Genomic DNA, 57,671 nt, shown 5'->3' with positions numbered 1-57,671 from the left:
GGCCGGGACGGCGTACATGGTCACCTCGGAGAGCTGGCTCGCCGCCATCCGCCAGGCATCGGTGACCTGGAGCGGCTGGTGCGCCTGCCACCAGCCGGTGCTGCCACCGGCTGCGGCGGGCTGCAGGATCGCGTGCAGCTTGCCCATCGCGACCAGGACCGACCAGCCGGGGAGTTGCTCCGGGGTCTCGTCCAGGTCGGTGACGGGCTGGAAGCCGGCGTCCTGGAGGAGGTCGAGGAACTCGTCCTCGCCGGAAGTGCTGCCGGGGCGGCCGACCGGGCCGGTGGGCTCGACCACCAGCGAGGCGTGACCGACCTTGCCGTGCAGGACGAGCCCGCAGGTGATGCCGAGGATGGCGGCCTGGCCGGGGGCGGGCGCCTGGGGCACGGCTTCGGCGGGGAGGCCCGGGCCGGGCACCGGGGGGGTCGGTGCGAAGGGGGCGTTCGGCGTGGGGACGGCGAGTTCCGGGGCGTCGGGCCCGGCCTGGCTGATGCTGCGGACGGCGCCGGCCAGCTGCTCCTCGGAGACCGGTACGACCTGGGAGGGGATGCAGCGGGCGTGGGCGAAGGCGAGCACGGCGGTCTCGTTGCCGACGAACAGCACGGTGCTGGTGGGTTCCACGTGGGTGTCGCCGGGGGTTCGGCAGGAGGTGCACTCGTAGCTGTCGGGGGCGCGGTCGCCGCCCAGTAGGCGGTCGGCCTCGTCGTCGCCGATCTCGGACCGGACCTCGTCGCTGACGTCGAGCATGCGCGGCACAGGGTCTCCTCGGATGGATGCGGATGGGGCTTCGGGGGCGGACACGGGGAGGTCGACATGCCCAACGGGCCCTTGTGTCAGGCGTCACGGGTGCCCGTCGAGGCTGACGGGAATTGCCTCGGATCCGACCGCGCCGCGTGTTCTCGTGGTCGCAATCTGTCGATGTCGGTGACGGGACTGCCGGAATGAAACGGTGAGGTGGGTCACGCGGCGGCGATGTTTGGTCTGGGAATCAACGGCCAAACCTGACATTTCGGTCATAAATGTATGGGTCTTACCGCCGGTAACCCTTGGCTGAGCTGGGGAGACCGTTCAAGTTTTGAAATCCCCACCGATCGGCTCGTAGCTTCTTGGTCGGCGCAACGAGCGCCACCCGGGCTCACCCCCGACGCACGGCCCCCCGGTCCGCCGGGCGTGGCAGGTGCCCGCCGACGCGACCGCTCGAACAGGTCGTCGGCGAGCGGCTGGGTGGCCGGGGCGGCAGCGGCACGTCCGACACGTGCACGGCCGTCCGACGGACGCGGCAAGCGAACGCGACCCCTGGCGGGGTCTGGTTCCGCATGTCCGCCCGGGGCTGTCGAGAGGAACCTCATGACCTTCCGTAACGAGACCGCCGCTGCCACCACCTCCACCGCCACCAAGCGCAACCGCGTCCGGATGGCTGTCGTGGCGGGCGCCGCTGTCGCGGCCCTGCCGGTGGCCGGCCTCGTCACGGCCACCTCGGCCTCCGCCGCCTCCGTCTCCACCTGGGACGCCGTCGCCCAGTGCGAGAGCGGCGGCAACTGGGCCATCAACACCGGCAACGGTTTCTACGGCGGTCTGCAGTTCACCTCCAGCACCTGGGCGGCCTACGGCGGCACCGCGTACGCCTCGCAGGCCAACCAGGCCACCAAGGCGCAGCAGATCGCCGTCGCCGAGAAGGTCCTCGCCTCGCAGGGCCCCGGCGCCTGGCCCGTCTGCTCCGTCAAGGCCGGCCTGACCAAGGGCGGCGCCCCGGCTGCCGTCGACACCTCGGCCGCCGCCAAGCCGGCCGCCCCGGCTGCCAAGCCCGCCACTCCGGCCGCCAAGCCGGCGCAGGCCCCGAAGGCTGACGCCGCCCCCAAGGCCGCCGCCGCGCCGACGGCCGCCGCCAAGCCGGCGCAGGCCCCGAAGGCCGCCCCGAAGGCCGACAACAACGCCAAGGCGTGGACCGGCTCGAACGACGCCAAGCCGGCCAAGGGCAACTACACCGTCAAGTCCGGTGACACCCTGAGCTCCATCGCCGCCGCGCAGGGCGTGGACTGGCACGACCTGTACAAGAACAACGCCAAGGTCATCGGTGGCAACCCGGACCTGATCTTCCCGGGTCAGGCCCTGAGCATCTGAGGTGCTGAGCATCCGAGGTCCTGAGGCTTCGAAGCGCTGAGGCTTCACGGCGGAGGCTTCGAAGCTTCGCTCCCCGGGCCTCCCGAGCGGCTGACACCGGCCGCCCGGGCTCCCCACCGGCTTCGGCTTCCACGGCCGCTCCTCCCCCGCGCGGGTCATCCGCCGGGTGGAGGAGCGGCCGTCGGCGTGTCGTGGCGGGTGGTGCGTGGTGTGCCTAGGGTCGGCTGTCATGCCGCATTCGTGTGAGGGACGTACGGGCTGGGCCGTGGCCCGAGCCGGTGCCGCCGTGGTGCTGGTGCTGGCCGTCGCCGCGGGCGGCGGCCGGGCGGGTGCCACCGTCCGGGTCGCGGACCCGGTGTGGGACGGGCTCGCCGATTGCGAGAGCGGCGGCGACTGGCAGGCGGACACCGGCAACGGCTACTACGGTGGCCTGCAGATCCGGCCCTCCACCTGGGCGGAGGCCGGCGGCCTGCGCTTCGCGGACCGGCCCGACCACACCGGCCGACGGGAGCAGACGACCGTCGGCGAGGAGATCGTCCGGCGGCAGGGGTGGGGGGCCTGGCCGTCCTGCGCCCGGGACCTGGGACTGATCGGGGTCGGTACCGACCCGGGGCACGACGTCGGCACCGGCACCGGGACCGGTACGGGGGCCGGCACTGAGACCGGGACCGGGACCGGGGCTGGGACCGGGTAGGGCCGGTGCGGGAGGATGGTGGGGTGATCCAGGGCGAGCTGTTCGGTGACCTGCCCGGGGCGGCCGGTGCCCCGCGGGCGGCCGGGACCCCCGGGACCCCCGGTGATCCGGCGGGTTCCGGGCCCGGGGCGCGCGGGCGTTTCGAACCCGCCCCCGGGGCCGTCCTGCTCCCCGGCTGGCTGGACCTCGACGCGCAGCTGCGCCTGATCGCCGCCTGCCGGGAATGGGCCCGCCCGCCGGCCGGCCTGCACACGGTGCGGATGCCCACCGGGGGGATGATGTCCGTCCGCATGGTGAGCCTCGGGTGGCACTGGTACCCGTACGGGTACCGGCGGGTCGCCGAGGACGGCGCGCCCGTCAAGCCGTTCCCACCCGAGCTGGGCAGCCTCGCCCGCCGGGCCGTCACGGAGGCGTACGGCGACGCGCGGCCCGAGGTCGCGGGCGCCACGTCCTACGGGCCGGACACCGCGATCGTCAACCACTACCCGCACGGCGCCAGGATGGGCCTGCACCAGGACCGTGACGAGCGCACGGATGCCCCCGTCGTCTCCCTCTCGCTCGGCGACCGCTGCGTCTTCAGGCTCGGGAACACCGAGACCAAGACCCGGCCGTGGACCGACGTGGAGCTGCACAGCGGGGACCTGCTGGTGTTCGGCGGCCCGGCCCGGTTCGCGTACCACGGGGTGGTGCGCACGCTCCCGGGGACGGCGGCGCCGGAGCTGGGGCTGGTGGGCCGGCTCAACATCACCGTGCGGGAGTCGGGACTGGGGGCGTAGGCGGGGGTGCCGGGACGGGACGGCCCGGGCGCGTCGTTCTCGTCGTGCCGTCGGCCCGGTTGTTTCCGTCATCCGTTCGTCGACTCGTTTACTCGTTCGAGTGAACTGGTGGCTCGGGCACGGTGAGCGGGAATGACCCGGGTCGCCGGAGAATTCGAGTGAGCTGGAGAATTCGATCGGAGTCCGCGTCCGCAGGGCCGGAGTCCGGAGAGGAAGCGTGCTCATGGGTACCCCCGTCGACGACCTCGTCGATCTGCTCGACCTGGAGCAGATCGAACTGAACATCTTCCGCGGGCGCAGCCCCGAGGAAGCGCTGCAGCGGACGTTCGGCGGCCAGGTCGCCGGGCAGGCGCTGGTGGCGGCGGGCCGCACGGTGGACGACGCGCGCCCCGTCCACTCGCTGCACGCCTACTTCCTGCGCCCCGGGGTGCCCGGCGTGCCGATCGTCTACCAGGTCGACCGGATCCGGGACGGCCGCTCCTTCACCACCCGCCGGGTGCTCGGCATCCAGGGCGGCCGGTCGATCTTCGCGCTCACGGCCGACTTCCACAGACCCGAGGAGGGCGGCATCGAGCACCAGCACCCGATGCCGCAGGTCGCCGCCCCCGAGGACCTGCCCAGCGCCCTCGAAGAGGTCGGCTCCCGGCTCGGTGAACTGCCCCCCTTCATCAGCCGGCGCCAGCCCTTCGACGTCCGGTACGTCGACCGGCTGCGCTGGACCAAGGAGGAACTGGAAGGCGTCGAGGCGCGCAGCGGCGTGTGGCTGCGCACCGACGGCCCGCTGCCGGACGACCCGCTGATCCACGTCTGCGCCCTCACCTACGCCAGCGACATGACGCTGCTGGACGCCGTCCGCGCCCCCGTCGAGCCGCTGTGGGGGGAGCGGCATTTCGACATGGCCTCGCTGGACCACGCGATGTGGTTCCACCAGCCGTTCCGGACGGACGACTGGCTGCTCTACCAGCAGGAGTCCCCGATCGCGCACGGCGCGCGCGGCCTGGCGCGCGGGCAGATCTTCGACCGGAACGGGCAACTGGTGGTGTCCGTCGTGCAGGAGGGGCTGTTCCGGCCGTTGAGGCGACCCGCCGAGTAGGCGTCGTGGGATGCCCGTCGTGGGATCCGCGTCGTGCGACCCCCGTCGCGCGATCCTTGGTGCGGGTTCGGCGGCGCGGATTCCGCGGTACGTGTTCCGCAGTGTCTGCCCCCGTGTCGAGCGATGTGTCGGCCTCGTTGCCGCCGCGTTGCGGTTTCGGCGGCTTCGGGCCGGCGGGAATGATCCGTCCGTGCGGGCAGCGTTGTGAATGACCGAGAAGGGCGGCCCGAACCACGGGCCGTCCGCGGACCGACCGGGAGGGTGGACCGATGACGGCGACGGCCGCGGAGGACTGGAAGCACTGGAGCGACGGCCGGGCGGCGTCCGTGAGCGCGCCGCACGGCCAGCTCGCACTCACCGGCACGCACTGGCTGGAGCCCGGGCCCGCCGAGATCCCCGGCCTGCCCGGGCACTGGTGGGCCGACGGCGAGGGCGTCCGGGTCAGGGCGACGTCCGACGACGGCATCACCGTCGCGGGCGCGGACGGACCGGTGGACGGCGAGGTGCTGCTGCGCCCGGACAGCGACCCGGCCGCGGACACCGCGACCCGGGGCGACCTGCTGCTCGTCCCGATCGAGCGCGAAGGCGAACTCGCCCTGCGGGTCTTCGACCCGGCATCACAGCGTCGGGCCGCCTTCGCGGGCATCAGTGCCTACCCGTACGCGCCCGAGTGGGCCGTAACCGCGGTCTTCACCCCGTTCGACGACGAGACCGGGTCGGTCGTGGTCCCCAACGCCGACGGCAAGGAGCGCCCGCTCGCCGTCACCGGGCAGATCGCCTTCACCGTGGCCGGGGAGCACCGCACGCTGACCGTCAGCCGGTCGGGCAAGCGACTCACCGGAGTGATCGCGGACGCGGGCAGCGGCATCGACACCTACCGCTTCCGCTTCATCACGCTGCCGGCGCCGGACGCCGACGGCCGTACGGTCCTCGACCTCAACCGGGCCTACCTGCCGCCGTGCGCCTTCTCGGACCACTTCATCTGCCCGTTCCCGCCGCCGGGCAACCGGCTGGACTTCGCGGTGGAGGCAGGGGAGAAGCAGGTGCTCAACCGGTAACCGACGCTGCCCGGGCCGGCGGCGGCGCAGGGCCCGGGTCCGTGGTCGCGGTGGGCGTGGTGCCGGGCCGAGGGCGGTCCGAGGGCGGGCCCCGGTGCGGGACGGCCGGGCGCGGGGCGGAGTATGGGGAACCATGTCGAACGATCAACATTCCGCCCCCGCCGTGTCGGCGGACACGCCCCCGGCCGCCGAGCCGCCCGCCGCAGTGCCGCCCGTCGCAGTGCCGCCCGCTGCCGCGCCCGGGCCTGATCCGGTCGACGCACCCCCCACCGGCGGCGCTGCGGCCGCCGGTGCCGCGGTGTCCGACGCCGTGGCCGCCGGCCTCCTGCCGACGGACCCGGTGGCCACCGCCGCGCCGTGGTACCGGCGGGCGTTCGCCGACCTCAGCCCGCTCCGCGACAACGTCGACTACCGCCGGGTCTGGCTCGGCCAGGCAGTCTCCTCCATCGGCCAGCAGATGACGGCCGTCGCCGTCTCCATCCAGGTCTACGACCTGACCGGCTCCGCCTTCGCGACCGGTCTGGTCGGCATCTTCTCCCTCGTCCCACTGGTCGCCTTCGGCCTGTACGGCGGTGCGATCGCCGACACCGTCGACCGGCGCCGACTCGGCCTCATCGGCTCGGCCGGCTTGGCGGTCGTCTCCGCCGTCCTCGCCGCCCAGGCGTTCGCCGGTCTCGGCCTGGTCGCCGTCCTGTACGCCGCCGTCGCCGCCCAGGCGGGCTTCTTCGCCCTCAGCTCACCCGCCCGCTCCGCGATGATCCCCCGGCTGGTGCCCTCCCACCAGCTCCCGGCCGCGAACGCCCTGAACACCGTCAGCATGAACCTCGGCCTCACCGTCGGCCCGATGCTCGGCGGCGTCCTCATCGGCGCCTACGGGGCCCAAGCCGCCTACCTGCTCGACACCGTCGCCTTCACCGGCACCCTCTACGCGATGTGGCGCCTGCCCGCCATGCGCCCCCTCGGCGAGCGCAAGGGCCGCGCCTCCGTCCTCGACGGCCTCCGCTTCCTCCGCGACCAGCCCAACCTGCGCACCAGCTTCCTCGCCGACCTGGCCGCGATGGTCTTCGGCATGCCCCGCGCCCTCTTCCCCGCCATCGCGGTCACCTTCTACGGCGGCGACGCCGGCACAGTCGGCCTCCTGGTCTCCGCCCCGGCCGTGGGCGCCCTGATCGGCGCGCTCTTCTCCGGCTGGGTCGGCCGCGTGCACCGCCAAGGCGCGGCCGTCCTCGCCGCCGTCGTCGCCTGGGGCCTGGCCATCGCCGCCTTCGGCACCCTCCACAACCTCTGGCTCGGCCTCGTCCTGCTCGCGGTCGCCGGCTGCGCCGACACCGTCAGCATGATCTTCCGCAACACGATGATGCAGGTCGCCGCCCCGGACGAGATGCGCGGCCGCCTCCAAGGGATCTTCATCGTCGTCGTCGCCGGCGGCCCCCGCCTCGGCGACTTCGAGTCCGGCACCGTCGCCGCCCTCACCAACCCCGCCACCTCCGTGATCAGCGGCGGCCTCGCCTGCGTCGCAGCCGTCCTCCTCCTCGCCGCCCGCCGCCCCGCCTTCCTCGCCTACGACGCCCGCCACCCGACCCCCTGACCCCCGGGCCACCCCACCCCCGAACCTGGCAGCGAGCACCCCCCGACGTGCTGTATTGTTTTCCACGTCGCCGGGACAACCGGAGGCAAGGTCGAGAAGCCCACAGCAGAGCCCCCCAGGCCCTCGCTGCAGGCGCCGAGACCACGGGACGTGGCGCAGCTTGGTAGCGCACTTGACTGGGGGTCAAGGGGTCGCAGGTTCAAATCCTGTCGTCCCGACAAGGGTTCATCCCATTGTCGCAGGTCAGAGGCCGTTTTCTCGTTCGCGAGGAAGCGGCCTTCGCCGTACGCCGGGGACCGCCTCTCACATTCGTTTCACGCGTTCTCACCACAAGCGGGGACCGGTGGGAGCGTGCTGCGGCTGTTCTGGCCCTCGTCGCCTGGGCGCAGGACACCGGCGATCTGCTCACCGACCCGGACTCGGCGATCCGTGCCTGTGCCGCCCTCGCCCCGCTCCCCGCTGAGGACCCGCGCCCCACCGCCGTCCTTCTGGAGGCACTGTCGGACCCGCACACCGCCGACCACTGGTGCGACGCTGAACCCCTGCCCCAATTCGACGGCTGGTTCCGCTTCGCCCTCCTTCGGGCGTTGCTCGCCCGCACCACCACGCTGGAAGAAGTCCTCGACGCCGCACTGGCCTTGATGCCAATGGCCAACGACTTCACCGTCGAACGCGACTGTGGGCCGCTCCTGCTGCGTGCCTTCCCCGACGGCAACGCCGGCGAGGCGGCCCTCACCGACGCTCCGCGCCGACTCGTCAGCGCCATCGCGGCCAAGGACAACTGTCGGGGCAGCATCGGCAGCAAGATCACATGGTTGCGCAGCGCCGGACTGCCGACGGACCGAGCCTCCTTCCGCGTTCTTCTGGCAAACCCCGGCCGGGCCGCGGGCGTCTGACGAAGCGTGAAGAGCCCGGACCGTAGGGGCCCTGCCGGTCGCCGGAGGCGGGGGCCGAGTTCCCCAACCAGGCCGGCTGAGGGGTGGCAGGTGTGCGGCATGCGGCAGTGCCTCGGGCGCTCGTCCGATGCCCGGAGCGACTGGGTGCTCAGCCGGGAACGCCAGCCTGCGTTCGGCATCCTGCGCGATGTGGTCGGGAACATCGTCGAGTGCCCCGAACGCCTCCCACGGTCGCTGGTGGCCGGCTTCGGAGAGGCGCTCGATCAGTAGTTGTTCGAGATCAGTGACGTGCTTGCCTTCCAGACCTTGTCGGCCAGGCTGACCAGCAGGTCGTCGGTGCTGACGCCGGGGGTGTTCCACGATGCGTGGCTGCGGGCGAAACGGGCGAGCTCCTCGGTGACTCCCCGGGCGATCAGCAGGTCGTGGCCGGCCCCCTCGTGTGCGGAGCCGGGCCAGGAAAGCTCCGCGGGGTGCAGGACCTTCCCGATGTCGTGGGTGGCGGCGCCGAAGAGGGCGAACGTGCCGGTTGAAGTCCAGCTGAGGGTGGTGCTGTTCGGCCCAGTCAGCCAGTCGGTGGGCGAGTCGTGGACGGCCCGGAGATGGGCCGCGAGCCTGGGGGGCGTGCAACTCTCCGAGGAGGACGGTGGCCTGGCGCGGGAGGGGGTGCAGTACGGGGTCGCCGGGCAGGGTGAGGGCTCGCTGCAGTGCGTTGGGGGTCATTCGGGACACGGCAGGTCTCAATTGTCGGAGCCTGCTGCAAGGGTGGATGGTCATGGACATCGACGGGTTCTGGAATGTGGTCGGGGTAACGCGGGCCGAAAGCAGCGGCTCGCATGGTAAAGCGTTCGCCGAGGCATTGGTGGACCGGCTGGCGGGGCTCTCGCAGGAGGAGATCCTCGGCTATCAGGAGCGATTCGACGAGGTGCACGGGGCCGTGTACCGCTGGGACGTGTGGGCCGCTGCCTATCTCATCGGGGGAGGTTGCTCGGACGACAGTTTCATGGACTTCCGAGCCGGCCTGATCGCCCTCGGGCGGGACTGGTACGAGCTGGTAGCCGCTCGCCCGGATGATCTGGCGGACCACCCCGCAGTGATCGAGGCCGCGGCCCGGGGCTTCGACTACGTGATCTTTGACGAGGACGTGAACTACGCGGCCGGCCACGCGTTCGAGCGTCTGACGGGTGACGCTGATGCCTTTCACGAGGCGTGGAAGCGCCATCGGGCGGGGCAGGACCTGGGCATGGCGCTGGAGTTCGACATGGGTGAGGACTTCGACTTCGACGACGCTGACGAGATGCACCGTCGCCTTCCCCGTCTTGCTGCCCTCTACCTGGGCGCAGCCGCCGCCTGAGACGTGTCAACGCCTCGAAGAGCGCCGCTACCCGGGATAGGGCTGCTGTCTTGGTGGTTCTGCCGACGTCCCTTGTGCGGCGGCTTGGCGGCGACCGTGCGGGTTGTCACCGGGGTCCGCTTGGATGGTCGGCATGACCGTCAACGATGTCGCCCGTTCCCTGCCCGATCCCGACGTCCTGCGGGACCACTGCCGGGCTTTGGCGATGCTGGATGCGATCCTCAGTCCCGATTGGTCCTCGCGCTACTACTCCTTCGACGCCCGGTGGTCGCCGACGGAGGAGATGGCCTCGATGCGCAACGGTTCGGGTGATGAGTACTCGATCGTCTTCGCGCCGGCCGGTGTGTACATCCGGGGCTTTGACCACGAGTCGCCGATGAGCCCCTATGCCGGGGAGGGAGTGTGGCAGGGCGTGGTGGACTCTGTTCCGGAAGAGTTCCGGTCGTGCGTCGAGGAACCCGCGTTCAGCGACGACGGCGTTCCGACGGTGACGGCCTGCCTGTGGCGTAGGACGACTGACGAGAGTTGGCAGACGGGAGAGATCGACTTCCCGGAGGGCCATGTCGATCCCGACGGGGCCGACTGGTTGTTCCGGCTCCTCGCCGACCGATCTCCGGAGGCGTACGCGAGCTTTGCCATCGACTACTACGAGATACCAGTCGACCTGGATACCGTCCGGCACATCTGTGCTCTGCGGCCACTCACCGATGACGTGGTCCGTGCCCTCAACGCCGAGCTGACCCCAGCGGACCTTGCCGAGGACATCGCCGAGATCGGCTACCCCACAACGTAGGGAAATCGGCCGGACGAATATTCCGCCGCGCAGTGGCGCGCGCCTGGATCTCTGCCGTCCCGCGCGACCGGGAGCATCGTTGTGGGGTGCGCGTCGTGGCAGGCGACTTCGCCTCACGACGACCCGGCCCCGCCCCGGCAGGCCCGACCACCGGGGCGCACTGCCGGCTCGCGGGGGCGGGCCGCCGGCCGTGGCCGAACGATGCGTCCCGCGGCGTGCTCACTGGCACGGCACGGGTGCCTCCGCGGGCGGCGGGGCGGCCGTGCTCTGCCCACGGCGAGGCTCGGAGCCTCGTTCTAAGCGTGCTCGTCCCAGTTGATGCGTTCCACGGCATGCGGCGGGAACGACACCCGAGATCCGTCCTTCTGAGTAACGTGCACCCATCCGTGCTCGTCGATGCGAATGATGCCCCCGACCGACTCGCCGAGCGCAACGCCGGGGCTGACGTATCCCGCCCCACGGGCCAGGTGCACTGTTCCGGGGTTCGCCTCAAGGCCTGCCATGACCTGATTGTCCGGCTTTGCAACCGGGTCCACCATCGGAGCCCTGTCATGCCCGCCCAAGGGCCCTGATGTCCACCTCCGTGCCCTGGTCGGCTCGGGGTCAACCATCCGTTGCGCCCGCCCTTGCCGCGGGTCGGCTTTTCCAGGGCGGACGAGGAACCGTCCCGGTGGCCCGACGAAACGGACGGGCCGCTGCGCGCGGTCGGACACGTCGGGTTGCTCGGTGCCGCCGCGGTCCTACACGTGGAACGGGACGGTCGTGACGACGACCTTCGGCAGGGGGCGCAGCGCTCTCCTCAGCCTGGCCGCGAGCCGGTTGTGCAGGAGGCGGTGGCGCCAGTGCCGGACGACGATCTCCGGGAGGATGACGGTCAGGGTGAGGTCCGGGCGCTGGTGGTGCAGCGACTCGATGTAGTTCACCAGCGGTGCGACGATCGCGCGATAGGGGGAGAGGACGATCTTCAACGGCAGGTGGTCGCCCCACAGGTTCCAGTACTCGCGGAAGCGTTGGGCCTCGTCCGCGCTGGGGCTGATGTGGAGCGCGAGGACGGGCTGCTGGAGCGAGGCGGCGTAGGCCAGCGCTCGCATGCCGGCCAGGTTCAGTGAGGCGATCGGCACGATCGACAGGGGGTGGATCTCCTCGGGAGTCTCCTCGCTCTCCGCATCGGCCGTGGTCCCGGGCGGCGCCCCGGGGGCGGTGCCCGGTGTCCGTGCGGTGGCTCGTGTTGCGCCGTCCCCCGAACTCGGCGGTGTGATGGTGCGGCTGGGGACTTCGACGGCATGGGGATGCAGGGCGATCGCCGCGCCGACCGTGTCGTAGTGGTGCCGGATCCGTGTCGTCACCAGGATGAACAGTCCCACCATGAGCACGGCGAACCAGGCGCCCTCGGTGAACTTCGTGATGCCGGCGGTGACGAAGACGATCGCAGAGAGCACGGCGCCGGTGGCGTTGAAGGCCAGGCTCTTGCGCCAGTGGCGGTCGCGCAGGCGCCACCAGTGCACGACCATGCCGGCCTGCGACAGTGTGAAGGCGAGGAAGACACCGACGGCATAGAGCGGGATCAGGGGGCCGGTTTTGCCGCCGAACGCCGTGTAGATCGCCGCCGCCGCGACGGAGAGCAGGATGATCCCGTTGCTGAAGGCGAGGCGGTCGCCCAGCCTCAGGAAGATCCTCGGTGCCTGGTGGTCGCGCGCCAGCAGGTACAGGACGCGGGGGAAGTCGTTGTAGGCGGTGTTGGCGGCGAGGAGCAGGACCGCGGCGGTGGCGGCCTGGGTGAAGACGTAGAGGAAACCCGAGCCGAAGGTGCGATGGGCGAGCTGTGACAGCACCGTCTCGTTCGCACGGGGCACGACGCCGTCGAGGTGGACGAGTGCGATCGTGCCCGCGAACAGTGTGACGAGCAGGCCGATCATCCAGGTCAGTGTCGTGCGGGCGTTGCGCCACTCGGTCGGCTGGAAGGCGGGCACCGCGTTGGAGATCGCCTCGATGCCCGTCATCGCCGTCGAGCCGGAGGCGAAGGCACGCAGGACCAGGAGCAGGCTGATGCCCTCGGTCGCGGTCGGTTGTGGTGTCGCCGTCGGGTGGAAACCGTGGCCGGCCGCATCGGACAGACCCACGGCGACGAGTACGAGGACCGCGAGGACGAAGGCGTACGTCGGTGCGGCGAACAGCGCACCCGCCTGCCGCACACCGCGCAGGTTGCCGGCGAGCAGCACGGCGATCACGACGACGCCGATCGGCACGATGTCGGGTTCGAGCGAGGGGACCGCGGACGTGACCGCCGCCATCCCGGAGGCGATCGAGACCGCGACCGTGAGGATGTAGTCGGTCACCAGACCGGCAGCGGCCGTCAGCCCGGGAAGGCGGCCCAGGTTGGCGGTGGCGACGATGTACGAACCACCGCCGTGCGGATAGGCGCGGATCGTCTGACGGTACGACACCCCGACCGCGAGCATCAGGAACACGATCGTCACGGCGATCGGCACCGAGTACCGCAACCCGGCGGCACCAGCGAGGACGAGGACGGCCAGCATCGCCTCGGGCCCGTACGCGACCGAGGAGAGCGCGTCGGCGGAGAGCACCGGCAACGCCACCAGCTTGCGCATCCGCTCGTGCGCGATCGCGGTGCTCCTCAGCGGCGCCCCGAGCACCACGTGTCGGACCCTGGAACCGACCCGGCCGAGCCGAGAAGTCCGCGTGTCCTCGCTGGTCGCCTCGACCGCCGGCGGTCGTCCGCCAACCGCGGCGACCCGTACGAAACGGCCGAGGCGGACCGGCAGGATCTCCGAAGGAGCGGGATAACGACCGAGATCCGGATCCACCGGCAGCGCACGCCGCCATGCCCGCGGATCCCCGGCGACCCGACCCCACTCGAGCCCCACCCGGCGCAACACCCCGAGCTGCTCCGCGTCGAGCGCCGACAGCAGGGCGTCGGGGCTCGACGCGCCGCCCCCCTGCGCGCCGTCCTTGCCACCCCTACTCGTATCCGACACGGCACACAGTGTTACGCATGGCGTCCCCCGTCGGATCAAGGCGCACGCCGGGCTGCCTCGTGCTCGGAGCGGAGGGTCGTGCGTCCCTCGCCCTGTCCGGACACGGGTGCCGGCCGGCCTGGTGCCTTCGTGCAGGGCAGTTCGCCGGTACCCGGTCCAGGACAGGTCCAGGACGGTCCAGGCGAGGTCCGGGCCGGGTCCAGGACCGGCGGCCCCGACTCGGCGCGTCGCAGGCACCTGCTGCGAAGCGGTTCCCCGTACTGATCGGCAGACTTCCGGCGGGTCTCAGCGGTTGGAGGAGCGGCCGCCGCGCCGGAGCCGGACGGCGGAAATGACCATGGCGATGATCAGTACGGCGATGCCGATGAACAGCAGATAGATCAGGCCGTGGGTGGCCACGCCGACGATGCCGAGCACGATCGCCAGGATGATCAGGAACAGCACCAGTGCCATCTTCGGTCTCCTTCGGTTTGCGAGGGTCCTATCGGCGGGTCAGGCGGCGTTCACCGCCCGCGCCCGGCGCGTAGTCCGGCTCGTAGTGGGCGAAGATCGCCGCCTCGTCCTCGGCCGGCAGTACGCCGTCGGTGCCGATCGCCGGCGCCTTCTTGACCCGGCTCCTGGGCCGGGCGACCTGCAGACAGCTCGGGCCGACCCGGGCATCGACCTGCGGGACGCGTTCGTCCGTACGCTCTCCAGGCCCGCTCCTGGCCGCGGGCGATCAGGGTCCGGGTCCGGGAGGGACGGCACACGATCGGCGAGCCCCAGGCCGAGACCGAGTGGTCACGCGAGTAGCCGGACCGGCCGCGGGCGGCGGGGGCCGGCCAGGGTCGGGGCCGGCGATCGTCGGTGGTGTGTCCTTCGGTGAACGGCGTCGTCCGCCTGCCCGCGGGTCTGCGGTCGGCGTGCCCGCGGCCGTCAGGCGGTCGGTGCCGGTGCGCGTGTCGGCCGGGTCGTACGCCGCTGTCACCAGTCACTCGGCGGCGGAGGCCTCGCCTGCCTTGGGCTCGTTTGCGGACGGCCTCGAGCTGCCGCCAGGGCACGGCAGTAGGCCGCAGACCGTGGACGATGCACTCCTCCACCGTACTCCGGCCGCAGCCCCGGATTTCGGGGTGAGCAGGGGCGGTCGGCGGGTTGCCGTTGGTCGACCTTCGTCTCGAACTCCGCCACGGGCACCCCGGTTTGCCCGCAGCGGTCCTCTCCGTCGGCCGGCTTCCTCGCCTGGCCTCCACGTGGATCGGCGTGCGACTCACCGACACTTCCCTGTCCCCGCACGACGCCGGCCCTCACCCTCTTGCGGCACCTCGGCCAGGATGGATCCTGCGACTGTGAGGTGAGGCGCAGGAAATCTCTCGGGTGGATTTGCTGCTCAAACGTCACGCGAGGGAATTTTCACATATCAACTCATGTGCACGGCGGGCTCGAATTCCCGTATTGAGGAGTATCCTGGAAATTACCGGGAGAAGTTACCGGTAGGACGATCGCGAGGAGGCGAATATGCGGATCACTGAGGCAGGATTCCTGGCTCTGCGACTCGTGGTCGAAAAAATGTCCGCCTCTTCGGCGGGCGAGATCACAGGGTGAATCGGGGTCAGGGGGGGCGTGGATTCAGATCCTGTTGCCCCGGTCGGCGCTATGTTCATGCAGACCGGAAGGCCGTTCCCCGCAGCGATGCGGGGAACGGCCTTTTTGCGGGGCGGGGCCGTGCGCCATGGTTCGGCGGAGGGTGGGTTGTGCCGGCGTCCAGCAGTGGTGAAGTAAGCGGCGCAGGTGGTGGAGACTGCTCCGCAGGCTGTCGAGGACCGGTCGGGTCGGGCCGGCAATGGTCGGGTCGTCGGCATCCGCTCACAACCGAGCCGCGGCGGGACAACTCACAGCGGCTCGCGCACCTCTCACGGGGCTCTCACGGATTGAGTGCCACGAGGCGGCATCGGGCGTTGTACGGAGCGGACGAGATGGGCCCTGAATTGCGCCCCGGTTGCTCCGGCGATTCCGGAGCGTTTTGGGATGCGATCACCGAAGGTTGGTCCAGGGCGGGCGGCGTCGATCGGTTCGGCCCGGCCTCGCGCGGTCGCCTCGTCCGGCCTTCGGCGATGTCCGGTGCGCGAACGGGCCCACCCGCTGGTTCAGCGGGCTTCCGTGGCGTCGGGGTGTGGCTGCAAGCAGGCCTCGGCGATGGGGAAGTGACGGAGGGCCTCGAAGCCTTCGGGAAGGTCGAGGTGGCCTTCGGCCATGCCTCCGGGGCGGTCGGCGACGAGGCGGCGTGCGTGGGCGAGGTAGCCCGCCAGGGACTTCTCGCCGTGGCGGGCCGGTCTGTCGGCGCGGTTCCGGTCGGGGCCGTCCAGGGTGTGGAAGCGGAAGTCGGCCAGGCTCAGCGGGGCTTCCGCCGGGCCGCCCTCGTGGCGCCAGAGGCCGGCGTCCGGAGTGAAGCGGTAGTCGGCGAGCAGGCGATGACCGTCCGTGGCTATGAAGTCGACCGCGTCGACGATGAAGTCCCGGACGGTGTCGGACATGAAGTACGGAAAGCTGACTCGCGTCCAGCCGGGCTTGATGCCTTCGTGGCCTTGTGTGACGATCTCGTCGCGCAGCGCCGCCGAATGGTCGTCGTCGATCCCCAGCAGACGGTGCCCGTACGGGCCGGCGCAGGAGCAGCCGCCGCGGGCCTGGATGCCGAACAGATCGTTGAGGAGCGCGACCACGAAGTTGTGGTGGAGGTAGCGGTCGCCGTGTCGGATCAGGAACGAGACGATCGGCAGGCGCGGCACGTGGGTGGCACCGAGGATGACGATGTTCGGGTTGTTCTGCCAGCGGGCCAGGACCGCGTTCCAGGATCGCTCCTCCCTGGCGTGGATCAGCTCGGTGCCGACCATCTCCTTGACCCCGAAGGCGAGGCTGGCGCGGATCGACTCGACGATGGCCGGCGTGCCGCCTTCTTCCCGGGCGACCACGTCGTCGAGGTAGTACTGATGCCGGGGATCCACGAAGGCCACGGTGCCGCCGCCCGGCATGGTGGGTACCCGATTGCGGACCAGGCTCCGCCGAACGATGAGCACTCCCGGGGACTGCGGGCCTCCGACGAACTTGTGGGGTGACAGGAAGACGGCGTCCTTGTGATCGATGCGGCCCGGTGCCGACTCGGTGACACGGATCGGCAGGTATGGCCCCGCCGTCGCGAAGTCCCAGAAGGACAGGGCTCCGTGAGCGTGCAACAGGGAGGCGATGCGGTCGGTGTCGGTGAGGATGCCGGTCACGTTGGAGGCTGCCGAGAAGCTGCCGATGCGTAGTGGCCGGTCCGCGTAGCGGGCGAGTTGGGTACACAGATCGTCCTCGTCGATCCGGCCGTCCGAATCCATCGTGATGACCACGACATCGGCGATCGATTCCCGCCAGGGCAGTTCGTTCGAGTGATGTTCGTAGGGGCCGACGAAGACGACCGGCCGCTGCTCCGCTGCCATGGCGTGCGCCTGGCTGTGCTGTTCGGCCGGCCCGACCGGGCTCTGCAGTTCCAGAAGGCCGACGAGTTTGTTCACCGCGGCCGTGGTTCCCGAGCCGCAGAAGAGCACGACGTGGTCGTCGGTGCCGCCGACCGCGCGGTGGATGAGCTCGCGGGCCTCCTCGCGCAGGCTGGATGTCTGCAGACCGGTGGCGGAGCTCTCCGTGTGGGTGTTGGCGTACCGGGGGAGGACTGCCGCACGGAGCCAGTCCTCGATGAAGTCCAGCGAACGCCCGGAGGCCGTGTAGTCGGCGTAGGTGATGCGCCGCGGCCCGTAGGGGCCCGGCAGCACGTCGCCGTCACCGATGAGGCCGTGCCGGATCCGGGTCAGGCGCGCCATGGCAGCGCCCGACGGTGCCTCTGCGTCGGACCGGTCGGCAGCCGTGCGTCCGGTCGTCTTGCTCCCGCCCGAGGCGTCCTGATACATGCCCGGCTTGTTCCGGCGGGACCGGCCGATCAGCCCGAACGGTTTCCTGAGGGCCGTGATGACAGTGCTCTTTTCCACGCGAAGCCTTACGACGGTGTTCGGCCGTAGGTTCAACGTGATGCCGGTCACGGGCGCCGCGCACGGCGTGTTTCCCCGCGCTCGTCAGGCCTCCTGACCGACACGGCTCTGCCGGGCGGCCTCGGCGGCGATCTCGACCCGCGACCGGAAGGAGAGCTTGGCGAGGATGTGGGAGACGTGCGTCTGGACCGTCCGGGTCGAGAGCATCAACTCGGCGGCGATCTCCGGATTGGAGCCGCCGTCGGCGATCCCCCGGGCGACGCGCAGCTCCGTCGGTGTCAGGCTCTGCCAGCCGGAGGCGGCCCGCGGCCGGGGGCCGCGCGCGCCGAGGCGCAGCCCGGCCGCGCGCAGCCGGGCCTGTGCGTGCCGGAGCCCCCAGGTGGCGCCGAGTCCGGTGTAGACGGCCGCGGCCTCGTCCAGTCGGCGCCTGGCGTCCGCCGCACGCCCCTGCCGGGCCAGCAGCTCGGCCGCGTCCTCCAGGGCGTTCGCCCGTCGCAGCGGACGGGAGGACGCCGCGTAGTAGTCGGCGGCGGCCAGCAGCGGCGCCGGATCGGCATCGAGCAGTCCGGCGGCGTGTTCGGCGGTGTGCTCCCAGTAGGCGACGCGAGGCGCTCGGGACGAAACCGTGCCGGTGGCCGCGGCCGCGGCCGCGGCGGTCTCCGCGGTCGCTCGGTCACCGACCGCCAACGCCAGCCGGACGACGGCCGGCAGCCAGGCGAACCGGTCCTCCGGTTCCGTCGCGATCTGCCGGTCGAGGACGGGCAGCAGGGCCGTCAGTGCCTGGTCCGGCCGTCCGGCACGTTCCGCGGCGATCGAACGCGCCATCGCGAGCCACTGTGCTGCGCCTGGGTCGGCGGGAGTGTGCAACGGGTGGTTCCGCAGGAGCCGCAGCCGTGCTTCGGACGCGGACGTGTCGTCCCGGAGGCCGGCCACCAACGCGGCCAGGCCGTGTACGTGGACGGCGGCGGGCGGGAGTTCCTCCCCGGCGAGGTGCTCGGACGCGGCCAGATGCTCGATCTCGGCGAGTGCCTCGTCCCACTGTCCGGTGCGGAAGAGCTGGGCGGCGATCGCGACCGCCGAGTGCTGACCGTGCGACCGGGGGGTTTCGCCGAGGCGGCGAAGTTCGGTGATCTCCGTCTCGGCCTCGGGGATCCGGTCCCGGAGGCCGGCGATCACGAGTCGTTGGGTCCGGAGCAGCCGTTCGACCCGGGGATGCGCGCCGTCCACGGACAGGGCCAGGCCACGCTCGCTCAGGTCCACGGCGCCGTCGAGGTCGCCGTCCCGGGCCCGGGCGATCACCGTCCGCATCCAGGTGGCGTAGGCGACGGCGAAGGCCTCCCCCGAGCGGCCACCCGCGGCCGCCGCGCCGACCGCCGCCTCGGCGGCCTCGTCGAGCCGGTCCGACCGGAACAAGTAGAAGGAGCCCTCGGCCTGCAGCCGTGCCCTGGAGCGCTCGCTGATGCCGTCGATCCCGGTGGCGGAGGCCACCAGCTCCGCGGCCTCCCGGGCCCCGGCGCCGGTCGGCGACCGGGCGTACAGCGCCTCGCCGAGCAGCCAGGAGGCCTCGGCCGCGGCCTCGGGTCCGACGGAGGGTGCGGCCAGGAGCCGGCGCGCGATCACCTCGGCCTCGTGGGGTCGGCCCAGTGCGTTGAGTGCCTCGGCCGTGCACAGCCGCAGGCCGGTCCGGTCGGCTTCCCGACCGGCCCCGGCGTCGGCTCGGGTCAGGATCTCCAGGGCGGTGGCCGGCGAGCGGGTGACCAGCTCGCGGGCGTGGCGTGCCACCCATCCGTGCAGCCAGGGGTCCGTGGCCGCGGAGGTGGCCTGGGCCACGTGGCCGGCCACCTGGTCGAGTGGTGCACCGGTCAGGTCGAGCGCCTCCGCCACCTGGCGGTGCAGCGCCCCGCGCAGAGCCGTCGGGGTGCTCGTCACGAGCGCCTGCCGGACCAGCTGGTGACGGAACCTGAGCCGCTCTCCGACCGGGTCCAGCACCGCCCCGGCGAGGGCTTCCTCAAGCACCGGAACGAGGGAGACGAGCGGACGGCGCGACACCGCGGCGAGATCGGCCGGCCGGAACTCGGCGCCCAGTACGGCGGCGATCCGCAGGACCGCGCGCAGCTCGGCGGACAGCCGCTGGATCCGGTCGGTGATCGCCGTCCCGAGCGAGAGGTCGCCGTGGTCGGGTGCGACCTCGAACCCGTGCGGCCCCCTCGTCAAAGCGCCCTGGCGGTGCAGCAGGGCCAGCATCTCGGTGAGGTGGAGCGGATTGCCACCGGCCCCGCCGAGTGCTTCCAGCAGGGCCGGCCCCACCGGGCCGCCCAGTCGACGGACCGCGAGGGCCGCCACCTCGTCCGGGACCAGCGGCTCCAGATCCACGACGAGACCGCCGCAGTGTCGTAGCGCCCTCGCCGCGGCGGCCTCGGCTTCCCCTCCGGAGCCGGGCGTGACGGCTGCCGCCACCATGAGCGGAAACCGTTCGGCATGGTGGGCCAGGCGCGTCCAGAGCGCCACCGAGGTCTCGTCCGCCCACTGGAGATCGTCCACCACGACGAGGACCGGGCTCGTCGCGCACTGCCGTTCCACCACCTGGAACAGCCGCCCGGCCGCAGCCGACACCGGATCCGTCATGCCGGCGGCCGTGCGCCGTGCCGGGGCCGCCACCGCGGCCCGGTACTCCGCCCGCAGTTGCCCGGAGTACGGCCGGTCCCGTTCCAGGAGGTCCAGGAACGTCCCCAACGGGAAGTACCGCTCCGACTCGTTCGCTGCGCCCCGGAGCACGGCGAAGCCCGATTCCGTGGCGCGGTCGGCGCAGGCTCCCAGCAGGGTGGACTTTCCGCTCCCGGCTTCACCGCGGATCAGGACGGCGCGGCCCCGGCCGGCTGCGGCTCCGGACAGTACCTCGTCGAGCTGCGACGACTCGGTCCTCAGGCCGATCGGCACCGCTCCCGCCCGGCTGGTTCTCATTCGCGGGATTATCGCATCGGCGATCGTCGACGACGCACCGGCGAGATGTCGGCCGGTCCCGAGCCTCCGTTCCCGGAGTCCGGGTGTCCGCCGGCGGTCTGGGATACTTTGTCCGGCACCGGGATGGCCCGGCGAGCGCCGGCCCGAGGCGCTGAGCAGCTGTGACGGCCGGGCGACGGGGAAAGTGAAGCTGGATGGCAGTGACGGTTCAGGGCCGTGAAGCCGAGCGGACGCGCCTTGAGCTCATGGTTCGACAACTGGCGGCGGGCACGGGCCAGGCGATGGTGTTCCGTGGTGAGCCGGGCATCGGGAAGTCGGCCGTGCTCGACCTCGCCGAGGCCCTGTGCCGGTCCGCCGGGATCACGGTCCTGCGCGGTGAGGCCGGTGAGATCGACCGGTCGGTGCCGTTCGCCGTGCTGAGCGAGTGCCTCGACGTGGGTGCCGCGGAACACCCCGGGGTCGCCCGGATCCGCAGCTTGCTCCGGGGCGACGAGCGGGTCGGTGCACCGGCGGGGGCCGTCGGCCAGGAGTTCCTGATCGCCGAGGCCATCCTCTCGACGCTGGACGACTGGTGCTCGGCCGAGCCGCTGGCCCTGCTGCTGGACGACCTGCACTGGGCGGACCTGGCCAGCGTGGCCGTCGTCCGTCGCCTGGCACGCGCGTTGGACCAGCTGCCCCTCCTGGTACTGGTCACGTGCCGTCCCGCGCCGGACGGTGCCGCCATCACCGGACTGCTGCGCGACTTGGAGGAGTCCGGCGTCCCGACGACCGATCTCGCTCCCCTTGCCGACGCCGGGGTCGCCGCCCTGGTCGCCGACCTCGCCGGCGGCCTTCCGGGTGACCGGCTGCGGTCCCTGGTCGCGGGCGCGGCCGGCAATCCGCTCTACGTGACGGAGCTGGTCAGGGACCTGTCGGGCACGGGCCGCATCGAGCTCCGGGGGTCGACCGCCGAGATCAGCGCGCAGACACCCCTGGTACCGGATTCGCTGAGTGCCACGGTCCTCCACCGGCTGGAAACCCTGAGCGCGCCGACCCGCGAGATGCTCCGCGTGGTGGCACTGCTCGGCCGCGCCTTCAGTGCGGCCGAGATGACCGCCGTCCTCCGGCTCCCGGCCACCGACCTGGTGGAGCCGGTGGTGGAGGCGCTCGCGGCGGGAGTGCTGGAGGAGCGTGGGAGCGGGCTGGCGTTCCGGCACGACCTGATCCGACGGGCCGTGGTGCAGAGCCACTCCCAGGCGGTCCGGACGGCTCTGCACGAACAGATCGGGGTCTGCCTGGCCGAGGCGGGCGCGCCCGTCGAGCGGGTCGCGGAGCACGTGCTGGAGGCCGGGCCGATGGGCCGAAGGGACGTGGCGTGGCTGCGCGCGTCGCTGGATCCGCTCCTGGTCCGGGCACCGGCGCTCGCGGTCGAGCTGTTGCGCCGTGCCACCGCCACCGCGGGCGACGACGTCCGGGACCTGGACGTCGAACTCGCCCGGGCACTGCTCTGGGCCGGTCTGCCGGCCGAGGCCGAACACGCCGCCCGAGCCGCACTCGTACGGCCCCTCCCGATCGATCGTGCGGGTACCGTGCGCGGGTGGCTCGCGCAGGCCCTCATGGAGCAGGGGCGGCTGGACGACACGGTGGCGGAGGTCCGTTCGGCGCTCGCCCTGGAGGGCCTCCCGCAGAACCAGGTGGCCCGGTTCCACGCCGTTCAGGCGCAGGCGCTCCACTTCATGAGCCGCATGGAGGAGTCGGAGGCCGCCGCGCTCCTGGCGGTGCGGAACGGGCAGGAGAGCGGCGACGGCTTCGCGACGGCGTACGGTCTCACGACCCAGGCCGCGGTCCTGGTGGTCACCAGACGGGTCGAGGAGGCCCTCGTTCTCACCACTGAGGCCCTCGACAATCTCGGGGCGACGGGGATCTCCTCCGACTTCCAGCTCTCCCCGCACCTGGCCCGGGCCTACTGCCTGGCCGACCTGGACCGCCTGACGGAGGCCCACGAGCACCTGCGCACGGGCGCGCGCGAGAGCGAGCGGGCCGGAGTGGCGCTGCTGACCGGGTACCAGTCCGCCATCGCCAAGGTCGAGTTCCTGCGCGGAAACTGGGACGACGCCCTGGTCGCCGTCCAGAGCGGCCTGGACTCCATCGACCCCCTGGGCATCGGCCCCGATCTGCACGCCGTCGCGGCGCTGATCGAGGTGCGCCGAGACCAGCGGTCCGATCACACCGACGCCGTCGTCAACGCGGCCGAAGTCCGGCCCGTGCGCTCCCACACGGAGTTCCTGCACTGGTGGGCCCGGGCCCTGGTGCTGGACGCCGAAGGCGACTGCGCGCGAGCCTTCGACCTCCTCGAGTCCTACCTGTGGGCCTCAGGAGGACTGCGCACGGTGGTGAACCTCGACCACCTCTTCCCGGACGCCGCCCGGATGGCCTTCTGTCTGGGCCGCTCGGACCGCCTGGCCGCGATCGCCGCGTATGCCCAGGAGATGGCCGACTTCCAGCCGTCCCCGAACAGGCGCGGCACCGCCGCGCTCTGTCGGGGGCTGGCCGACGCGGACGGCTCGTTGCTCGCTGAATCCGCCACGGCGTACGAGGCGGCGGGGCGCCCGCTGTTCGCGGCGTTCGCCCGCGAGAACGAAGCGGTGCTGTCGGCCCGCGCCGGCCTGTCGGACCGGGCCGCCGCCGCCTCGGCCGAAGCCGTCGACGGCTACCTCGCACTCGGCGCCTCGTGGGACGCCCGCCGCACTCGGCAGCGCCTGCGGGAGGAAGGGATCACCGTCAGGAACCGGCGGACGGCTGCCAGGAGCGAGACGGGCTGGGAGGCCCTGAGCGCGACCGAGCGCACCGTGCTGACCATGATCGCGGAGGGCTGTTCCAACCCGCAGATCTCCGAGCGCCTGTACATGTCCCGCCGGACGGTGCAGGTGCACGTGTCACGCATCATGGCGAAGCTCGGCGAGTCCTCGCGGGTGGGGCTCGCGGTGGCGGCGACGTTGCGACAGCCTCGCTGAGCAGCGGGGCCGGGCGCCGGTCCGTCCCCGTCGGGGGACGGACCGGCGTTGCGCCGCGCGAGGCCCGGGGGATCGTCCTCCCGCCCCGCCGGGTCTCGGCTGCGGTCCTGATCCGCGTCGGTCCTGATCCGCGTCAGTCGTGCGAGAACCGGAGGCTCGGCAGGATCCTGCCGAGCCAGGCCGGGGTCCACCAGGCGGCCCGGCCGGTCAGCCGGAGCAGGACGGGCAGCAGGACCAGCCGGACGAGGGCGGCGTCGAGCAGGACGGCCAGGCCCAGGACGATGCCCATCTCCTTCGGGGGCAGCGGGCCGGAGAGGGCGAAGGTGAAGAACACGGCGACCATGACGGCGGCGGCCGCGAAGACGACCCGGCCCGAGTGGGTCAGCGACGCGACCATGGCCGTGCGGGGGTCGCCGCTGCGCTCGTAGTGTTCCTTGGCCGAGGCGAGGAGGAAGACGGTGTAGTCCATCGCGATCGCGAAGATCATGGCGAAGAAGAAGACCGGCGCCCACCCGTCGAGGAAGCCCTGCGGGGTGAAACCGAGCAGTCCCGCCCCGTGCCCGTCCTGGAAGACGAGACGGGCGGCGCCGAAGGCGGCCGTGGTGGCGAGCAGGTTGGTGACGGTGCCGATCAGCGCGACCAGCGGCGCTTGCAGGGCGAGCAGGAGCAGGACGAATCCGAGCGCCAGGATGACTCCGACGACCAGGGGGGTCCTGGCGTTCAGGACGTCCTGAAGGTCGAGGTTCTCGACGGCGGCACCGCCGACCAGCGTCTGCCGGGGCAGGTGCCCGCGCAGTTCGGCGACGGTCGCCCGCAGGGCGGGGTCCGCGGGGTCGGCGGCCGGGACGGCCTGGATGAGCGCGAGGTCGGTACCGTCGGCCGCGTTCGTCGCCGGCATCACGGCCGCGATCCCGGGGTTGCTCCGGAGGACCGCGGCGGCGGTCTCGGCCTGGGAGATCGGCGTCACGATCTGGAGGGCGCCGGGAGCGCCGGCACCGAACGCCTCCTGAACCGCCAGGTAACCCGTCCGCGCGGAGGAGTCCGCGGGGATGACGGTGACGGACGGCATGGCGGTCCGGAGCCCGATCACGGGCACGGCGAGTGCCAGTAGGGCGACGAGAGCCGGGACGCCGTACCGCAGGGGGTGCGCCCACAGTCGTTCGGCCCAGCCGGCGAAGCGGGGCGAACCGGCGGGGTCCGTGGGACGGGTGAACGGCAGGGGCGCCGCGTTGACCCGGAGGCCGAGGCTTCCGAGGACCGCCGGCAACAGCGTCAGGGTCGCGGCCAGGACGAACGCGACCGCGATCATGATGCCCAGCGCCATGGACCGGAACGCCGGTGACGGGACGAGCAGAACCGCGGAAAGGCTGACCAGGACGGTGGCGCCGGACAGCGCGACGGCCTTGCCGGCGGTGTCCATGGTCTCGCCGACGGCGAGCCGGGCGGCGCCGTGCCGGGCGAGCGCCCCGCGGAAGCGCACGACGATGAACAGGGCGTAGTCGATGCCCAGGGCGAGGGCGAACATCATCGCGAAGTTCATCGCCCAGATGGACGTCGGTGTCAGGTGGTTGAGCAGCACCAGGGCACCCGCGGAGGCCGCCAGTCCCGCCATCGTCAGCAGCAGTGGGAGCCCGGCGGCGACCAGCGAACCGAAGGCCAGCACCAGGATCGCGAGGGTCACCGGCCACGACAGCATCTCCGAGCGCATCATCGCGTCGTGGTTGGCGGCGTTGAAGTCGCTCCACAGGACGGAGGCGCCCGTGGCGCTCACCCGGACACCATCTCCGGACAGCGCCCCGAGCGGACCCTTGAGGTCGTCCGCCGCACGGACCATGGCGTTGGTGTCGGCCTTCGCGCCGGCCAGCACGACCGCGGTGCGCCCGTCGGGGCTGATCGTGGCGCCGGGTTGGGGCGGCACCACCTCGCTGATGCGCGGGTCGGCCCGCAGCAGCGCCATCGCCCGGTCGACGACCCGCTGAACAGCGGGGTCGGCCACCGGTCGGTCGGCGGCGATGACGACCTGGAGAGCCGAGGAGGCGTTGCCGTCGAAGTGCTGCTCGGCGAGCTCACGGACGCGCACCGACTCCGAGCCGTTGGCCTGCCAGCCCGCGCCGGCCAGCGCGGACGTCACCTGCGGGGCGAAGGCGCCGAGCCCGGCGACCACGACGAGCCAGAGCACGGCGACCAGCCGCAGGCGGCCGGCAGCCCGGAGACCGAGCCGGCCCAGGAGACCCGGCGGTCCGCTCGGTTCGGGATGAAGGCGCTCACGCCTGCCCTCCGCCGGGCGGGGAGGGTGGTGCACCGGGTCGTGGTGCGGCGCGTGCGGGTGGTCGGTCGTCGTCATGCGGGGCCTCCGTGGGGGCAGCCGAAAGCGGGTGTGGGCAGGTGTGGTTCTCGGCACGGCGGCGTGCGTTCCCGATGCCCACCGGTGGGCCGTACGCATCGCGCCGGGTCGGCTATGCGACCGACCGGTGCTCTCGCAGGGTCGTCCGAAGCGAGCGGAGCGCGTAGTGGCAGCGGGACTTGACGGTGCCCGGGGGCACGCCGAGGATCTCGGCGGCGGCCTTGATGGAGCGGTCCTCGAAGTAGACCTGCGTGACCACGGCGCGGTGCTGATCGCTCAGGGACGCCAGCGCCGAGCGAACCGACCAGGCCGTCAGGAGCAGGTCGATCTCGTTCGTGGCCGCGCTTTCGTCGACGAGCGTGTCGGGGGCGTCGAAGCCGACCTCGACGGGCCGGTACCGGCGCGAGCGCAGGTGATCGATGAGCAGGTTCCCGGCCACCCGGTAGAGCCACGGCAGCGCGCTCCGGTGGTCGGACGACAGCACCTCGGGATGGTGCAACGCGCGGAGGAAGGTCTCCTGCGTGAGGTCCTCGGCCAGCTGCGGATCCCCGAAGGTGCGCTTGGCGAGGTAGGAGAGGACCGCGGGGCGGTGCACGGCGCTCAACCGGTGGAACGCGACCTCGGACATCCGGGCCCGGACGGCCGGGGAGCCGTTCACCCGTGTGGGTCTGCTGTGGGTGAGCGTTCTCATGAAGGTCCTCGCGCGTCAGGGAGTTGTGCCGGTCGTGCCGACGATCGAGGTTTGCATGGCGGGAATGAGGGAAACATCCGCCAGCCAGGCACGTCTGGGCAGTCGGTCGGATGGCAGGCGGGGACACGGCCGGGGCGGTCGGCCTCGACATCGGCTACCCCCGCAGCACCCGGCGACTCCCCGGCACAAGCCGTCTGACCTGTGCTTTTGTGCCGACTGGCGGATATCTCTCCAGCCACGGGAACGGCGAGTACCGGCTCACTGCGGCCGGACGGAGCCGCAGTGAGCCGGGAGGGGCTCAGGGCTTCGCGATCGTCGTGGTGGTGCCGTGGATCGCGCCGGCGGTCTTGATGATCGAAGTGGCGTCGATCGGCACGATCTGCCGGTCGGGGCAAGCGGCCCGGCACGCGTCCGTGGCCTCCCGCTCGGCAGCCGTGCCGGCATCGTGTTCCGGCTATCTTCGGGGCCGAACGCCCGCCGAGGAGAGGGAACGACCCGCGATGACCAGCCAGGCAGCACCGTTCGACGACCTGGACCGCAAGATCGTCACCGCCCTGATCGACAACGCCCGGGCCAGCTTCGCCGAGATCGGCGCGGCGGTCGGCCTGTCGGCCAGCGCGGTCAAGCGCCGGGTCGACAGGATGCGGAAGGACGGCGTGATCACCGGCTTCAGCGCCACCGTCAGACCCGCTGCCCTCGGCTGGCGCACGGAGGCCTACGTGGAGGTGTACTGCGACAGCGCCGCGCCGCCCAGGCGCCTCGCGGAAGTCGTGCGCGACCACCCCGAGATCACGGCTGCCATGACCGTGACCGGCGCCGCCGACGCACTGCTGCACGTCCGGGCCACCGACGTCGAGCACTTCGAGGAGGTGCTGGAACGGATCAGGAGCGAGCCGTTCGTCCGCAAGACGATCAGCTGCCTGGTGCTGACCCACCTGCTGCCGGAGAGCCCGGAAGCCGGGATCGGCCAGCCGGCACCCCGGGGCGCAACGAACGTGCGCTGATCGCTGGCATCACGCAGCGTTCCGGCGCATTCGAGCAGCTGTTGCGCCTTGTCGTGCGGCGCGGTGGGTTCCTACCGTTGGGGCATCCCCTGATCGTCACTCATCGGAAGCGGAGGACCCCTCTGTGCCCACGAGCCTCTCTGTGCCCACGAGCCACTCTGCGTCCACGAACGGTGTGCGCCCCCGGCGCTACCTGACCTGCGAACCCACCCACTTCGACGTGCGGTACGCCATCAATCCGTGGATGCGTGAAGACACCCGGGTCGACCGCGCCCTCGCCCGCGCCCAGTGGGAAACGCTGATCCGCGCCTACCGCGAGCACGGCCACACCGTGGAGACGGTGGACCCGACGGAGGGACTGCCCGACATGGTGTTCGCGGCCAACGCGGCCCTGGTCCTGGGCGGCCGGGTCTTCGGCTCCCGGTTCCACGCTCCCCAGCGCCGGCCCGAGTCCGTCGCGTACGGGAACTGGTTCAAGGCGGCGGGCTTCGACGTCACCGAGGCGGAAGCGGTGTGCGAGGGCGAGGGCGACCTCGTACCGGCAGGCCCCTTCATCCTGGCGGGCACCGGTTTCCGGACGACCACGGCGGCCCATCACGAGGTGCAGGAGTTCTTCGGCCTGCCGACGATCAGCCTGCACCTGGTGGATCCCCGCTTCTACCACCTGGACACCGCGCTGTTCGTCCTGGACGACCGGAACATCGCCTACTTCCCCGACGCGTTCTCCCCCGAAAGCCGCGCGGCACTGGAGCGCCTCTACCCGGACGCGGTGATCGCCACCCTCGAAGACGCCCTGGCGTTCGGCCTCAACTCCGTCTCGGACGGACGCCACGTCTTCGTCGCCCCACAAGCCGAAGGCCTCATCGGCCGGCTCGCCGACCACGGCTACGTTCCCGTCCCCGTCGACCTCTCGGAATTCCACAAGGCCGGCGGAGGCATCAAGTGCTGCACCCAGGAGATCCACGCATGACCACCCCCACCGGAACCCACCGGACCACCCCCGCACCGCACTCGTCGGCCGAGCTGATCAGGGCGGAGGCGCCGGTCCTCGCGCACAACTACCACCCCCTGCCCGTGGTCGTCGCCCGGGCCGAGGGCGTCTGGGTCGAGGACGTCGAAGGCCGCCGCTACCTCGACCTGCTGGCCGGCTACTCGGCCCTCAACTTCGGCCACCGTCATCCGGCGCTGACCGCGGCCGCGCACGACCAACTCGACCGGCTCACCCTCACCTCGCGGGCCTTCCACCACGACCGCCTCGCCGGCTTCGCCGAGGGGCTGGCCCGACTGACCGGCCTCGACATGGTGCTGCCGATGAACACCGGCGCCGAGGCGGTGGAGAGCGCCATCAAGGTCGCTCGCAAGTGGGCGTACGAGGTCAAGGGCGTCGCCAGGGACCGGGCGACGATCGTCGTGGCCGCCGAGAACTTCCACGGCCGCACGACCACGATCGTGGGATTCTCCAGCGACGACACGGCCCGGGCCGGATTCGGCCCCTTCACCCCGGGCTTCCGCGTCGTTCCCTTCAACGACCTCGCCGCGCTCGAAGCAGCCGTCGACGAGACGACGGCGGCCGTGCTGATCGAACCCATCCAGGGCGAGGCGGGCGTGGTCATCCCGGACGACGGATACCTCACCGGCGTCCGCGACCTGACCCGGCGTGCGGGCTGCCTGTTCATCGCCGACGAGATCCAGTCCGGCCTCGGCCGCACCGGCCGCACCCTGGCCGTCGACCACGAATCCGTCGTGCCGGACGTCCTGCTCCTCGGCAAGGCCCTCGGCGGCGGCATCGTCCCGGTCTCCGCAGTCCTCGCCCGCCGCGACGTCCTCGGCGTGCTGCGCCCGGGCGAGCACGGCTCCACCTTCGGCGGCAACCCCCTGGCCGCGGCGGTCGGTTCGGCCGTCGTCGACCTGCTGGCCACCGGGGAGTTCCAGCGCCGTGCGGCCGAGCTGGGCACCGTACTGCACACCGGCCTGGCCGCCCTGGCCGGGCGGGGGATCACGGGCTTCCGGGCGCGCGGGCTCTGGGCGGGCGTGGACATCGATCCGGCCATCGCGACGGGCCGTGAGATCAGCGAACGGCTCATGCACGAGGGCGTCCTGGTCAAGGACACCCACGGTGCCACGATCCGCCTCGCCCCACCCCTGACGATCACGCGCGAGGAACTGGAGTCGGCCCTGGCGTCGCTGGAAAAGGTCCTCGGGCAGAGCAGTTAGCGCAGACCTGTGCCGCTCGACGAGGACGCGGCCGAGGCCTTCGCGGCGGATGCTGCCGATGACGCGCTCGCAGTGGGCGTTCATCCGAAGTCCGCGGTGCACTCCTGGGCACGTCCGGTTCGCGAGCAAGTCGCTGCTCGCGGGACGTGCCGCTGACCAGCTCCCGCAACTGAGCACGTCCTCCTCGTCGGTGGCCGACCGGTCGGGTATCCGGCCTCCGTCAGGTTGTCGTCGGGATCCGATCCGATCCGGTGCGCTCGCGTTCGACGGCGCGCTCCAGTGCCTCGTGGCCGGACCCGCAGGTGCGGAAGCCGCTGCGGCATCGCTGCCGACGGCGCCCGCCGGCCGAGGGCGCGTCGAGGGGGTGGGCCCAGGAGCCCTGGTGCGTAGGGCGGTTGGGGCTCGGGGCCGGTGGCGGCGCGGGCTCCTGGGGCCGCGCCGCTGTGCGTCGGGTCGGCTGGGTCGTGGGTGTCGGGCGGTCAGGCCAGGGCGAGGGCGATGACGAGGATGGCGATCAGGGCGGCCGAGATGCCGAGGACGAGGCGGACGTTGCGGGTCTGGGGGTCCGGTGGGGTCGTGGGGTGGGGGGACCTCGGTGGGGTGGCGTGGCGGGGGCCGGGGGGTGGAGTGATCGGCGGGGGGTCGGGTTCGGTGGGTGCGGGCGGGGGGCTGGTGGGTGGCTGTGGGGTGGGAGAGAGGGGAGGGGTTTCCGGTTCGGGGTGTGGCTGTGGCTGTGGCTTTGGTTGTGGCTGGGGTTGGGGCTGGGGCTGGGCGCGGGGTGGGGTGGCGGGGGGCGGGTAGACCAGTCGTTGCCAGACCCGGGTCGGGAGGTCGGGCGCCGGGTCGTTCGACTCGGGTGGGGGGACGAGTCGGCGGAGCAGGTCCTGTTCGACGGCGGAGCTGTCGCGCTGGAGCTGGTCGAACAGGGTGACGAGGGCCTGCTCGTGCCGGGGCTCCCGGGTGTACGGGGCCACGGCCCAGCCGAACAGCCAGGCGGCGCGTTCGACGAGCTGGTCGTCGGGGGCGTCGTGCTCGCCTTGGGGCGCCCGGTCGGACCGGTAGAGGTAGAGCTGCTGTCGCAGGACCTCGGCGCAGAGCAGGTGGCAGTCCTCCGGGGGCCGCGAGCCGGTGAGGATGCAGAGGACGAACAGTAGGCGCTTGGTGGCGGTGCCGGAGAGGTCCTCCTCGCGCAGCAGGTCCAGCAGGGGCCCGTCACCGATGCTGGTGGACAGGCCGACCAGGCGGGGGAGGATGTCTTTGGTGGGGGCGGGGTCGTCGAGCTCCCGGCGCAGCGTCCGGAGGGACGGCGGCGGGCGGTGGTCGGCGGGCGGGTCGGTGTAGACGCCTCGGTCGTCGGAGTCGTCGGAGTCGTCGGAGTCGTCGTGGCGGTCGGCATTGCCGTCGGGGGCCGGGGACGGCGGCTCGGGATCGTGGTCGAGCGGGCCGTGGTCGAGTGGGCCGTGGTCGAGCGGGTGGTGTTCGGCGGGCCGGTGGTCGGCGGTGGGCCGGCGGTCGTCGTCGCGGCGGCCGGGCCGGGTGTCCTCCGGCCGGGGTGGTTCCGTGCGGCCGGGCCGCGGGCGGCTGCCGCGGTCGACGCCGAGGACGTGGGAGAGCCGGCGCAGGCGTTCGGCGGTCGACAGGGTCGCGGCGTCCCGGAGGTCGTTCGCGTGGAGTTCGGACAGCCCCGGGGCCCGTACGGGGCGTTCCAGCACGAGCTCGACCATCCGGGCGGCCAGGGTGTGGGCGAAGTCGCTCTCGGACCGCCGCGGGTCGACCCGCGACCGTGCGCCCTGGTGGCCCGCGTCGGTCGTCCAGTCCGTGACCCAGGTGACCGCCAGGTCGTGGCGGTCCGTCACGTCGTAGGTCGCGAAGGTCCAGGGCTGGCCGAGCCAGTCGCGGCCGAAGATCTCGTACAGGCCCCTGATCACCGCGGCGGAGCGGTTGCGGTCGGGCCAGCCGGGCAGGGAGTCGGCGCGCAGCGACAGCCGGGCTCCCGGGCGGCGCAGCAGGGCCGCGACCGCGACCGTGAGCGCGTCGGTGACCTCACCGATCCGGCTCGGGGTGTCGGGCCAGGCCTCCTTGGCGGTGTCCGCCAGCAGGGCGTACTCGACCCGGCCGCACCGGCCGGTGGTCGTCTCGGCGAACTCCTGGGAGCCGAACGGCCAGCCGTACAGGGCCAGGGCGAGCCGGGGGCCGAGCAGGTCCTGGTCACCGAGCAGCAGGTGGCAGGCGGTGTTGGGCCGCCCGCCCGCGTCCGTGGTCGGCCAGCGCCGGATGACGGCGGCCTCGCCGCGTTTGGTGAGGGTGCGGACCAGGCTGGGCCGCGCCGCGCCGTCCACCCGGAGCAGCGGGGCGAGTTCGCGGGAGAGGTCGTCGGCGCGCTCCGGGGAGCATGACCAGGCAGTGGCGGCCATGCCGGAGCTGCGGCGCCCCTGGTTGCCCTTCCAGCGGAACACGACCTGGTCGACCGACTCCTCCGGGCCGCCGGCGCTCATCGGGCCACCTCCGGGCCGGTGGGGCCGTCGGCCAGCTCGATGATGCCGTGCATCGCGAGCAGCGAGATCAGCGGTTCCAGCACCCGCTGCGCCCGGACGCCGCGCGGGTAGCGGCTGTCCTCCTGCCGGCCGCCGGTGGCGGAGGCGATGTGCATGGTGCAGTGCAGGGCGGTGTCGAAGGGGCGCAGCCAGGCCTTTCCGGCGTGGCGGTGCAGCAGCGCGTACACGTCGCGGCTCTCCTCGTAGAGCCGTCGGCGGCTCAGGGGGACGGTGCCGGGCTCGGTCAGCCAGCGGTCCACCGGGGGCTCGGAGCGCAGCAGGTCGGCCTTGGCGACCACGACCGCCGACGGGACGGTCAGGTACGGGCCGGTCCGCGGGATGCGGTCCAGGGCGGTGGCGAACGCGGGGTCGCCGTCCCGGCTGACGTGCAGGTCGAGCGCGGTGCGGATCTCGTCGAGCTGGGGCAGGGGCATGGCCAGGGTGGGGTCGACGACGAAGACCAGGGCGTCGATGCCGAGCAGGAAGCGCAGCAGCGCGTCGGTGCGCAGCAGGTCCTCGCCGGCGAGGTCGAAGAAGGCCAGCGGGCGGACCCGGCCGCGGGCGTCGGTGATCAGCAGGGACTCGACGAAGCGGGCGGACTCGCTGTCGCCCAGTCCGGCGGTGTGGGCGATCACGTTGCCGTCGCGCAGCGGCACCACGCGGTCGTTGAGGAAGCTGGCGTGCTGCTCCGGGTTGACGGACTGCCAGCTGACGCCGTACGGCTTCAGCCGGTCGTCGGCGATCTCGGCGATCATCTGGGTCAGCAGGTGGCTCTTCCCGGTGTTCGACTGGCCGATCATGGCGACGGTCAGCGGACGCCCGTTCCTCAGGTAGGGCACCGGGATGTGGTGCGGCGGCGTCGTCTGGTTGCCCTGGCAGAGCTGGAAGGCGCCGCGCAGTTCGTCGGCGAGCAGCCGGTCGCTCTGGCGCTCGGAGAACGCGTACGGCTGGAGTTCCTGGACGGCGTCGGGGACGTGGAGCGCGTTCGGGTCGAAGCGGATGTACTCCAGGCAGTAGGGGCAGAGCACGTCGCCGGAGTCGTCGGCCCCCGCCGTGCCCGGCGTCCCGTACGGGCCCGCGGGCGCGGCGGCGCCGTCGTCCGGGACGCCGGGGCCGTGCGGTGTGCCGTCCGCGCCGGGGCCGCCGGGCGGGTCGCCGCCGGCGGCGCGCTTCAGGGAGACGGCGTGGTCGAACGCCGTGCGGTGCGCGGCGAGGCCGTCGCCGCCGACGGTGCGGCCGGTGGCGTGCCGGTCGGGGGAGAGCAGACCGAGGAGCGCGGCCGGGGTGGGGCGGTCGACGGCGCGGGCGGCGAACGAGCTCCGCATGGTGTGGGCGAGCGAGCGGTGGTCGCCCAGGTCGGCCGGTGTCCGGTCGGAATCGCCGGGCCGCCCGGTGACCAGGCGGTACATCACCTGGGCGGTGCTCCACAGGGCGTCGCGGGGGTCGCTGTGCCCGGTGCCTTCGCGCAGTTCGGGGGAGGCGTACGGCGCGGGGCCGCGCGGGGTGCGCGGCCGGCCGGTGTGGGCGACCGCGTCCAGGCCCCACAGCTGGACGGAGCGGCCGTCCCAGCGGACCGTCGAGGGGGTGAGGCCCTGGTGGACGAGGCCGAGTTCGGCGAGCAGGGCGGCGGCGTCGACGAGGTCCCGCTCGATGGTGCGCAGTTGGGTGCCGGCGAGGCTGTGCAGCCGGTCGGCCCGGTTGCCGCGCGGCGGCTCGTAGAGGACGAACGGCTCGGTCACGTCCAGGTCGTAGCCGATCACCACGGGGAAGAGCCGGGCGGCCTCGGTGCCGCCGAAGGTGCGGTGCAGGCGCAGGGCGGTCGCCGCCTCGCTGTCCAGCGCGTCCCGGACGGCCTCGGTGACGCCGGCCCCGTCGGAGACGGCGGCCCGGACCTGGACGCACCGGAGGGTGCCGTCGAGCATCGCGTTGCGCATCCGGGGGACGCCGCGGTCGGGGCCGGACGGGTCGGGGCCGAACCGGGCGGCCGCGACCCGCCGCCGCCCGGCGGGGGTCAGGTACGGCAGGTCGACGCCCTTGCGGCGACCGGGGTCGTCGGGGCTCGGCGGGTGCGTGCCGGACCCGGTGGTGCTCACCACTGCTCCTCCTCCTCGTCGTACGGCGAGACGTGCCGTTGCCGGACCGTCTCGACCACCCCGGCGCGCAGCGCGGTCAGCCGCAGCCGGCCGGCGTAGCGCCCGGCGGCGGTCCGCACCTCCCGGCCGTCCTCGGCCGGATGGCCGTCCGCCGCGCTCCCGGCGATGCCCTCGCGGGCGGCCTCGGGGGCGAAGCGGATCAGGGCGACCGCGTCGGGGTTGCGGCTGAGCAGGTCCAGCTGCTCGGCCGAGTTCAGTTGCAGGAGGCCTTGGCCGTCCTGCTCGGGGCCGATCGGGTCGGCGGCCCGGCGGATGTCGATGCCCAGCAGCCCGGACGGGCCGCTGCGCGCCCGGTGCGGGTCCGCGAACGGAGGGGCGGTCAGGACGTCGTTGCGGCGCAGGTGGGCGCGCGCCACGCCGAGCAGCTCGCGCACCCGTTCGGCGATCCGCTCCTGGGCGGCGTCGCCGGCGTGGCCGCGTTCGACCGCCCCCCAGTACGGCTCCAGGGCGGTCAGGGCGGCGTCCGCCAGGTCACCGGCCAGGGTCGGCACCAGGTCCGGGCCGCCCTTGGCCTCCCCGCGCTCCAGCCAGCGCGGGCCGGGTCCGCCGGCGCCCGGGGTGATCGTGGGCGCGGCCGCGCGGGGACCGTGGGCGTCGCCGGAGCCGCGCGGGTCGGGTGTCGGGGCGCGGTCCCACCATTCCTCGTCGGCTTCGGCGGGGACACTCGTCCAGTCGTCGTCCGGGGCGTCGTATCCGTCCCGGTCGTCCCGGTCGTCCCGGCCGTACCCCCGGTAGGGGTCCTCGGACTCCTCCTCGGCGGTGCGACCGAGCCAGTCGTCCTCGCTCTCGGCGGCGGCCCCGGGCCGCTCGGCGGCGAGGTCGCGGGTGGCCTCCTCCTCGGCGGCGGCCGCGGTGGCCCGCAGCACGCCGACGACGGACAGCGCCGCGTCGGCGCAGTAGCGGCGCTCCTCGACCGCCCAGAACTCCCGCAGGGCGCGGGCGAGCAGTTCGTCGAGGTCGTTCAGTTCGTCCTGCAGGGGCGTGATGCCCCGCTCCAGGCCCCACCGCTGCGCGTGGTCGTGCCAGCTGCGCAGCACCAGCCAGGCGGCGAGACCGAGACCGGCGAGCAGGCCGACCGTACCGGCCCAGACCGGCAGCCCGGTCCGGGCGGCCGCGGTGGCCGCGGCGGCGGACCCGAGGACGGCGGCCAGGCCGAACCGGCCGGCGTCGGAGATCCGTCCGGAGCCGCCCGGCAGCCGGATCACGGTGGCCAGGACGCTCAGGACGAGCAGCGCCGGGACGGCGAGCGCGGCCGGCAGCGCCGGCCAGGTCCAGAGCCCGCCGGACGCACCGGCGAGCGCGGCCGCGGCCAGCACCCCGGGGCCGGGCGGATCGGGCGGCAGCGGACGGTCGGACGGGCCGGACGCCCGCAGCCCGTCCAGCTCGGCCAGGAGCGGGGCGTTGGACAGCGGCTGCACCTGTTCGGCGAGCAGCGCGAACCGCTGGGCCACCGAGCGCAGCGGCAGTCCGTCGCGGAGCAGCCCGACGGCGAGGCCGCGCAGGCTCTCGCCGATCCGCTCGCCGGTGGTGGTGGGCGGATCCACGGCGATGCCCAGCCGGGCCAGCCGGGTCGCGGACTCGGCGGCCGGCTGGGTGCCGGCGATGCCGCCGTCACTGCGCAGCACCTCGCCGACCACGCTGCCGTACCGGTCGAGCGCCTGCCGGCCCCGGCCGAGCGCGGCCTCCAGGGCGCGCCGGGCGGCGCCGGTGAACAGCCCGGCCGGGCCGCCGAGCCTGACCAGTTCGCCCTCCGCGGCGGCCAGCTCGGTGACCACCTCGTAGTACGCCCGGGACGCCGGGCCGCCGTCGACCCGCCGCCCGGGGGTGCCGGTGGTGGAGCCCTCGACCAGCCCGGCGAGGACGGTGGGGTGACCGCCGGTCGGGCTGCCCGAGGCGGTGCCGTGCGAGCCGGCGAAGCGGAGCAGTGCCTCGCTCCAGGCCTGGCCGCGGACCTCCGGGGAGAGGCCGTGCTCCATCACGCGCAGCGCCGGGGCCGCCACGCCGTCGGGCAGCGAGCCGAGCAACTCCAGTGTCTCGTCGAACAGTTCGGTAACGGAGAGGAGGTCGACCAGCACCGCCAAGGCCTGCGGGTCGGCCGGCCCGGCCGGGTCGTCGGCGCCGTGCCCGGCCTGGAGGTCGCCGGCCCAGACCAGGCCGGCCTCCGGCGTGCGCAGGGTCGCGGGCCGCACCAGCCGGCGCTCCGCCGGGTAGCCCTCGGCGGGGTACGCGGGCAGTCCGCCCACCAGCAGGCAGACCACCCGCACCCGGCCGGGCGTGCGGTAGCCCATGATCTGCTCGAACCGGGTGCGGTGCTCGCGCAGCCCGGCGGGGGTGTCGACCACCAGGAAGCGCTGGTCGTGCGGCTGGGCCAGGCCCTGGGCCGCGAGCCGGGTCGCGACGGCGCTGCGCAGCACGGCCGGGTCGTCGCCGGCGAGTTCGTCGGTGCGCAGGTCGAGGTGGACGACCGGTGGGGACAGCGGCAGGGGGGCGCTCACGCGGGCTCACCGTCCCGTCGCTCCGAGCCCGGGTGGTCCGGCTTCTCCCAGAAGGACCGCCCGCGCGGCTCGTCCGACGGGTCCCGGCGCGGTGGTTCGCTCCGGGGCGCCTCCCACTCGGTGTCGCGGTCGGTGTGCCGGGTGCGGCCCGGCTCCGCGGCCGGGGCGGGCGGGCGGTCCCAGTCCCACTCCGAGGCCCGGTCGTCCCTCCGGTCGGCGGGGCGGCTGTCGGCCCGGTCGGTGGCCGGGTCGTCGGTGCGGTCGACGGACCGCCGGTCGGCCCGGTCGGTGAAACGGCCGGAGCCCGTCCTCCGGTCGTCGTGGCGCGGTGCGCCGGTCCGGTCGTCGGCCCGGTCGGCGGCCCGGTCGTCGGAGCGGTCGGCGGTGCCGGTGCGGTACCGGTCGTCGTGGTCGTCCGCGTGGCCGACGCGGCCGTCGACGTCCCGGTACCCGCCCTCGTGGTGGCCGCGGTCCGTGCCGTACGCGCCGTCGTCGTACCCGGCGGCGCCCCGGCCCCGCCGGTCCGCTTCGTCGTACCCGCGTCCGCGCCCGGGACGGCGTCCCGCATCACGGTCGGTGCGGGTGTCGCGGTCGGTGCGGTCGTCGCGCGGCGGCTCGGCCGTCGGGTCCCAGCCGCCGGGTCCCCGCGGGTCCGGCCCCCGTCCGTCGGGCCGGTCGGCCGGGCGCGTGGTGCCGAAGTCGTCCTCCTCGCGCACCGGGGGGCGGGTGCCGGACCCGCCGTAGGCGTCGTCGTCGAGGTCCGCGGCGGCGCGCGGGGACAGTTCGCCGCGCAGGATGACGTCCAGCAGCGCCTCCAGGTTCGGCTGGACGGCCCGCTGGTCGTTGAACTCCAGCCGCAGCGCGGCCGGCAGGGTGTCCGCCCAGAACTGCCACAGCGGGCGGAACCAGCCGTCGACCCGTTCCCCGCCGGACTCCCGGCGGGACTTGAGCATCCGCAGCTGCTGGGGCGCGATCTCCTCGACCAGCTTGACGAACAGCGGGTCCGGCCGGCTCGCGGAGCGGGTCAGGCCCGCCGGGCGCGCCCCCATCAGCCGGCTGCAGTAGTCCTCCACCGTCCGTTCGTCGTCCAGCACCGTCCACCGCTCGTAGGCGCGCAGCAGCTCGGCCCAGCTGGAGACGCCGTTCTGCTGCTCGCCCAGGCGCAGCCGCACGCCCGGCACGTCCACCCCGCGCTCCCGGAACAACCGCAGCCGGATCACGCGGGGGGAGTGGTCGGGGCCCTCCAGCACGTCCACCTGCCCGTTCCAGAGGAGGGCCAGCAGCCGGTGCAGGATGAGCCGGCGGTCCGCCTCGGTGGAGACCAGCCAGTCGTCGCGGTGACCGAGGCGCTGGCGCCAGCGCAACACGTCCTCGGACTGCTCGTGGTCCTTCGCCTTCGCCCACTGGCGCAGCATCTTGCGGGCCTCGGGCACCTGGGTGAGGCTCATCTCGCTGCGGAACAGCACGACCGTGATCGACTGGGTCTCGACCCCCCGGAACTCCGCCCGGGCCTCCTTCGGCAGCCGCAGCGCCTTCCGCAGGAAGTCCTCCACCTCGTCCGCGGACTTCACCCGCGGGTACGTCACCAGGGCCTTCAGCGGCCCGGTGCCCTCCGGCACGAACCCGGCCGGCAGCAGCCCCGCCAGCTTGCGGCCGAACTGCTCCAGCGCCTCCTTGCTGACCTGCTCGGCGTCCTCCGCGCTGCCGGCCGCCGCGGCCAGCAGCACTCCCATCGCGGGCAGCAGCGGACGCTCCTCCAGCTGCTCCCCGCTCTCCGCGAACAGCCGCTTGACCCCCGCCTCGACGGCCGCCTTGACCTCGCCGACGGCACTGCCGGGGTTGCGCCGGCTGAGCGTGTTGGCGGAGCGCCACTCGTCGCCGCCCACCAGCCGCATCAGCAGGGCCGCCTCGTCCTCGGTGTCGGGCAGGCCCTCGCGGGCGGTGAGCCGGGCGACCAGGTCGTCGTAGAAGTGCTTCAGGTCGCGCTGCGGCGGCAGCAGGTACGAGACGCCGGTGCGGTCCTCGTAGAGCGTCTGGGACTGTTCGGCGAACGCCCGCGGCTCGTCCTTGGCGTGGTTGCGGAAGGCCGAGGCGAGCCGGGCGACCTCGGTGTCCAGCGCGCGGGCCGTCGGTTCCCACCGCTGCTGCTGGCTCTTCCAGCCCTCGTGCCACAGCTGCCGGCTGCGCCAGCGGTACCAGGCGTCCTGGGCGTGCAGCACGGCCTGGACGTCGTCGTCGCCCCAGCGCGGCTGGGCCAGGCCGCCCATCCGGCGCCGGATCCGGGGGACCGGCGGCGGCTGCTCGTGGGTGCCGGGCGGCAGCGGCGGGGTGTGGGTGCGCTGGTCGAGCATGCCGAGGAAGCCCAGGCGCACGAGGTCGTCGGCGTCCTGCGGCTCGCCCCGCACGATCCGCTGGACGGTGAACGGGTCGACGGTCGCGAGCAGTTTGTCGACCGCGCGGCGGGGCGCGAAGTCCTTGGCCATCTCGGCCGTCCGGACCGCCACCTGCCGTGCCAGGTTGGCCAGTTCGGACTGCATGTCGACGAGTCGGGCGGCCAGCCCGGCCTCGATCGCCGAGCTGCCGCGCGGCTCGGGGACCGGCGGCTGGACCTCCAGGACGGGCCGCAGCAGCAGCTCCTCCAGCCCGGAGTCGGTGAACATCTGCTTCACCAGCTCCTCGGCGGCGCGGATCGGGCGGTGCGTGCGGTCGTCGAGCTGGTCGACGGAGGCGCGCAGGATGCGGCCGGAGACCAGCGAGGCCAGTTCGTCGACCGGCGCGGTCATCGAGGCGACCAGGCTGGTGGAGACCCCGCGCCGGCCGATCCCGGACGGTGAGTTGGCGGCCCGTTGCACACCGCGGTTGATGAAGCTCGCGGCGAAGGTCTGGTAGTCGTCGTCGGCCCGGGTGCGGGCGGCCCGGCCGTCCCCGAGTTCGGTGCCGATGAGCGACATCACCAGCGACACCATGGAGCGGCGCAGGTCGTCGGGGCGGATGCCGGCGGTGCGGTTGAACAGGAAGGCGGTCGGCAGGATCCCGGTGCGCAGCCGGATCGGGGCGGTGTGCGGGTAGCGGATGCGCAGGGTCAGGTCCTCGTCGAGGTCGCCGAGTTCGGCCCCTTCGACAGGCGCGTTCTGCTCGTCGACCAGGCGGAAGAGGTCGACCAGGGCACGGGCCGAGTTCAGCTCCGCCTCCCGGCCGCCGCCGCTCGCCGCCGGGAACGCCGAGGGCATCACGACCAGCGGGTAGATCTTGACGCCGTCGAAGCCCTTCTCCCGGAAGGCGTGGTTGATCAGGTACAGGTAGTCCAGGAAGATGCCGGCGCCGGTGCCGCCCGCGACCGAGAACGCCACGAAGACGTCGCAGCCGTTGACCGGGCCGCCGCCGAGCTGGCTGAGCGTCCCGCCCGAGCGGGCGAGCGCGTCGATGGCCTGCATCAGTGGTTCCAGGACCGGGTCCAGGCCGCCGCGCAGGGTGCCGAACAGCCCGGCCCGGCCGACGGTCGGCAGCTGGCCGGCGCCGTTCTTCAGCGGGGTGACCCTGGGCTCGTTCTGCCGCGGCGGCAGCCAGACGGCGGTCTCCTCGGGCAGGCTGGCCCGGAGCATCTTGGTGACGTCCGGCGAGCTGTCGAAGTTCGGCAGCAGGTCGTGGGTGGAGCGCGAGGTGCGGCTGAACGCGGGGCGCAGCGCCGGGGCGGCGGTGGCGTGCGGCAGCCTGGCCAGGTCGGTCTCGCTGAAGTCGGCGTAGACGAACTGCAGGCAGTCCGGCAGCTGGTAGGGGGCCATGGCGCCGAGGCCGGTCAGCGCCGTGCCGTCCGGTCCGCAGAGCTCGGCGCGCAGCCGCCGGTCGAGTTCCGCGCCGACCAGGCCGCCGGTGCCGCCCAGACCGACGAACAGCATCGGCTGGAAGATCTTCATGGGTTCCGCCTCCATCCGGCCGCGCGGTGCGGCCGGCTCGGGTGTCGGGTGGGACGAGGTGGGCGTGGGTCGCGGTGAGGAGCAGCGGTTCGGGTCACAGGAGGTCGTTCAGCGGGGTGGTCCGCTCGGTCCGGCCCGGCCGGCTGCCGGACGCCGGTGGCGGCGTGCCCGGGCCGGGGCGGCGGCTCGCGCCGAGCGTCAGGCTCAGGCCGTCGGCGAGCTCCACCGGGGTGCCCGCGCCCAGCCGGTGGCGGGTGCGGCGGCGGACCTCCAGTACCGCGCCGCCGTCCTGGCTGCGCTGGACCCGGTACGTCCCGCCGGGCCGGCGGACGAGGCGCGGGTGCGGGCCGCCGACGCCGCTGACCTCGAACCCGTACCAGCCGCCGGACCCGCCGTCGGCGGTGAGCTTCCCGAGCTCCCGGCCGCGGCCGTCCAGCAGGACCAGCTCCAGCCCGGCCGGGGACGTCCCGGTCTTCCTGGCCCGGAGCACGACCAGCAGCGCCAGCACGGCGACCACCACGAGGATGCCGAGCAGCAGGAGGGCCCACCACCACTCGTCCAGGAAGCTGGGCGGTGGCGTGACGGTGACGGACAGCGGGCTGTCGGCGACCACCCGGTCGCGGTCGGAGGTGTCGACGACGGAGACCTTGCCGCCGACGGTGACGCCGTCGTGGCCGAGCAGCCGGCCGAACGCCTTGGCGTCGCCGGCGGTCAGCGTGATGCCGACGCTGCGGGACTCCTTGGGCGCCAGCGTGATCGAGTCCGGGGACAGCGTCAGCAGGCCGGGCGCGACGTCGGTCACGGCCGGGTGCAGGATGTGCGGCGCCGTGTCGTCGTTGCGCAGGTTCAGGGTGCCCTTGAGGGTGTCCCCGGGGTGGACGCGGTGGTCGCCGTCCAGCGAGAAGGCCGCGGTGACCAGCGGTACCGCGGGGGAGACCACCGAGCTGAACGGGCGGTTCTGGTCGGCGGCGAGGCCGGAGGCGGTCAGGGTGCTGGACGCCGTGATCCGGCCGGTGGCACCGGCGGGGACGGTGACGGCGCCGGTGAACGTGGCGTCACCGGCCTTGGCGTCCGGGGCCGCACCGTCGTCGGCCAGGTCGACCCGGACGGCGGGGAAGCCCTCGCCCTCCAGGACGGAGGTGACGGCGAGGTCCTTGAGGTCCTGCTGGTCGGTGATCGCCAGGCCCTTGCGGGTCTGCAGCTTGACCGTCACCGTGGCCTTCTCGCCGGCCCGCGGCGACGGCGGGGTCAGGCTGATCGAGCTGTTCAGGGCGCCGCGCCAGAGCACGCTGACGCTGGCCAGCTGGGACCGGTGGCCCTCGGGAGCGTCCAGGTGGACCCGCCACTGGCCCGGCATGGGGTCGGTGATGCGCAGCGACTCGATGGCCTTGTCCCGCCCGGAGAACTCGAACGTCGAGTCCGGGTCGGACCCGGCGCCGGTGATCGGGCGTCCGCTCGGGTCGAAGTAGGTCGCGGTCACCGCCGGGTCGCCCTTGTCGACCACGATGCTGCCGACGGTGGCGAGCGGGGAGATCCGCACCGGCAGGTCGGCCGGCGGGCGGCCGGTCTGCACCCCCTCGCTCCGCAGGCAGTGGGCGGCGGCGAAGGCGGCCTCCAGGGCGGCGCCGACCTGGCCCGAGTCCTTCACCACCGAGGCGCGGGGCTTGGCACCCGGGAGGCCGACGCAGCCCTCCTGGAAGCCGCCGGCGGCCATCCGGTCCAGTGCGGCCTGGTCGGGCTCCGCGCCGAAGCCGAGCGGCCAGACCTGGATGCCGGCGGCCTTGGCGGCGGCCAGCGCCGCGGTCAGGGCCTCCTCGCCGGCGGCCGCCCGGTGGCCCGGATCGCCGTACGCGGGGCTGTCCTTGACGTCCAGCTTGCCGTCGGTGAGGACGAACAGCACCCGGGGGACGGCGGGGTCGGTACCGGAGGTGAGCCGGCTGATGCCCTGCAGGACGGCGCTCGGGAAGTCGGTGCCCTGGCCCTCGGCGGGGGTGCGGCTGTGCAGCCCGGCGACGCAGACGCCGATCCGGTCGCGGCCGGCGGCGTCCAGGGCGGTCGGCGGACAGACCTCGTCCACCGGGTGCTGGCCCGGCTGGTCGGCGCTCGCGAAGCCGAAGATGCCGACCGTCGAGGCGTGGTGGACCTCGCCGAGGGCGATCCGGACGGCGGCCGCGCGCTCGCGTTCGAGGTCCTCGGGCTTGAGGCTGCCGGACTCGTCGACGGCGACGGCGTAGTCGACCGGGCCGATCGTCGCCGAGGGCGTTCCGGGCGCGCCGGCCGGTGCCCCGGACGGGGACGCCGACGTGGGGGTGGGCGGCGGGGTGTCGGCGCCGGCCGGAGCGGCGGGCAGGCCGGTGGTCAACAGGGCCGCCGTGACGACGGCCGCGGCGCGTCCGAAGCCGCGCCGTGGCCGGCGGGGCCGGGATCGGGGCCGGGTCGCGGCCGTCGCGGCGCGCCCGCGGTGGGGCGCCAGGGACAGGTGGAGCACCGTCATCTCCTCCGGATCAGGGTGCGTGTTCCCGGCCGACCGGCGGGGCCGGCCGGGAAATCGGCGGGTGGGGGCGGACCGGGTGGGCTCAGGCGAGCAGCACTCCGGCGGTGGTGAGGACGGCGCCGGGCGCCAGGCAACCGACGCCCCAGCGGATCCAGCGGTACTTGGCGGCCAGGATGGTGCTGACGTCGACGGCCTGGACGAGCAGCCAGCCGACCGGGTCGCGACCGGCGGCCGAGACCCGGTCGGCCAGTGCCGTCCGGCCCCCGGCGGGCAGCAGGTCGCCGAAGTAGGTGACGCCCTCGTGATCGCGCTGGGTGCCGGTGCGCGGCAGTATCGCCCGCACCAGCGCCACGGCTCCGGCCGCCCAGAACACGCCGCCGAGGACGAGCAGGACGGCGGCGAGCCCGGCCGGGCGGCCGTCCGGCCAGCTGCGGCCGAGCAGCAGGGCCGGGAGGCCGAGGGCGGCGGTGAGCAGGATCGAGGCCTTGGTGTCGGCCCGGCCTATGTCCTCGCGGACGGCGGCCAGCAGGCGGTCCGCGACGAAACGGGTCTCGTCGGGGGCGTCCGGGGGCTTGGGGGCGGTCGGTGGGACGGGGGCGGTGGGGGCGGCCCCGGGCGGGGTGGTGGACCCGGGCGGGGTGGTGGACCCGGCGGCGGAGACGGGCCGCGGGGTCGGTGGCGCGGGGGCGGCAGGGGTCTCGGTCATGGCGTCACCACCCCCGGACCGGGGACCAGGGGCGGTCGTCCCGGTCGTCCCGGTCGTCCCGGTCGTCGTGACCGTCGTCGTCGCGGTCGTCGTGAGCGTCGCCGACCCGGTCGTTCCGTGTCCCGCCCGCGTACCGGTCGTCGCGGTCCTGGGCGCGGTCCTGGGCGCGGTCGCGGCCGCGGTCCAGGTTGCGGTCCTGGGCGCGGTCCGGTTCGGGGGCGCGGTCGTCGTCGCGGTCGGACCACTGCGCGCGGTCGTCCCGGGCCGCGCCGGGCTCCCAGTCGTCGAACGCCTCGCTCGGGCGCCGGCGCGGCCGGGTGTCGGCCGCGGCGCGCCGGGGCGGCTCCGGCTCGGTGTCCAACCAGGATGGCGTGTAGGGGCGTTGGACGAGGTCGGGGGCGCCGGCGGCGCGGTCCGTCCGGGGGGCGGAGCGGGGGGCGTCCCGGCGGTCGCCGTCGTCCCACCCGGTGCGCCGGGTGCGGTCGGCCGGGCCGTCGTGGTCGGGCCCGCTGTCGGGGTCGTCGTGCCGAGGGGCTTTCCGTTCGGTGTGGCGGTCGGTCCCGCGGTCGGTCCGGTCGGTCCCGCGGTCGGTCCGGTCGGTCCGCTCGGTCCGGTCGTAGCGCTCGGACCGTTCGCCCCGGCGGTCCTCGCGGTGGTCCTCGCGGTGGTCCTCGGTCCGGTGGTCAGGGCGGTCGTCCGGATCGTCGTGGTGCCCGCCGGCCGGGAGTTCCCCGCGCCGGGGTGCGGACCGCACCGGCGGCCGGCCGAAGCTGCCCTCGACCCGGTACACCCCGGTGCCGAGCAGCTCGCGGACCTGGCTCTCCAACTCGGCGGACTGGATCACCCCCTTCTCGACCAGGTCCAGGGTGTGTTCGAGCAGTTCGCGCTTGTCCGCGCGGGCCTCCTGGCGCAGCAGCTCCATGAAGGCGCGGGCCTCGCCCGGGTTGTCGGCGAGCATGAAGCAGATCTGGCTCCACTCCCCGCCGTCGAGCATCACCCGGAACTTCTGCATCCTCAGCTGCAGCAGTTCGCCCGAGCGGTGTTCGCCCGTCAGGGAGTGCACGTGCTCGCGCTCGGCCATCGTCCCCCGGTGGTCGTCGTCCCGGACCTCCTCGGCGTGCGTGATGGTCTTGCGGTCGACGGCGAAGCGGACGAACAGCTCCGCGCTCAGCCCGAGGTCGTACCCCAGGTCGTCCCACTGGCCGTTGCGACAGGCGGCCTTGACGGAACGGTCGGCCTCGGCGGCGGCCGACACGGGGTAGCCGGCGCAGATGCCCCGCAGACGCTCGGTGAGCGGGGCCCGCAGCCGGACGGCCACGTTGGTCACCTGCTCGTCCACCACCTTGAGGTAGTCGGTGGCCGTCCACTGGACGTCCACCTCGACCTCGAAGAAGGTGGTGCCGCCGGCCGCCGGCACCTGGAGCGACATCCGGGTGACGTGCGTGCCGCGCGCCACTTCGCAGACCGTCACCGGGCGGGCCAGGAAGGGGCGGTCGACGTGCTCGTTGCCCCTCGCGGTGACGACGCTGTGGCCGCCGTTGCGGTAGAAGACCACCAGTGCGACACCCGGTCCGGGCCGGCGGATGCCGGTCTCCGGGCGCGGGTACTCCTTCAGCAGCGGACCGGCGGGGTGCGTCGTCGCCGGCCCGGCTCCGCCGGGGGACTTCCGGGCGGGCGTCGGGGTGGGCTTGGGGGTGTCCGTCATCGTTCGTCCTCCTCCGGGTCCTGGTGGCGGTGATCGCGGTGGTCGCGGGCGGACCTGTTCCGCTCCGGCCGGCTGTCGTTGTGGCGGCCGTTGTCCCGGCCGCGGTCGTCCTGGCGTCGGTCGTCGCGGCTGCGGTCGCGGTCGCGGTCGAGGTTGTCTTGGCGTCGGTCGTCGCGGTCGCGGTCGTCCCGGCGCCGGTCGTCCCGGTGGCCGCGTTCCGGGCGGGGCCGGGCGACGAGCTCCCCCCGGCGGTCGTCGGGGGCGGGTCGGCCGCTGGTGGCGAGGTGCCAGAGCCGGCGGGCCGCGGTCTTGTCCAGCGGGTCGTCGGGGTCGTTCATCATCCGGCGCAACAGCCAGTCCAGGAGCTGTCGTTCGCGGTCCTCGGCGATCAGGTGGGGCAGCAGCGCGGCCAAGCCGCGCCGGGTGTCCGGCCCGTCCTCCGGCCCGCCGTCCTCCTCGGGGACGGCCCCGCGCAGCCAGTACTCCAGGCAGTCGACGGCGGCCTCGTGCGAGCGCGGGGTGCGCAACGCCGTCCACATCAGGTCGGCCAGGGCCCCGGACCGGTCAGGGCGGGTCGCCGCGATGGCCAACGGCAGTGGCCAGTCGAGGAGTTCCGCGAGGTCGGGCGAGTCCTCGCCGTCCCACACCTCGCCGACCGTGGTCAGCGCCAGCCGCACGGTGGTGAGCAGGCCGAGGTCCTGGTAGGGCACCCGGCGGTCGGCCGTCCACTCGGCGATCCGGCGCAGCACCGCCCGGTCGTCGGGGCCGGACAGCAGCCGGACGGCGCTGTACGAGGCGAGCGGTGCCTGGTCCTCGTCCTCGTCGGCGCCGATCCGGGCGAGCCGGTCCAGCGCCTCCTCGACCGGGGCGATGCGGCCGAAGCCGAGCGCCATGGCGGCGGTCCAGCGCAGCCGGGCCGAGTCGGAGCCGGCCCAGTCGCGGACCAGGGCCCGGACGGTGGGCCGGTGGCTCTCGTGCCGGGCGGTCTGGTCGAGGACGGTGGCGGCGAACGCGCGCCGCTGGGTGGCGGGCGCGGTGGCCATCGGGCGGACCAGCTTCTCGTAGCCGGTGGCGAAGTCCCGGGCGCACAGCTCGCCGGAGGCCAGCGCTGCCCGCACCCAGACCTCGGGCCGCGGGTCGTCGGCGAGCAGCCGCATCCAGCGGACCACCGGTTCGCGGGCCGGGTGGTGGCGGTCCCAGACCTCGGCGAGGACTGCGGCGGGCAGCGCCGCGCCCCGGTAGCGGACGATCCGGGCCGGGGCGCCGATGCCTGCGGTCTCCACCTCGCCGGTGGTCAACTCGGCCCGCAGGAACGCCAGATCGGAGGTCGGGTCGTCGCAGAACAGCGGCCGGGCGGGCGCGTTGGCCGGGTCGCGGGCGATCGCGAGCTCCCAGGTGAGCAGGTGCGCGGCCTCCGCGACGGTGCTGTGTGCCGAACCGTTGAGGACGGCGAGGGCGATCCGCGACGCGGTCGGGTGCAGCACCGTGGCGGCCGAGCGTTCGCTGGTGTCCGTGGTGTCGGCGATCTCCCGGTCGGCGCCGGCGAACCACTCCTGGGCCTGCTGCGGGGCCAGGCTGGCGCAGCCGTCCAGCAGGTCCGCGCGGCCGAGTCGGCCCAGCACGTGGGCCGCGATCAGGTCGGCGAGCAGTTCGGCCTCGGCGGGCCGGAGATCCTCCAGGCCGACGGCGGCGCGCAGTTCGGGGTCGTCGGCGAGTTCCTCGGCGCGTGCGGACGTCCGGGCGCCCGGGCCCCGCCCGAACGTCTCCCGGTGGTCGGCGCCCGGGTCGTCCTCGAAGGCCCGGTCGGCCTCCTCCGCGAGCCGTTCGGCCAGCCGGGCGCGCAGCAGTTCCTCGGTGGGCGCGGGCGGGCAGATCAGCCCGTACCGCCCGGAGAGCAGCGGCGCCGCGGTGGGGCCGGCGGCGACCACCAGCACCGCGAAGGAGTCCCGGGCGGCCAGGGCGGCGGCGAGCGCGTCGAGTTCGAGCTCCTCGGGCGGCAGGACCGGGCGGCCGCCGCCGGACGGGAGTTCCAGCAGGTAGCCGCGGTGCCGGTGCTCCTGTTCGCGCACCACGGCGGTCAGCCGGCTCACCGGGGTGTCCGGCGCGACCCGGGAGACCCGGGCGGGCGGCTCCTGGCCGCCGTCCGAGGGGGGCGTGTCCGCGGTGTCCGCCGTGCCCGCCGCGTCGTCCTCGGCCGGCTCGACGTCGGTCAGTTCGTCGAGCAGGGCCAGCGTGGTGCAGGTCCGGCCGGTGCCGGGGGCGGCGGCGAGCACCAGGACGTGCTGGTGGCGCAGGGCCCGCTGGAGGCCGACGTACCCGTCCGGTTCGCGGTAGATCCGGCGGACCCGTCGCAGTTCCGACTCCGGCACCGGGCCGCTGGCCGCGCCGACCGCCTGCCGGCTGTCCAGGCGCAGGTGCACGTCGCCGATGTGGGCGCTGTGGAACACCGAGCGGTCGAAGAGGGTGTGGTCGCCGCCGACCTGGTAGGAGGAGCGGGCCGAACGGTGGGCGCGGGAGGTGGCGGCCATGCCGGTGGCGGCGCCGCCCTCCTCCTCCTGCTCGTCCAGCAGCCGGTCGCGGCTGCGCTCGCGGAAGCGGCCGGCGGCGCGCTCGTGTTCGGAACGCTCCTGCTCCTCGCGGTCGTGCTCGGGGCGGTCGTGCTCGGGGCGGGCCGGTTCGTCCCGGTCGGGGCGGTTCGGCCCGTCCTCGGGGCGCCCCGGCTCCTCGCCGCCCGGCCGCTTCGGGTCGCGGTCGGCACGGTCGCTGTCCCGTTCACGGCCGGGGCGGTCGCGTTCACGCTCGGGGTGGCCGCGGTCGGCGCGGTCACGCTCGTCCCGCGCACGGTCCTCCCGCCCGGGCCTGTCGCCGCGTCCGCGGTCGTCCCGGCGGCGGGGTTCCTCGGTACGGCGTTCCGGGGCGGCGTCGGGTGCCCCGTGCAGTTCAGCCACGGCGGTCTCCCCCGGTGGTGCGGCCGATGTGGACCGGCGCGCGGTAGGTGTTGTCGCGGTGCACGGAGAAGTCCCCGCCGACGTTGACCGAGCCGGTGAGGCCGGTGAGGCCGGTGTCCGTTGCGCCGGCGTTCGCGTCGGCGCGGTGCGGTGGTGCGTCGCCGGGCGCCCCGCCGTCGGTGCCGCGAGCGTCGGACGTCCCGCCGTTGGCCGGCTCCCCTGTGGTCGGCCCGTCGGCGGGCGGTTCGTCGTGGTCGGGCACCGGGGCGGGCCGCGGCCGGCCCGGAAGCCTGATCCAGGCGGGCACCTCGCCGTCCTTGAGCCGCAGCCGGGCGGGCGCGTAGTGCTCGGGGTCGACGAAGCGGCCGCCGTGGCGGACCACCTCCCGGTACAGCGAGTCGGAGACGACCACCACCAGGTCGGCACGGTCGCGTTCGAGCAACCGGCGTGCGGTGTCCGCGTCGGTGAGGCGGCAGGCGAGGTCCACGGCGTGGCCGCTGACCCCCTGGGAGTCGTGGGTGACCGGCCCGACGTGCAGGCCGATCCGCAGCCCGAGCGGCGTGCGCAGGTCGCGGTTCTCCTGGCGCAGCTGCTCGTGCACCTCGGTCACCCAGACGCCGATGATCCGCGCCGGCGGGACGGTCGAGGCGATGGTCGCCAGGACGCCGTCGCCGCGGTCCTCCCGGTGGACGACCCGGGCCGGCACCCCGGCCCGGGCGAAGGCCCGGTCCAGGACGGCGTAGAGCTGCCGGCGCATCCGGGTCTTGCCCGGATCGTCGTAGGCGCCGGACCTCCGGACGTCCACGCCCACCACCAGCTCGTACACCGCGTCGACTGCCTGGTCGTCCACGTTCTCCCCCATGGTTGTCTTCGACACGCCGTCAGGATCCGGCGCCGCACGCCGGGTTGTCTGTGGCGGTTTACACGCGCCGGGCGTTCGGTCCGGGCGCGCCTCCCGCGCGCCGTCGAGCTTCCGGGCGCTGGTCGTACGGCCCCCGGGCGAGCAGCAGCAGCGGCGCGGGGGCGAGGATCTCCACCTTCCGGGTGCCGGTGCGCACCAGCCCCTGGTCGCGCAGGAGCCGGAGCGCCTTGGCCACCGCCTCGCGGGTGGCGCCGACGGTGGCGGCGAGTTCGTCCTGGGCCAGGTGGACCACCGCGGCGACGTCGTCCCGGCCGGGCCGGGAGGTGGCGTCGGCGTGGGAGAGCTCGACCAGGCGGCGGGCGAGCCGCTGCACCACGGTGAGCGAGGCCAGGGCCGACCGCTCCCGGTCCGAGTCCCTGAGCCGGGAGGCGAGTTGGGTCATCACCTGACTGCCGACCCGGGGACTTTCGGCCAGGAACCGGCGGAACCCGTCGCCGGGGATCACCAGGGCCTCGACCGGGCCCAGCGCCTGGACCGTCGCACTGCGCGGACGCTGGTCCAGCGCGGCCAGTTCGCCGATCAGTTCGCCCGGCCCGCGGAGTCCGAGGACGAGCCGGGTGGCGCCCCGGTCGATGGCCGTGAAGACCATCGACCAGCCGGTCAGGACCAGCAGGACGTGCGTCGAGCGGTCCCCTTCGGAGAGCAGGTGCTGCTCCGGTGCGAAGGTCCGCGGGGCTCCGAGTGAGGTGAGGGCTTCGAGGTCGTGGGCCGTGAGTGTTCGGGCGAACGGCAGGTCGCCGCCGAGCAGGCCCATGCCACCCCCTGGTGATCACCGACGGCCCTGGTCCGGTCTGACGTTGGGAGATCGTAGACCCGCCGGGGCCGGATTTTGGCCGAATTTCTCACAATGGAGGCGTTGTGGTGCCAGAGAGTCGGATGTGACCTGTGGGGCGTCTTCACATATACCCGCCGGGCCGCACTCCGGGTGGTGATTCCGCAGGTCAGAAGGGGTTCTGTGGCGAACTCGGGGATTTTTCGGACACGATTCGGATATCTCTTGGCAACAGTGTGGTGTACACATTCGATGCGCCGGAGTGCGCCCCCGCGCGCGAATTCCGGCTACGTGCGCTGTATCCGCTCCTGCGCCCGGCGCACACGCTCCGGCTGCGCCCCCTGAGAGGGGTCGGGAGCGGGCTTGCGCGCCGGTGGTTACGGAAGGTCGCAGCAGGACGGGACGGTTGACCGCATGGCGGAGGCCGGGGCCGTCCTCCGCCCGTGCGCGGCACGGGTCGTCGGCGTCATGCCCGCCCTCGGCGTCATGGGCGCCGGTCTGACCAACTCGGTCGACACCGTCCGGCGGACCGACACGATGGTCGGCGAGGTGGAGGTGGAGGCGGAGCCGGCGACAGGGGGTGCGACGTACTCGGTCGCTGCTTCCCCGGCGTTCCGCCCACGCCCACGCCCCGGCCGTCGCCCGTCGACGAGGGCGGCGATCCGCTCGGCGGCTTCGGTGGCGCTCTCGTGCTCCCAGACGCGGACCGACAGCCAACCGGCGTCGGCGAGGCGGGCGTCGGTGTCCCGGTCCCGGGCCCGGTTCTTCTCGATCTTCTCCCGCCAGAATTCGGCGTTGTTCTTGGGCCACGTCGCGTGTTCCGGGCAGCCGTGCCAGAAGCAGCCGTCGACGAAGACCGCGACGCGGGCCGGGCCGAACAGGATGTCGGCCTCGCGGCGCATGCCCTTGAGCGGCTTGCGGTGGACGCGGTAGCGGAACCCGGCCGCGAACAGGGCGCGGCGGAGGGTGACCTCGATGCCCGTGTCGTGGCTGCGCTGCTTGCTCATCCGGGCGCGGATCTTCGGAGTGGTCTCCAAGGAGGGCATGACCCCATTCTGGCGCCGGGGTCCGACAGGGGCCCTGCCGGACCCGGCCCCCGTCGAGGGGCCGGGTCGGGGGTGGGTCAGGCCAGGGTGGTGACGGCGGTCTTCACCTTGTCGCCGATGGCGGCGGGGAGGGGGACGTAGCCCTTCTCGGCGATGGCCTTCTGGGAGGCGTCGCCGATGGTGTAGGCGAGGAAGGACTTGAGGGTGTCGAGGGACTCGGCCTTGTTGCCCTTGTCGCAGACGACCTCGTAGGTGACGAGGACGATCGGGTAGGCGTTGTCGGCCTTGGTGCCGTAGTCGAGGGAGAGGGCGAGGTCGCCGTCGGCGCCGACGACGGTGGAGGTGGCGAAGGTGGCGGCCGCGTTGGCGGCGGTGGCCTCGACGGGCTTGGTGGCGCCGGTCGAGATCCGGGCGCTCTTGAGGTTGTTGATCTGGGCGTAGGACAGCTCGGCGTAGCCGATGGAGTTCTTGACCTGCTTGATCTGGGCGGAGACGCCGGCGCTGCCGTTCGCGGACTGGCCGCCCTTGCCCTTCCACGCCTTGTCCGGGGCCGCGCTCCAGGCTCCGCCGGAGGTCTTGGCGAAGTAGGAGGTGAGGTTGAAGGTGGTGCCGGAGTCGTCGGAGCGGTGGACGGACTGGATGTCGGCGTCCGGCAGCTTGGCGCCCGGGTTGAGGGCGGCGATGGCCGGGTCGTTCCACTTGGTGATCTGCGAGTCGAAGATCTTGGCGGCGGTCGGGCCGTCCAGGACGAGGTCGTCGACGCCGTCGACGTTGAAGACCAGCGAGACGAGGCCGCCGACCATCGGCAGGCCGATGGCCTTGCCGCCGGTGCAGACGGCCTTGGAGGCGTCGACGTCGGCGGGCTTGAGGACGTAGTCCGTGCCGGCGAAGGCGACCTTGCCCTGGGTGAACTGCTGGACGCCCGCACCGGAGCCGCCGCCGCTGTAGTTGACGGTGGTGCCGGAGCAGGAGGTGGCGTAGGTGGTCTTCCACAGGTCCATCGCGTTGCCCTGCGCCGTGGAGCCGGCGCCGAGGAGGGTGCCGCCCTTGCCGCAGGCGACCGCGGGCGCGGAGCCGTTCGCGGTGGCCGTCCCGGTCTTGTTGTCGTCGCTCCCGCAGGCGGTGAGCGACAGGGCGCCTGCCAGTGCCATCGTGCTCAGGGCGAGGGTGGCGGACCGGCGGTTGCGCTGGAGCATCTGTGGATCCCTCTCGTCGGCGTGTGCGTCCGTGGACGCGGTCTCGGTGACCTCGGCGCGAAGACCGTAGGCGGCGCGGGTGAACGCGGGTTCCGGGCACGGGTGAACCCGTGGTGAAGGGCGGGGGGTCGGGGCGGGACGCGACGGCCCCCCACCCTTATGACAACGGCATTGACGTGTTGCGCGGGCCACCTGTTTCATGGCTCGCACTTCCCGCGCGCACCGCCCCCGAGGTGCGCGCGTTCCCCCACACACACGTGCACCCCACGACCACACACGTGCACCCCCACGACCAAGGCGGTGATCCGTTGGCATCGACGGTGAAGGACACGGGCGGCGGCCCGAGAACGGACGCGAGCGGCTCCAGCGTCGTGATGCGAAAGTCGCTCGGCCTGTTGGACGGCGCGACGATCGCCGCGTCCAGCACGGCCGCCACCAGCAGTATCGGGATCGGCCTGGGCCTGATGGCCGGCGTGGTCGGCCTGCACCTGCCGGCGATCATGCTGCTGGCCTTCCTGCCCGTGCTCGCGATCGCGGGCGGCTACGGGCGGCTGAACGCGGTGGAGCCGGACGCCGGCAGCAGCTACCGCTGGGTCGGGCGGATCCTCAACCCCTGGCTGGGGTTCCTCACCGGCTGGGTGAACACCGTCGGCACGGTGGTGTTCATGGCGTACACCACGACCGTCACCGGCTCGTCGATCATCCAACTGCTCGACGAGGCGCACCTGCGCAGCGTCGCGGGCCTGCGACTGGACGCGGACTCCACCGTCCAGTGCACCCTGCTCGGCCTGGTCGTCCTGGTCGGCGCCGCGCTGGTCGCGGTGCGCGGACTGGAGACGGCCGCCCGGCTGCAGAAGGCGCTGCTGGTGTTCGAGTACGCGGTGCTGCTCGGCTTCTGCGGGTACGGGCTGTTCGCGGGTGACCAGCCGTTCTCCGTGCAGTGGTTCAACCCCTTCGACATCCCCTCCTTCGACGCCGTCGCGCAGGGCATGGTGCTGGCCGTGTTCTGCTACTGGGGCTTCGAGTCGGTGTTCAGCGTCGGCGAGGAGGTGCGCGACCCGCGCGACGCCTCCCGGGGCGGCATACTCGCCCTGGTGGTGATGCTGCTGCTCTTCCTGCTGGCCGGCACCGCGTTCCAACGGGTCCTGCCGATCGACGAGTTGGCGGACAACGGCGCGCACGGACTGACCTACTTCGGCACCAGGCTCGCCCACCAGCCGCTTGCCGCACTGCCGTTGATCGCGCTGATGTTCTCCGCGGTGGCCTCGCTGCAGTCCTCGGTGATCCCGACCGCCCGCGGGATGTACGCGATGGGACGCGACCGGGTGCTCGGCCCGGTCTGGACCCGGCTGCACCCCCGGCACGCCACGCCCGCCGTCGGCACGCTGCTGATCACCGGCGTCGCCGTCGCCCTGGCCCTGGCCTCGATCGCCATCCCGACCGTCAACGACCTGATCTCGGCCGCCGTCAACGCGATCGGCGTCATCGTCGCGCTCTACTACGCGCTGACCGCCGTCGCCGCGGCCGTCCGGTTCCGCGGGCTGCTGCGCACCGACCCGGTGGAGGCGCTGCGCGCGGTGGTCGGCCCGCTGCTGGGCGCGGCGGCACTGCTCGCGGTCGGCGGCTACCTCGCCTGGACCTTCTACGACTCCACCGACCACTTCGAACTGTCCGCCGACAACGGGTGGTTCGAGCTGACGGTGGTGACGCTGATGGTCGTCACCGGGCTGCCGGCGGCGGCCTGGGCCCGCTGGCGGCGGCGCTCGCCGTACTTCCTGGACGGCGCGGGGGATCCGGGCAACTCCCCGGCCGTTCAGGAGTCGTAGGGCGCACGGCGACGGAGAGGACGACGAAAGGCCGCACGGCGAAGCACGTCGCGCCACGCGCGAGGGATCCGAGGGATCCGAGGGATCCGAGGGATCCGAGAGATCCGAGGGGTCCGAGGGATCCGGCAGACACGAGTTGCACGAGAACGGAGCACCACCCATGACCCAGGCCGATCTGGTCTTCACCCGCGGCCCCGTCCACACCGGTGACGCCGCCCGGACGAGGGCGAGCAGCCTGGCCGTCGTCGGCGAGCGGATCGCCGCCGTCGGGCACGACGAGGTCCGCGAGCTGATCGGGCCGAAGACCGAGGTCGTGGACCTCACCGGCAAGCTGCTGCTGCCCGGCTTCCAGGACGCGCACATCCACGCGGTGTACGGCGGAACGGAGTTGGCGGCCTGCGACCTCACCGGGACGGTCGGCGTCGCCGACTACCTGGAGCGGATCCGGGCGTACGCGCAGGCCCATCCCGGGCAGGAGTGGATCACCGGAAGCGGGTGGTCGATGGAGAGCTTCGACGGCGGCCTGCCGACCCGCCGGCTGCTGGACTCCGTCGTCCCCGACCGGCCGGTGTACCTGACCAACCGGGACCACCACGGCGCCTGGGCCAACACCCGGGCGCTGGAACTCGCCGGCCTCACCCGGGACACCCCCGACCCGGCCGACGGGCGGATCGAGCGCGAGGCCGACGGCACCCCCGGCGGCACGCTGCAGGAGGGCGCCACCGCGCTGGTCGCCCGGCTGGTGCCGCCCTCCACCGCCGCCGACCGGCTGGACGGGCTGCTGCGCGCCCAGCGGCTGCTGCACTCGCTCGGCATCACCGGCTGGCAGGACGCGCTGCTCGGCGAGTTCAACGGCCAGCCGGACCCGTCCGACGCCTACCTGGCCGCGGCGCGCTCCGGCGCGCTGACCGCCCGGGTGACCGGCGCGCTCTGGTGGCAGCGTGACCGGGGTGCCGAGCAGATCGCCGAACTGGTGCGACGGCGAGAGGAGTTGAGCCACGGGAGGTTCCGGGCCGGCTCGGTGAAGATCATGCAGGACGGCATCGCGGAGAACTTCACCGCCGCGATGACCAGCCCGTACCTGGACGGCTGCGGCTGCGCCACCCCCAACTCCGGCCTCAGCTTCGTCGATCCGGACGCGCTGCGCGGGTACGTCACCGAACTGGACGCGCTCGGCTTCCAGGTGCACTTCCACGCGCTCGGCGACCGGGCCGTCCGTGAGGCGCTGGACGCCGTCGAGGCCGCCCGGACCGCCAACGGGTGGCGCGGCGCCCGGCACCACCTCGCCCACCTCCAGGTGGTCCACCCGGACGACCTGGCCCGCTTCGCCCGGCTCGGCGCGATCGCCAACATCCAGCCGCTCTGGGCCGCCCACGAACCGCAGATGGACGAGCTGACCATCCCCTTCCTCGGCCCGGAACGCGCCGCCTGGCAGTACCCGTTCGGCGACCTCCAGCGCGCGGGCGCCACCCTGGCGGCGGGCAGCGACTGGCCGGTGAGCAGCCCGGACCCGCTCGCGGGCCTGCACGTGGCGGTCAACCGGATGGAGCCGGAGGCCACCGACGGCCGGGTCTTCCTGCCCGAGCAGCGGCTCGACCTGGGCTCCGCCATCGCCGCGTACACGGCCGGGTCCGCGTACGTGAACGGGCACGACGACGCGGGTGTGCTGGCGGCCGGCCGGCTCGCGGACCTGGTCGTGCTCGACCGGGACGTCCTCACCGGGCCGGCCGGGGAGATCGCGCAGGCCCGGGTGCTGCGGACCTACGTGGGCGGGGAGCTGGTGCACGCGGCGGAGTGAGCCCGGCCGGGGATCCGGGGCCGGGCCGCGGCTCCGAGGCCCGGGGGTGCCGGTCCGAGCCCCCGGGGTGCGGGCAGGAGGCCCGGGGCGGGCCGGCCGCCGGTGGTGCGCGCACGGGGGCGCACCACCGGCGGTGCCGTGTCCGCGGGCCGGCGGTCAGCCGTCGTGAACGTCGCCCGCCGAGTCGTCCCCGCCCGCCGAGCTGTCCCCGCCCGCCGCGTGGTTCCTTCCCGCCGCGTCGTGCGAGGCCACCCGGAGACGGGCCTCGGCCGCGTCGAGGAGCAGGTCCAGGGCGTACGGGTAGCCGCTGCGGCGCATGTCGCCGGTGAGCAGTTCGGCGGTCGCGGCGATGTGCGGGTGGGTGGTGGCGTCGAGCCGGGCGTAGGAGGCCTGCCAGACCCGGAGGTCGGCGGCCGCGGCGGGTGCCGGGAGGGCGAGCGCGGCGGCGTCCAGGGCGGCGAAGCCCAGGCTCTGGTCGACGAAGGCGTGGTAGACGCGGACGGCCTCCGGATCCGGGAAGCCGGCGGTGCGCAGGATGCCGAGGATGGTCTCGACGGCGGCGATCTCGTGGGCGCGGCCGGTGGTGCGGTGGGCGGCGAGCAGGGCGGCCTGCGGGTGGGCCTGGTAGGCGGCGTGGATGCGCAGGCCGATGGCGCGCAGGTCGGCGCGCCAGTCACCGGTGGGCTGCCAGCCGTGCTGGGCCTGGCCGATGAGGTCGTCGGCGACGGCGAGCAGCAGGTCGTCGGTGCTGTGGAAGTAGCGGTAGACCGCGCTCGGGTCGGCGCCGAGCGCGGCGCCGAGGCGCCGTACGGTGAGCGCGTCGGCGCCGTGCTGTCCGATCAGCCGGATCGCGGTGTCGACGATCAGCTCGGCGGAGAGGACGACGCCCTGTTTGGTGGGGCGCCGGCGCCTCCGCTGCGGTTCGGGGATCACGCGGTCGGTCATGCCCGCAGGCTATGTCAACGGCGTTGACGGAGAGAAGGGGCGAGGCGGGACGAAGTGGTCCGGGGCGGCGTGGGGTGGGGTGCGGAGTGCGGCGGTCCGGGACTCGGTCAGACCACCCGCCGCAGCCAGCCGTACCGGTCCTCGGCGCGCCCGTACTGGATGTCCAGCAGGTGCCCGCGGATGTCGAGGGTGTACTTGCCGGGCGCACCGCCGCCGACGGTGAACTCGAAGCCCTCGCCCTTCAGCGCGACGATCGGGGTGATCACCGCCGCGGTGCCGGCCGCGAACACCTCGGTGACGCTGCCGTCGGCGGCGCCGGCGCGCAACTCGGCGAAGGTGACGGCGCGTTCGACCGGTGTCAGGCCGAACTCGGCGGCGAGGGCCAGGATCGAGTCCCGGGTGACGCCGTCGAGGATGGTGCCGAGCCCGGGGGTGACCAGCTCGCCGCCCGAGGTGACCAGGCACAGGTTCATCGTGCCGGACTCCTCCAGGTCGCCCTCGCCGCCGGTGTCGTCCAGGAACAGCACCTGGTCGCAGCCGTGCTCCCGCGCCTCGATCTGCGCGGCCAGGCTGGAGGCGTAGTTGCCGCCGCACTTGGCCGCGCCCGTGCCGCCCCGCCCGGCGCGGGTGTACCGGCTGCTGACCCACA

The 57,671-nt window shown here is 73.7% G+C and carries 38 protein-coding genes, 1 tRNA gene and 1 pseudogene (2 of these 40 cut by a window edge); 17 read left to right on the top strand and 23 right to left on the bottom strand.

What is annotated here, in order from left to right:
- Positions 1-756, bottom strand: partial view of a hypothetical protein gene (locus tag ACFV04_RS02670; protein WP_380526331.1) — the 5' portion only. The gene continues 108 nt to the left of window position 1, outside the view; 756 of the gene's 864 nt are visible here — the first part of the coding sequence; it begins with the start codon at positions 754-756; the stop codon falls past the left edge of the window.
- 591 nt (positions 757-1,347) lie between these two features.
- Here ACFV04_RS02670 and ACFV04_RS02665 point away from each other — a divergent pair.
- From ACFV04_RS02665 to ACFV04_RS02615, 11 genes are all read left to right on the top strand, one after another.
- Entirely contained in the window at positions 1,348-2,121 is a 774-nt protein-coding gene (locus ACFV04_RS02665; protein ID WP_380526329.1) for a transglycosylase family protein, read from the top strand.
- 265 nt (positions 2,122-2,386) lie between these two features.
- A complete protein-coding gene (locus ACFV04_RS02660; protein ID WP_380526328.1) occupies positions 2,387-2,815 on the top strand; it encodes a transglycosylase family protein in 429 nt (142 codons plus the stop codon).
- 164 nt (positions 2,816-2,979) lie between these two features.
- Complete coding sequence (locus ACFV04_RS02655; RefSeq protein ID WP_380526353.1) at positions 2,980-3,591, top strand: alpha-ketoglutarate-dependent dioxygenase AlkB; 612 nt, start codon at positions 2,980-2,982, stop codon at positions 3,589-3,591.
- A 223-nt stretch (positions 3,592-3,814) separates the two neighbouring features.
- Complete coding sequence (locus ACFV04_RS02650) at positions 3,815-4,684, top strand: acyl-CoA thioesterase (protein ID WP_380336104.1); 870 nt, start codon at positions 3,815-3,817, stop codon at positions 4,682-4,684.
- 269 nt (positions 4,685-4,953) lie between these two features.
- On the top strand, positions 4,954-5,742 hold the full coding sequence (locus tag ACFV04_RS02645; protein WP_380526326.1) for a DUF1684 domain-containing protein: 789 nt from the start codon (positions 4,954-4,956) through the stop codon (positions 5,740-5,742).
- A gap of 133 nt (positions 5,743-5,875) precedes the next feature.
- On the top strand, positions 5,876-7,330 hold the full coding sequence (locus tag ACFV04_RS02640) for an MFS transporter (RefSeq protein ID WP_380526324.1): 1,455 nt from the start codon (positions 5,876-5,878) through the stop codon (positions 7,328-7,330).
- A 144-nt stretch (positions 7,331-7,474) separates the two neighbouring features.
- Positions 7,475-7,548: transfer RNA gene (locus ACFV04_RS02635), tRNA-Pro, on the top strand.
- Positions 7,549-7,563: 15 nt separating this feature from the next.
- Complete coding sequence (locus ACFV04_RS02630; protein WP_380526323.1) at positions 7,564-8,226, top strand: hypothetical protein; 663 nt, start codon at positions 7,564-7,566, stop codon at positions 8,224-8,226.
- 99 nt (positions 8,227-8,325) lie between these two features.
- Positions 8,326-8,496, top strand: coding sequence for a hypothetical protein (locus ACFV04_RS02625; RefSeq protein WP_380526322.1), 171 nt, complete (start codon positions 8,326-8,328; stop codon positions 8,494-8,496).
- Positions 8,497-8,998: 502 nt separating this feature from the next.
- The gene (locus ACFV04_RS02620; RefSeq protein ID WP_380526320.1) at positions 8,999-9,577 is read left to right on the top strand and encodes a DUF4240 domain-containing protein; all 579 of its coding nucleotides are present in this window, start codon (positions 8,999-9,001) and stop codon (positions 9,575-9,577) included.
- Between the two features lie 133 nt (positions 9,578-9,710).
- Complete coding sequence (locus tag ACFV04_RS02615; protein ID WP_380526318.1) at positions 9,711-10,370, top strand: hypothetical protein; 660 nt, start codon at positions 9,711-9,713, stop codon at positions 10,368-10,370.
- 296 nt (positions 10,371-10,666) lie between these two features.
- On the opposite strand, the gene ACFV04_RS02610 is transcribed toward ACFV04_RS02615, so the two are convergent.
- The 5 genes from ACFV04_RS02610 to ACFV04_RS02590 form a co-directional block, all read right to left on the bottom strand.
- On the bottom strand, positions 10,667-10,873 hold the full coding sequence (locus ACFV04_RS02610) for a hypothetical protein (protein WP_380336179.1): 207 nt from the start codon (positions 10,871-10,873) through the stop codon (positions 10,667-10,669).
- Between the two features lie 237 nt (positions 10,874-11,110).
- Complete coding sequence (locus ACFV04_RS02605) at positions 11,111-12,979, bottom strand: APC family permease (RefSeq protein ID WP_380526351.1); 1,869 nt, start codon at positions 12,977-12,979, stop codon at positions 11,111-11,113.
- Between the two features lie 672 nt (positions 12,980-13,651).
- Positions 13,652-13,819, bottom strand: coding sequence for a hypothetical protein (locus ACFV04_RS02600; protein WP_380336182.1), 168 nt, complete (start codon positions 13,817-13,819; stop codon positions 13,652-13,654).
- 1,670 nt (positions 13,820-15,489) lie between these two features.
- Complete coding sequence (locus tag ACFV04_RS02595) at positions 15,490-17,412, bottom strand: aminotransferase class V-fold PLP-dependent enzyme (protein ID WP_380526316.1); 1,923 nt, start codon at positions 17,410-17,412, stop codon at positions 15,490-15,492.
- Between the two features lie 33 nt (positions 17,413-17,445).
- Positions 17,446-20,322, bottom strand: coding sequence for an ATP-binding protein (locus ACFV04_RS02590; RefSeq protein ID WP_380526314.1), 2,877 nt, complete (start codon positions 20,320-20,322; stop codon positions 17,446-17,448).
- 194 nt (positions 20,323-20,516) lie between these two features.
- Here ACFV04_RS02590 and ACFV04_RS02585 point away from each other — a divergent pair, with 194 nt between their 5' ends.
- A complete protein-coding gene (locus ACFV04_RS02585) occupies positions 20,517-23,315 on the top strand; it encodes an AAA family ATPase (RefSeq protein ID WP_380526312.1) in 2,799 nt (932 codons plus the stop codon).
- A gap of 133 nt (positions 23,316-23,448) precedes the next feature.
- On the opposite strand, the gene ACFV04_RS02580 is transcribed toward ACFV04_RS02585, so the two are convergent.
- The 3 genes and pseudogenes from ACFV04_RS02580 to ACFV04_RS02570 all read right to left on the bottom strand — a co-directional run.
- Positions 23,449-25,659, bottom strand: coding sequence for an MMPL family transporter (locus tag ACFV04_RS02580; RefSeq protein WP_380526310.1), 2,211 nt, complete (start codon positions 25,657-25,659; stop codon positions 23,449-23,451).
- 112 nt (positions 25,660-25,771) lie between these two features.
- Complete coding sequence (locus tag ACFV04_RS02575) at positions 25,772-26,350, bottom strand: sigma-70 family RNA polymerase sigma factor (protein ID WP_380526308.1); 579 nt, start codon at positions 26,348-26,350, stop codon at positions 25,772-25,774.
- Between the two features lie 298 nt (positions 26,351-26,648).
- Positions 26,649-26,771: pseudogene (locus ACFV04_RS02570) on the bottom strand (hypothetical protein); the annotation flags it as partial.
- A gap of 79 nt (positions 26,772-26,850) precedes the next feature.
- On the opposite strand from ACFV04_RS02570, the gene ACFV04_RS02565 reads away from it, so the two are divergent.
- The 3 genes from ACFV04_RS02565 to rocD all read left to right on the top strand — a co-directional run bounded on the left by ACFV04_RS02565 (position 26,851) and on the right by rocD (position 29,568).
- Complete coding sequence (locus tag ACFV04_RS02565) at positions 26,851-27,354, top strand: Lrp/AsnC family transcriptional regulator (RefSeq protein WP_360265532.1); 504 nt, start codon at positions 26,851-26,853, stop codon at positions 27,352-27,354.
- 124 nt (positions 27,355-27,478) lie between these two features.
- The gene (ddaH, locus tag ACFV04_RS02560) at positions 27,479-28,324 is read left to right on the top strand and encodes a dimethylargininase (RefSeq protein WP_380526305.1); all 846 of its coding nucleotides are present in this window, start codon (positions 27,479-27,481) and stop codon (positions 28,322-28,324) included.
- Entirely contained in the window at positions 28,321-29,568 is a 1,248-nt protein-coding gene (gene rocD / locus ACFV04_RS02555) for an ornithine--oxo-acid transaminase (protein ID WP_380336200.1), read from the top strand. Before ddaH ends, rocD begins: the two co-directional genes overlap by 4 nt.
- A gap of 479 nt (positions 29,569-30,047) precedes the next feature.
- Here the strand turns inward: rocD and ACFV04_RS02550 are convergent, their stop codons facing one another.
- The 12 genes from ACFV04_RS02550 to pstS all read right to left on the bottom strand — a co-directional run bounded on the left by ACFV04_RS02550 (position 30,048) and on the right by pstS (position 52,453).
- Positions 30,048-32,063: a hypothetical protein gene (locus tag ACFV04_RS02550; protein WP_380526303.1), complete on the bottom strand. Its 2,016-nt coding sequence runs from the start codon at positions 32,061-32,063 to the stop codon at positions 30,048-30,050.
- Positions 32,060-34,195, bottom strand: a complete 2,136-nt coding sequence (locus ACFV04_RS02545) for a hypothetical protein (RefSeq protein ID WP_380526301.1) — start codon at positions 34,193-34,195, stop codon at positions 32,060-32,062. Before ACFV04_RS02545 ends, ACFV04_RS02550 begins: the two co-directional genes overlap by 4 nt.
- A complete protein-coding gene (locus ACFV04_RS02540) occupies positions 34,192-36,750 on the bottom strand; it encodes a hypothetical protein (RefSeq protein ID WP_380526299.1) in 2,559 nt (852 codons plus the stop codon). The genes ACFV04_RS02545 and ACFV04_RS02540 overlap by 4 nt, the downstream gene beginning before the upstream one ends.
- Positions 36,747-40,664: a tubulin-like doman-containing protein gene (locus ACFV04_RS02535; RefSeq protein ID WP_380526297.1), complete on the bottom strand. Its 3,918-nt coding sequence runs from the start codon at positions 40,662-40,664 to the stop codon at positions 36,747-36,749. Before ACFV04_RS02535 ends, ACFV04_RS02540 begins: the two co-directional genes overlap by 4 nt.
- Before the next feature lie 94 nt (positions 40,665-40,758).
- A complete protein-coding gene (locus ACFV04_RS02530; RefSeq protein WP_380526295.1) occupies positions 40,759-43,158 on the bottom strand; it encodes a VWA domain-containing protein in 2,400 nt (799 codons plus the stop codon).
- 82 nt (positions 43,159-43,240) lie between these two features.
- Positions 43,241-43,864 (bottom strand): Pycsar system effector family protein, encoded by a 624-nt coding sequence (locus tag ACFV04_RS02525; protein WP_380336218.1) that lies wholly within the window; start codon positions 43,862-43,864, stop codon positions 43,241-43,243.
- A gap of 4 nt (positions 43,865-43,868) precedes the next feature.
- A complete protein-coding gene (locus ACFV04_RS02520) occupies positions 43,869-45,569 on the bottom strand; it encodes a hypothetical protein (protein ID WP_380526293.1) in 1,701 nt (566 codons plus the stop codon).
- On the bottom strand, positions 45,566-48,517 hold the full coding sequence (locus ACFV04_RS02515; RefSeq protein ID WP_380526291.1) for a hypothetical protein: 2,952 nt from the start codon (positions 48,515-48,517) through the stop codon (positions 45,566-45,568). The genes ACFV04_RS02520 and ACFV04_RS02515 overlap by 4 nt, the downstream gene beginning before the upstream one ends.
- On the bottom strand, positions 48,510-49,394 hold the full coding sequence (locus tag ACFV04_RS02510; protein ID WP_380526289.1) for a hypothetical protein: 885 nt from the start codon (positions 49,392-49,394) through the stop codon (positions 48,510-48,512). Before ACFV04_RS02510 ends, ACFV04_RS02515 begins: the two co-directional genes overlap by 8 nt.
- A 43-nt stretch (positions 49,395-49,437) precedes the next feature.
- A complete protein-coding gene (locus ACFV04_RS02505; protein ID WP_360265483.1) occupies positions 49,438-50,193 on the bottom strand; it encodes a Crp/Fnr family transcriptional regulator in 756 nt (251 codons plus the stop codon).
- Between the two features lie 395 nt (positions 50,194-50,588).
- Complete coding sequence (locus ACFV04_RS02500; RefSeq protein ID WP_380526287.1) at positions 50,589-51,257, bottom strand: very short patch repair endonuclease; 669 nt, start codon at positions 51,255-51,257, stop codon at positions 50,589-50,591.
- A gap of 77 nt (positions 51,258-51,334) precedes the next feature.
- Positions 51,335-52,453 (bottom strand): phosphate ABC transporter substrate-binding protein PstS, encoded by a 1,119-nt coding sequence (pstS, locus tag ACFV04_RS02495; protein ID WP_380336233.1) that lies wholly within the window; start codon positions 52,451-52,453, stop codon positions 51,335-51,337.
- A 374-nt stretch (positions 52,454-52,827) separates the two neighbouring features.
- On the opposite strand from pstS, the gene ACFV04_RS02490 reads away from it, so the two are divergent.
- Together ACFV04_RS02490 and ACFV04_RS02485 are read left to right on the top strand one after the other, a co-directional pair.
- Positions 52,828-54,279: an APC family permease gene (locus tag ACFV04_RS02490; protein ID WP_380336676.1), complete on the top strand. Its 1,452-nt coding sequence runs from the start codon at positions 52,828-52,830 to the stop codon at positions 54,277-54,279.
- Positions 54,280-54,439: 160 nt separating this feature from the next.
- Positions 54,440-56,077 carry an amidohydrolase gene (locus ACFV04_RS02485; RefSeq protein WP_380336236.1) on the top strand — a complete coding sequence of 546 codons (1,638 nt, stop codon included), beginning with the start codon at positions 54,440-54,442 and terminating at the stop codon, positions 56,075-56,077.
- A 156-nt stretch (positions 56,078-56,233) separates the two neighbouring features.
- Here the strand turns inward: ACFV04_RS02485 and ACFV04_RS02480 are convergent, their stop codons facing one another.
- Positions 56,234-57,022: a TetR/AcrR family transcriptional regulator gene (locus tag ACFV04_RS02480; protein WP_380526284.1), complete on the bottom strand. Its 789-nt coding sequence runs from the start codon at positions 57,020-57,022 to the stop codon at positions 56,234-56,236.
- Positions 57,023-57,129: 107 nt separating this feature from the next.
- Positions 57,130-57,671, bottom strand: the 3' portion of a protein-coding gene (locus ACFV04_RS02475) for a branched-chain amino acid aminotransferase (protein ID WP_380526283.1). Its footprint extends 547 nt past the window's final position; 542 of the gene's 1,089 nt are visible here — the last part of the coding sequence; its start codon lies beyond the right edge, outside the window; the stop codon is at positions 57,130-57,132.

Origin of the sequence: Kitasatospora sp. NPDC059599, from assembly GCF_042735125.1 — a bacterium.
Classification (GTDB): Bacteria; Actinomycetota; Actinomycetes; order Streptomycetales; family Streptomycetaceae; genus Kitasatospora.
The sequence above is the reverse complement of the archived record's forward strand: the minus strand, read 5'-3'. Positions and strand labels throughout refer to the sequence as shown.

Coding starts and splice junctions, on each gene's coding strand:
- ACFV04_RS02665 (WP_380526329.1), top strand. CDS start 1,348: ATGACCTTCCGTAACGAGACCGCCGCTGCCACCACCTCCACCGCCACC.
- ACFV04_RS02650 (WP_380336104.1), top strand. CDS start 3,815: ATGGGTACCCCCGTCGACGACCTCGTCGATCTGCTCGACCTGGAGCAG.
- ACFV04_RS02645 (WP_380526326.1), top strand. CDS start 4,954: ATGACGGCGACGGCCGCGGAGGACTGGAAGCACTGGAGCGACGGCCGG.
- ACFV04_RS02640 (WP_380526324.1), top strand. CDS start 5,876: ATGTCGAACGATCAACATTCCGCCCCCGCCGTGTCGGCGGACACGCCC.
- ACFV04_RS02625 (WP_380526322.1), top strand. CDS start 8,326: ATGCGGCAGTGCCTCGGGCGCTCGTCCGATGCCCGGAGCGACTGGGTG.
- ACFV04_RS02620 (WP_380526320.1), top strand. CDS start 8,999: ATGGACATCGACGGGTTCTGGAATGTGGTCGGGGTAACGCGGGCCGAA.
- ACFV04_RS02615 (WP_380526318.1), top strand. CDS start 9,711: ATGACCGTCAACGATGTCGCCCGTTCCCTGCCCGATCCCGACGTCCTG.
- ACFV04_RS02610 (WP_380336179.1), bottom strand. CDS start 10,873: ATGGCAGGCCTTGAGGCGAACCCCGGAACAGTGCACCTGGCCCGTGGG.
- ACFV04_RS02605 (WP_380526351.1), bottom strand. CDS start 12,979: ATGCGCAAGCTGGTGGCGTTGCCGGTGCTCTCCGCCGACGCGCTCTCC.
- ACFV04_RS02600 (WP_380336182.1), bottom strand. CDS start 13,819: ATGGCACTGGTGCTGTTCCTGATCATCCTGGCGATCGTGCTCGGCATC.
- ACFV04_RS02590 (WP_380526314.1), bottom strand. CDS start 20,322: ATGAGAACCAGCCGGGCGGGAGCGGTGCCGATCGGCCTGAGGACCGAG.
- ACFV04_RS02585 (WP_380526312.1), top strand. CDS start 20,517: ATGGCAGTGACGGTTCAGGGCCGTGAAGCCGAGCGGACGCGCCTTGAG.
- ACFV04_RS02580 (WP_380526310.1), bottom strand. CDS start 25,659: ATGACGACGACCGACCACCCGCACGCGCCGCACCACGACCCGGTGCAC.
- ACFV04_RS02575 (WP_380526308.1), bottom strand. CDS start 26,350: ATGAGAACGCTCACCCACAGCAGACCCACACGGGTGAACGGCTCCCCG.
- ACFV04_RS02565 (WP_360265532.1), top strand. CDS start 26,851: ATGACCAGCCAGGCAGCACCGTTCGACGACCTGGACCGCAAGATCGTC.
- rocD (WP_380336200.1), top strand. CDS start 28,321: ATGACCACCCCCACCGGAACCCACCGGACCACCCCCGCACCGCACTCG.
- ACFV04_RS02550 (WP_380526303.1), bottom strand. CDS start 32,063: ATGAGCGCCGGCGGCCCGGAGGAGTCGGTCGACCAGGTCGTGTTCCGC.
- ACFV04_RS02535 (WP_380526297.1), bottom strand. CDS start 40,664: ATGAAGATCTTCCAGCCGATGCTGTTCGTCGGTCTGGGCGGCACCGGC.
- ACFV04_RS02530 (WP_380526295.1), bottom strand. CDS start 43,158: ATGACGGTGCTCCACCTGTCCCTGGCGCCCCACCGCGGGCGCGCCGCG.
- ACFV04_RS02525 (WP_380336218.1), bottom strand. CDS start 43,864: ATGACCGAGACCCCTGCCGCCCCCGCGCCACCGACCCCGCGGCCCGTC.
- ACFV04_RS02520 (WP_380526293.1), bottom strand. CDS start 45,569: ATGACGGACACCCCCAAGCCCACCCCGACGCCCGCCCGGAAGTCCCCC.
- ACFV04_RS02505 (WP_360265483.1), bottom strand. CDS start 50,193: ATGGGCCTGCTCGGCGGCGACCTGCCGTTCGCCCGAACACTCACGGCC.
- ACFV04_RS02500 (WP_380526287.1), bottom strand. CDS start 51,257: ATGCCCTCCTTGGAGACCACTCCGAAGATCCGCGCCCGGATGAGCAAG.
- pstS (WP_380336233.1), bottom strand. CDS start 52,453: ATGCTCCAGCGCAACCGCCGGTCCGCCACCCTCGCCCTGAGCACGATG.
- ACFV04_RS02490 (WP_380336676.1), top strand. CDS start 52,828: ATGCGAAAGTCGCTCGGCCTGTTGGACGGCGCGACGATCGCCGCGTCC.
- ACFV04_RS02485 (WP_380336236.1), top strand. CDS start 54,440: ATGACCCAGGCCGATCTGGTCTTCACCCGCGGCCCCGTCCACACCGGT.
- ACFV04_RS02480 (WP_380526284.1), bottom strand. CDS start 57,022: ATGACCGACCGCGTGATCCCCGAACCGCAGCGGAGGCGCCGGCGCCCC.